Origin of the sequence: Amycolatopsis tucumanensis (genome assembly GCF_021654135.1) — a bacterium.
Taxonomy (GTDB): Bacteria; Actinomycetota; Actinomycetes; order Mycobacteriales; family Pseudonocardiaceae; genus Amycolatopsis_E; species Amycolatopsis_E tucumanensis.
In genome coordinates this window covers 55,493-112,682 of record NZ_JAKGSD010000018.1, presented here as the reverse complement: position 1 = coordinate 112,682, position 57,190 = coordinate 55,493, and the positions used below count along the sequence as shown (strand labels likewise).

Genomic DNA, 57,190 nt, shown 5'->3' with positions numbered 1-57,190 from the left:
CGGCTCGTGCCGGGTCGAGCTGTGGCCCGCGGACGGCCACCTGTGCTGCGCCGTGCACGACGACGGTTTCCTGGCGGACCCGCTGGCCGGGCGGCGCCCGCAGCCGCCGGGCGCGCTGGGCGGGCGCGGGCTGCTGCTGGTGCACCAGCTGGCCGACCTGGTGCGCACGTACACGCAACCGGGCCGGACGACGCAGTACGCGCTGCTGCGCCTGTGATCACAGCGGCGTCAGCGCCGCGATCTTCCACGCCCCGTCCACCTTGCGCGCCACCACGGACAGAGCCGCCGAGGACGACGTCTGCTGCCCGTTCGTCGTGTTGAGCATCTGCTGTTCCAGGAACGCCAGTGCCCGCGCGGAATCGCCGTCGAGGTCCTGCAGCCCGAGCGACGCCACCGTCGTGGTGCGGATCAGTTTCTGCGACACCGCCTGCTCCTGCGCCGCGGCGAAGGTGTCGCGATACTGGGTCACCGCGTCGTCCACCAGGACCGACGCGGCCGCCCGCTCGGTGCGCGCCAGGTTGCCGTAGTCGTAGGAAAAGACCGCTTTCAGGGCCGCGCTGATCTGCTCCGAGGCCTCGGCGGTCGCCGCCGGGTCCGCCAGCGCGGCGTTCGAGGTGCGCCACTGGCCGGCCTGCACCGCGGCCCACCCGGCGAACCCGCCCGCCAGCACGATCACCGCCGTGAGCACCGAAACCCACGTCGCCACACGGGAAGTCACGAAGCCCCCTGCACGGCCGTGATCTTCCACGTCCCGTCCGCCCGCGCCACGTCCGCGGTCAGGTGGCTGCGGCCCGGCTTCGGCTCACCGCCACCGGACGCGATCGACACGTCCAGCACCGCGATCACCCGCGCCGCGTCGCTGTTCAGCTCCGTCACGGCGATCTGCCGCAACGACGCCGTGGCGACGAGCTTCCCCGCGGTGGCCCGGTCCACCTGCCCCTGCCGGTCCCCGCTCAACGACGAGCCCAGCTGGCCGCTCGTCACCGCGATCCACCGGTCCAGCGCGGCCCCGGCCTCGCGGTAGTCGATCGTGTTCAACGCGACCAGCGCGTCACCCGCGGCGGCGATCACCGCGTCCCGGTCGCGGGCGCGGACCAGCCCGTCGTCGTGCGCCGCGCTCCACCAGCTCCACCCGAACCACGCCGCCGCCAGCACCGCCACCGCGGCCAGCGCGCTCAGCACCCGTGTCATCCCGGCAGCCCCAGCAGCTGCCCGAGCGAACTCGCGGTACCGGTGACCAGCCCCAGCACGCCGGGCATCTGCGCCGACGTGGACTGCGCGGGCGCCGGCGCGGGGTCGTTCGGCTTCGCCGGGTTGACCGGCTTGCCCGCGTACGGCGCGTTCTGCGCGCCACGCACCCCGGTCGCGCTGCCCGGCGGCTCGGCGCAGTAGGCCTGCCGGTTGGCGGGCACCTCGCGGGTGTCGTTCGCCGGGCGCTGCTGCGTCGTCTCGTAGCCCTTGGTGCACGAGTGCGGGTCGAAGAAGTTCAGCACCAGCCCGAGGTGGCCTTCGCCGTTGGACCACACCGACCGCGTGAAGGCCGAGATCACCGGGTAGGCGACCAGCAGCTGCTCGATCGCGTCCGTGCGCACCGAGGTGATCTGCGCGGTGGTGAGGAGGTTCGCGATCAGCACGCCGAGGTCGGTGCCGGAGGTCGCGAGGATCGTGTCCAGGTCCCGGGCCAGTCCGGGCGTGGTGTCGATGACCTTCCGCAGGTCCGGGTCGGCGCCCTTGAGCTGCTCGGCGATCGTGCGCAGCCCGCTGGCCATCGAGGTGATGGTGTCGGCCTGCCGCTGCTGGGTGTCCAGCACGACCCGGCCGTCGGCCAGCAGCCGCGTGGTCTGCGGCAGGTTCTCCGTCGCCGCCGTGGTGAACGAGTTCGCCGTGTCGAGCAGCTGCTGCAGGTCGTGGCCGCTGCCCGCGAACGCGTCGTAGGTCTCGTCCACCACGGTCTTCAGCGACTGGGTGTCCACACTGGACACCAGGCGGTCCAGGTTGGCCAGCACGGTGTCCGGCGAGAGCGGGATCGCCGTGCGGTCGCTGGTGATCACCGACCCGTCCGCGAGGTAGGGCCCGTCCTGGTGCTTGGGCCGCAGGTCGACGTACTGCTCGCCGACCGCCGACCGGGTCGCCACCACGGCTTCGGTGTCGGCCGGGATCTTCTCGTCGGAGGTGATGTCCAGGTCGACCGCGACCCCCTCGTCGGTCAGGTGCAGCTTGGACACCCGTCCGACCGCGACGCCGCGGTAGGTCACCTCGGCGCCCTCGAAGATCCCGCCCGACTCGGTCAGGTTCGCGGTGACCAGGTACCCGCTGGTGCCGAACAGCCGGTCCAGCCCGGCGTACCGGCCGCCGGCGTAACCGACGGACGCGAGCGCGATCAGCAGGAACGCGATCAGCTGGATCCGGTGCTTGCGGGTGATCACGGCGTCCCTCCCAGCAGGTTGCCGAGCAGGTCGCTCAGTCCGGGGAGCAGACCGGTCACCGGGTCCGGCTGGGTCTGCGCCTGCGGCGTCGCGGGCTGCGGGATCGGCAGTGGCGGCGCTGCGACCTGCGTGCTGCTCTGGTTGTTGCTCGGCAGCTCGATCGACGGGAACTTCCCGGAGTTGGCGATGTTCTGGAAGATCGCGTCCAGGTTCAGGTCGATCCGCGCGGTCACGTTCGCGTAGTCGCCCTTCACCACGTCCCCGGCGACGTCGGGCAGCGGGTAGGTCGGCAGGATCTTCAGCGCCTCCGGCAGGTTCGTGCCCGCTTCGGCCAGTTTGGACAGTGTGGGCGCCAGCGCCCGCAGGTCCGCCAGCAGCGACTCCCGGCTCGCGTCGATCGTGTCCACGGCCACGCCGGACAACCGGTCGAGCGACTGCAGCATCCCGACGAGCTGGTCCCGCTGCTGGGTCACCACGGCCATGCCGGGCGCGAGGTCCTCCAGCGCGGTGGTCAGGTTCGCGGTCTGGGCGACGAGCGTGCCGGACAGCCGGTTGAGCCCGTCGATGGCCCGGATGATCTCCGACTTCTGCCCGTCCAGCTCGGTCGCGATCCGGTCCACCCGCGCCAGCAGCGCGCGGATCTCCGCCTCGTTGCCGGTGAGCGCGTGGTTCAGCTCGCGGGTGATGTCGGCCAGCTGGTTCACCCCGCCGCCGTTGAGCAGCAGCGACAGCGCGCCCAGCACCTCCTCGACCTCGGGGTTGCGGTTGGTGCGCGCCAGCGGGATCACCGAGCCCTCACGCAGCGGCGCGGCTGCCGGTTCCCCGGCGGGCTCGGCGAGCTGCACGAACTTCTCCCCCAGCAGGCTCGACTGGCGCAGCTGGGCGAAGGAGTTCTCCGGCATCTTCAGGTCGCCGTTGAGGCTCATGTGCACGATGGCGGACCTGGTGTCCGGCGCCAGTTCGACGCTGTCGACCCGGCCGATCGGCACGTCGTTGACCTTCACCGCGGCCTGCGGCACCAGGTCGAGCACGTCGGCGAACTGCGCGGTGATGCGGTACGGGTGGTCGCCGAGGTCCGCCCCGCCCGGCAGCGGCGTGTTGTAGAGCCCGGAGAACCCGGCCGTGCCGCAGCCGGCGACGAGCAGCAGCACCCCGCACAGCGCCCCGGTCAGCCGCCTCACGATCCGGCCTCCGGGATGTCGACCAGCGGCAGCAACGGCAGCGGCGGGAGCTTGCCGCTGTTGATGTCGGCGAGCAGTTGCGGGATCGAGGGGACCTTCGCGATGCCCTCGACCACCGGGGCGATCGCCTCGCACACGTCGCTGACCGTCGTCGGCAGGCCGACCGGCGTGGACGCCTTGATCAGCCTGCACAGCGTGGTGATCAGCGGGTTGGTGAACTCGTTGGCGTTGTAGCGGATCGCGATGCTGCCGGACGCCGCGTCGTAGGAGTTGATGAAGTTGGTCATGCCGGTCGGGCCGACGTCGAGCACCTCGGCGAGCGCGGCGCGCTGGTCGACGAGCACCTGCGTGATGCCGGCCAGCCGGTCCACATTGGACGTGAGCAGATCCTTGTTCTCGGCGACGAAGCTCTGCACGTCGCCGAGCGAGGAGCCGAGCGCGGCCAGCGCGGCGCTGACGTCGTCGGAGTCCTCGGCGAGGAAGCCCGTCACGTTCCCCAGCCGCTGGTAGAACTCGTTGAGCTGCGCGTCGCTGTCCGCAAGCGCGGTGGTGAACGACTGGAGGTTCCGCACGGTGCCGAACAGGTCGTCCTTCGAGTTGTCGAGCGTGCGCGACAGGTTCGCCAGCTCGGTGACGGTGCTGTTGAGGTTCAGCCCGTTGCCGTCGAGGTTGGCCGCGGCGGTGTCCAGCAGGTTCGACAGCGCGCCGTTCGCGTTGGCGCCGGTGGGCCCGAGGCTGGTCGACAGCTTGTCGAGCGTGCCGTAGAGGTCGTCCAGCTCCATCGGCGTCGCGGTGCGGTCCTGCGGGATGAGCGTGCCGGACGCCATCACCGGCCCGCTGTCGTAGGCCGGGGTGAGCTGCACGTACCGGTCGCTGACCAGGCTCGGCGCGACCACCACGGCGCCGGCGTCGGCGGGGATTTGCACGTCGTCGTCGACGCGCATGTCCACGCGTACCACGGCGCCTTCCGGCGTGACGCCGGTGATCTCGCCGACCGGCACGCCGAGGACGCGCACCGACGATCCGGCGTAGAGGCCGACGGTCCGGTCGAACAACGCGGAGATCCGGGTGCCGCCGCTGTCCCGGAGCACCAGATACAGGCCGGCCGTCACCAGCAGCGCGAGCACGCACCCGGTCGCGATCCAGCGGTACACGCCGCGCGAGGCACGGCTGTCGAGCGTCATCCGCCCCCCAATCCCTGGTCCGGCGCGGAGATCGGCGGCGTGCAGCCCTCGGGGTTGATGGACAGCCCGCCCGCCTTGATCACCGGCGGCAGCAGCCCGCAGATGTAGCCCTCGAACCAGCGGCCGTTGCCGGTCGCGTTCGCGCCGACGCGGGTGAACGGCGCGAGCAACTCGAGGCTGCGGTTCAGGTTGTCCTGGTTGTTCTGCAGGATGGTGGTGACCTCGCCGAGCCGTTCCAGCGTCGGCCGCAGCTGCGCGCGGTTGTCGGCGACCAGTCCGGACAGCTGGGCCGCGAGCTGCTGGGTGCCGGTGAGCAGCGCCTTGATCGCGTCCCGGCGCCGCTGCAGCTCGCCGAGCAGCAGGTTGCCGTCGTTGATGATCGCGGTGAGCTGGGCGTTGCGGTCGGCGAGCGTCCGCGACACCTGGCTGGTGTTCGCCAGCAGGTTCGCCAGCTCCTGGTCGCGCGAGGACACCGTGCGCGACAACGCGGACAGGCCGGACAGCGTGTCCCGCAACGGTTGCGGGGTGTCCTTGAGCGCGTCGGCGACCGCGTCGAAGCTCTGCGCGAGCTGGTTCGTGTCGATCTGGCCGACCGTCGTGCTCAGCTGCTGGAAGGCGTCCTGCAGCTGGAACGGGGTGGTGGTGCGCTCGACCGGGATCGGCTCGTCCGGGTCCTGCGCGCCCCCGCCCTTGGGTTTGAGCGCGAGGTACTTCTCCCCCAGCAGCGTCTTGATCTCGATGGAGGCCGTCGACTCGTCGCCGACACGGGTGTTCTCCACCTTGAACTTGACGAGCACCTTCCTGCCGGCCAGCGACACGTCGGTGACCTGGCCGACCTTCACCCCGGCCACCTGCACCTCGTTGTCCGCCGCGAGGCCCGCGGACTCGGCGAAGTAGGCCTGGTAGGTGGTCCCGGTGCCGAGCAGCGGCAGCTCGTCGGAGAAGTAGGACACCAGGGTCACCAGCACGACGAGCACGAGCGTCACCGCGCCGACGGCGGCCTGGTTGCGGTCCTTGAGCGCCTTCATGACGGCTTGCACCTCTCCGGGAGCTCGGTCGCAGGCAGCGGGAGCAGCGGCAGCGTGATGTTGAGCGACGTCACGCCGATGGTCCCGGTCAGACCGCAGAGGTAGTAGTTGTACCAGCTGCCGTAGCTCAGGGTCCGGGTGAACTTCTCCAGGTTGCCGGGCAGCTTCTTCAGCAGTTCGTCGATCAGCTGCCCGGAGTCGGCGAGCGTGCCGGACAGCGTCCCGAGCGCGGCGATGTCCTGCTGGACCGGCGGCCGCGCGTCGGCGAGCAGCCCGGCGGTGGCGTCGGTCAGCTCGCCCAGCGCGGACACCGCGTCGCCGATCGGGCCGCGCTGGGCGGCCAATCCGGACACCAGCTGCTGGGTCTGGTCGATCAGGTTCGACAGCTGCGGGCCGCGGTCGTTCACCGTGGTCAACACGGTGTTGAGGTTGCCGATGACCTGGCCGATCACCTCGTCGCGGTCGGCGATGGTCTGGGTGAGCGACGCGGTGTGCGACAGCAGGCTCTCGATCGTGCCGCCCTCGCCCTGGAAGACCTGGATGATCTCGTAGGAGAGCTGGTTGACCTGCTGCGGGTCCAGGGCCGCGAACAACGGCTTGAACCCGTTGAACAGCACGGTGAGGTTCAGCGCCGGTTGCGTGCGTTCCGGCGGGATCATGCCGCCCGCCGCCAGCTGGTCGTCCCCGGGCACGTTGGTGCCCAGCGACAGGTACCGCTGCCCGACGAGGTTGCGGTACTTGACGGTCGCGGTGACCGAGCCCGGCAGGCGGTAGGCCGACTGGACGGTGAAGTGCACGTCGGCGTAGCTGGTGTCGCCGTCCTGCTCGACGGTGATCTCGTCCACCTGCCCGACCTTCACCCCGACGATCCGCACGTCGTCGCCCTCGTGCAGGCCGGAGGCGTCGGTGAAGCGCGCGGTGTAGGTGGAGGTGACGCCGAAGTTGGTGTTGGCGATCGTCGAGCCGAGGATCCCGGTCAGCAGCACCGTGACGGCGGCGAAGATCAGGATCTTGATCAGCGACGGGACGAACCGGTTCACCGGACCTCCACCTCCACCCCGCGGTAGAGCGGGCCGGCGAGCAGGGTTCCCCACCCCGGCACGTCCTGCGGCGCGGCCGGGGACAGCAGCGCCGCGACGAGGTCCTGTTCGGCGGGCGAGTTCGCGACCGATCCGGTGGTGGACGACCCGCCGTCGATGATCCCGTTGCTGGGCAGCGGAACGCTCGCGCCGGGCCCGGCGGGCGGGTGCGTGGAGCCGTCCTGGATCGGCCCGCCCGGTGGGTACTGCGGCCAGCGACCGGGCGGCAGCACCATCGGGTAGCAGCGCGGCCCGCGCTTGTCGAGGTACTCCGGTTCGTCCTTGCCCGGCTCGTACTTGGTGCGGTCGGCGACGAACCGGATCGTCACGTGGTTCATCTTGTCGGTGCCGGCGCCGAAGGCCTCGTACGCGCGCGGCACGGCTTCGGCGAGCTGCTGCAGCAGGCACGGGTACTCCGGCGCGTACTTCGCGAGAACCTCCAAAGTGGACTGCGAGGTGACCGTGAGGTTGATCAGGTTGGCCTGGTTGACGCGCAGGAAGCTGTCCAGGTTGTCGCTCGCGTTCGTCACCGACGCCCAGACCTGGGTCAGCGCCTGCTGCTTGTCCACCAGGGTCTTCGTGGTGGTGGTCAGGTCGGCCAGCGCCTGCAGGAAGTCCGGCGCGGCCTGGTCGTAGGTGTCCGCGACGTTCGCCAGCCCGGTGATGTCGGCCTTGATGTCGGGCAGCGACGGGTTCAGCCCGGCCAGGTACTCGGACAGGTTCACCAGCGTGGCGCCGAGCTGCTCGCCGCGGCCGTCGAGCGCGGTGGAGACCGCGTTGAGCGTGCTGGCGAGCTTCTGCGGCTGGACGGCCTGCAGCAGCGGCATGACGTTGTTCAGCACCTGCTCCAGCTCGATCGCCGAGCTGGACCGGTCCTGCGGGATGACGTCGCCGGCCGCGATGTGCCGGGCGGACGGATCCGGCGGGATCTGCAGGGCCACGTAGCGTTCGCCGAACAGGGTCTTGGGCAGCAGGCGCGCGGAGACGTTGTCCGGGATCAGGCTCAGCTGATCCGGGTCCAGCGCGAGTTCCAGCGCGGCGTGGTCGCCCATCGCCTGGATCGAGCGCACCTCGCCGACCACGACGCCGCGGATCTTGACGTCGGAGCCCTTGCGCAGCTGGTTGCCGACGTGGTCGGTCTCCAGCCGCACCATCGCGACCGGGGTGAACTCCTTGTTGTAGGCGGCGACCGTGGTGACGAAGAACAGCCCGCACACGACGAGGAACACCAGGCCGAGCACCTGGTGCCAGAGCCGCCGCAGCAGCACCGCCCGTCTCATCCCGCGATCCTCACCGTCGTGGTCGCGCCCCAGACCGCGAGGCTGAGGAAGAAGTCCAGTACCGAGATCAGCACGATCGACGTCCGCACCGCGCGGCCGACCGCGACGCCGACGCCGGCAGGCCCGCCGCTGGCGGTGTAGCCGTAGTAGCAGTGCGACAGGATCACCAGCACGCTGAACACGATCACCTTGCCGAACGACCACAGCACGTCCTCGGGCGGCAGGAACAGCCCGAAGTAGTGGTCGTAAGTGCCCGCCGACTGGCCGTAGAGCCACACGGTGACTTGGCGCGAGGCCAGGTAGGACGACAACAGCCCGACCGCGTACAGCGGGATCACCGCGCCCAGCCCGGCCAGCACGCGTGTGGTGACCAGATACGGCAGGCTGGGCACCGCCATCACCTCGAGCGCGTCGATCTCCTCCGAGATCCGCATGGCGCCGAGCTGAGCGGTGAACCCGCAGCCGACGGTCGCCGACAACGCGAGCCCGGCGGCCAGCGGCGCGACCTCACGGGTGTTGAAGTAGGCCGAGATGAACCCGGTGAGCGCGGCGGTGCCGAGCTGGTTGAGCGCGGCGTACCCCTGCAGGCCGACGATGAGACCGGTGAACAGGGTCATGCCGATCATCACGCCGAGTGTCCCGCCGATCACCGCCAGACCGCCGGTGCCGAAGCAGACCTCGGTCAGCAGCCGCAGCGTTTCCCTGCTGTAGCGGCGAAGCGTGCGCGGCGCCCAGGCGAGCGCGCGGACGTAGAAGGAGAGCTGGCTGCCCAGTCCCTCCAGCACGGCGCCGGGGCGCGCGATCATCTCGAGTGTCCGGTCGGACACCCCGGGCTGTCTCTCCAGCGTATCGGCGGTCATCACAGCGCTTTCGGCGGAATGATCCGCAGGTAGATGGCGGTCAGCACGACGTTGATGAGGAACAGCAGCAGGAAGGTGATGACCACGGCCTGGTTCACCGCGTCGCCGACGCCCTTCGGCCCGCCGGCCGGGTTGAGCCCGCGGTAGGCGGCCACCACTCCGGCGACGAACCCGTACAGCACGGCCTTGATCTCGCTGACGTAGAGGTCCGGCAGCTGCGCCAGCGCGTTGAAGCTGGCCAGGTACGCGCCCGGGGTGCCGCCCTGCATGACGACGTTGAAGAAGTAGCCGCCGAGCACGCCGACCACGCTGACCAGGCCGTTGAGCAGCACGGACACGACCATCGCGGCGAGCACGCGCGGCACGATGAGGCGCTGGATCGGGTTGACCCCGAGCACCTCCATCGCGTCGATCTCTTCGCGGATCTTGCGCGCGCCGATGTCAGCGCAGACGGCGCTTCCGCCGGCGCCCGCGACGAGCAGGGCGGTGATCAGCGGGGCGGCCTGCTGCACGATGGCCAGCGCGCTGGCCGCGCCGGTGAACGACTGCGCGCCGATCTGCTGCGTCAGCGAACCGAGCTGCAGCGCGATGACCGCGCCGAACGGGACGGCGACGAGCGCGGTGGGCAGGATCGTCACGCTCGCGAAGAACCAGCACTGCAGGATCCACTCGCGGAACTGGAAGGGCCTGCGCGGGATCGCCCGCAGCACTTCCCAGGCCAGTGTGGACAGGCGGCCGACCTGGGCGAGCGCGGCGGTGCCCGGTACCGTGAGCGTTCCCGTGCGTGACCCCATCACACCTCCGCGACCCCAGCCTCGTTGCTCTGAGTCTTACTCCCTTGCGGGAAACCGCTTTGCGTTAGCGGTGTTTACTTCGTATTCCCGTGAAGTCGATCACCCCTGCAGGTTCAGCGCGTGCGTCGCGGTCGCGCCGCCGTCGGCGACGAACTCCCCGCCCGTGCAGTAGGAACTCTCGTCACTGGCCAGGAACACCGCGAGCTGCGCGATCTCCTCGGGCTTGCCGACGCGTCCCAGCGCGACCTTCTTGCCGACCCAGGCCATGTCGATCTCCGCCCCGCCCGCGGCGTCGGCGACCATCTTCGTGTCGATCATGCCGGGATGGACCGAATTGACCCGGATCCCCTTGCGCCCCAGCTCCAGTGCGGCCACCTTCGTCATCCCCCGGATCGCGAACTTGCTCGCGGTGTAGGCGACGAGGAACGGCATGCCGGCCAGACCCTCCACAGAGGACACGTTGATGATCGAGCCGCCACCGGCCCGCGTCATCGGTTCAACGACCGAGCGCATGCCGAGAAACGCCCCGATCTGGTTGATGCCGATGACGCGTTCGTAATCGGCCAGTGACGTGTGCGCCAGCTCCGAGAAGTGCAGGATTCCCGCGTTGTTCACCAGCACGGTGAGGCCGCCGAACTCGTCCTCGGCGCGCCGCACCGCGGCGGCCCAGTCGTCCTCGCGCGACACGTCGAGGTGCTGGTAGACGGCGCCGATCTCCTCGGCGAGCGCCTTGCCGTCGTCGTCGGCGACGTCGGCGACCATCACCTTCGCGCCCTCCGCGGTGAACCGCCGTGCCGCGGCCGCGCCCTGTCCCCTGGCCGCGCCGGTGATCAGCGCGGTCTTCCCGTCGAGGCGTCCCATCACATCATCTCGTCGGTCAGCGGCAGGTACACCGACTTGAGCTCGGTGTAGGCCTCGATGGAGGACTTGCCGCCCTCGCGGCCGAGCCCGGACTGCTTGAAGCCGCCGAAGGGCAGGTGCGGCTCGATCTGGAAGCCGTTGATGCCGATCGTGCCGGCCCGCAGCTTGCGCGACACGCGGAAGGCGCGCTGGACGTCGGCGGTGAACAGGCCCGCGCCAAGGCCGTACTCGGTGTCGTTGGCCAGGCGCACGGCCTCCTCCTCGTCGGTGAACGGGACGACCGCGAGCACCGGGCCGAAGATCTCCTCCTGCGCGATCGTGGCGTGGTTGTCGACGTCGGCGAAGATGGTCGGACCGACGAAGTTGCCGTTCGCCAGATCGCCGCCGAGCCGCTCGCCGCCGGTGACCAGCCGGGCGCCCTCGGCCTTGCCCTTCTCGATGTAGCCGAGCACCCGTTCCAGCTGCTTGGCGTTGATCAGCGGGCTCGCCATGACCCCTGGGTCGAACGGGTCGCCGTAGGTCATCGCCTGCGCCATGCCCTGCGCGGCGCCGAGGAACTCGTCGTAGACGTCGCGGTGCACCAGTGCCCGGGTGTTGGCGACGCACGCCTGGCCGGACAGGCCCATCGTGACCGCGCCGACGACGGTCGCGGCGGCCAGCGCGACGTTGGGCGCGTCGGCGAACACCAGCGCCGGGCTCTTGCCGCCGAGTTCGAGCGAGACCCGCTTGAGCGTGCCCGCGGACGCCTCGACGATGTGCTTGCCCACCGCGCGGCTGCCGGTGAAGCTGACCTTGTCCACCCCGGGGTGGGTGATCAGCGCTTCGCCGACCGGGTCGCCGGGGCCGGTGACGACGTTGAGCGTGCCGGCCGGCAGCCCGGCTTCGACGAGCAGCTCGACCATGCGCAGCACGGTGAACGTGCAGTACTCCGAAGGTTTGAGCACGATGGTGCACCCGGCCGCGAGCGCCGGGGCGACCTTCTGCGCGAACAGCAGGAACGGCGCGTTCCACGGCAGGATCGCCGCGACCACGCCGATCGGCTCGCGGAAGGTCATCGCCAGGTGGTCGCCGCCCTGGTACGGCGTCAGGGTCTCGCCGCCGAGCTTGTCGACCCAGCCCGCGTGGTGGTCGAACACGTCCGCCGCGGCGCCGACCGAGGTGGCGTAGATCGTGCTGCTGAACGACAGCGGCACCGAGTTGTCCAGCGCCTGCAACGACCGCAGCTCCTGGGCGTGCTCGCGCAGCAGGTCCGCGTACCGGTGCAGAACCGCGACACGTGTGCTCGCGCGGGAGTTCGACCAGGTGCCCGACTCGAACGCCACGCGGGCCGAGGCGACCGCGGCGTCGACGTCGGCCTCGGTGGCGATGGCGAACTCGCCGATCTCCTCGCCGGTGGCCGGGTGCCGGTGGGTCCAGGAGTCGCCGCCGGTGCCGGGGCCCCACTGGCCGTCGAGGTAGAGCTGACCGGTCTTGAGGCCGACGGATTCGCGGTGCGGCTGCACGGTGAGTGTCATGGGAGCTCCAGGATCTCGGTGGCGGCGAACATGGTGTCGGGGTCTCGGTCGTCGAAGTGGGCGCCCACGGTGGCCGCGAGCTCGCCGGCCGTCCACAGCGGACCGGCGGTGTCGAACCGCTGCTCGACGGCGGGTGGTTTCAGCAGCGCGACCATGCCGCCGTGCACGACGAACACCTGGCCGTTGATGCGTTCGGCCTGCTCCGAGGCGAGGAACGCGACGAACGGGGCGACGTGGTCCACCGACAGCGGATCGACGCCGCCGTCCGGCGCGTCGCCGAAGACCGCGGCGGTCATGGCGGTGCGCGCGCGGGGGCAGATGGCGTTGGCCCGCACCCCGTACCGCGCGGCGCCCCGGGCGGTGGCGACGGTGAGGCCCACGATGCCGGCCTTGGCGGCCGCGTAGTTGGGCTGCCCGGCGGATCCGACGAGGAACGCCTCGGAGGCGGTGTTGATGATCCGCGCGAACACCGGCGCGCCGGTGGCCTTCGACTGGGCGCGCCAGTGCGCGGTCGCGTTGCGGGACAACAGGAAGTGCCCGCGCAGGTGCACCCGGATCACGGTGTCCCACTCCTCGTCGGACATCGAGAACAGCATCCGGTCGCGCAGCACCCCGGCGTTGTTGACGACGACGTGCAGCCCGCCGAAGTGGTCGAGCGCGGCTTCGACGAGGGCGTCGGCGGTGGCGCGCTCGCCCACGTCCCCGGTGACGAGCAGCGCCCGGCCGCCCTCGGCCTCGATCTCCTCGACGACGGTCTTCGCGGCCTCCGTGACGTCGTTGAGGACGACCGAGGCGCCCGAACGGGCCAGCGCCAGCGCCTCCGCCCGGCCCAGTCCCGCCCCGGCGCCGGTCACGATGGCCACCCGCGGTTCCCGCATACCTTCCACGACGGTCAGACTAGAATCTGTTCTCGTCCCGGACAACCCCCCAGTTTCTGCCGTTTACTCCACGATGAACAGCGCATTCTTCGGACAAGCCGCGATCGCCTGCGAAACACGTTCTACTTCCGATTCGGGCACCGACGGGTGACTGATGCGCAACTCCTCGTCGTCGTCCAGCTCGAAGACGGCGGGCGCGAACCCGATGCACACCTCGTTCGCCTCGCACAGCGACCGGTCGACGGCGACCTCCATGGCTTTCCTCCTCGGCTGCGAAGCTGATAGAAATAGAACGTGTTCTAGACTAGCGCCACGGACCGGTCTGCTTCCAGCAACGACCGGGCGGGCCGGAGGTGACGCATGCGGATCAGCTACACGCCCGAGCAGGACCGGCTGCGCGACGAGCTGCGCGACTACTTCGCGAAGCTGATGACCCCGGAGCGGCGCGAGGCGCTGGCCGGGGACGGCGGCGAGTACGGGGATGGCAAGGCCTACAAGGAGATCGTTCGCGAGCTGGGCCGGGACGGCTGGCTCGCGATCGGGTGGCCGGAGGAGTGGGGCGGGCAGGCCAGGCCCATGCTCGACCAGCTCGTCTTCACCGACGAGGCGGCCGTGGCCGGGGTGCCGGTGCCGTTCCTGACGGTCAACACGATCGGGCCCACGATCATGCGGTTCGGCACGCCGGAGCAGAAGGCGTTCTACCTGCCCCGCATCGCCCGCGGCGAGCTGCACTTCTCGATCGGCTACTCGGAGCCGGAGGCGGGCACCGACCTGGCGTCGCTGCGCACCCGCGCGGTCCGGGACGGCGACTCCTACGTCGTCAACGGCCAGAAGATGTGGACGAGCCTGATCGAGTACGCCGACTACGTGTGGCTGGCCGCGCGCACCGATCCGGACGCGAAACGGCACAAGGGGCTGAGCATCCTGGTGGTGCCGACCGACGCGCCCGGCTTCTCCTGGACGAAGGTGCGCACCGTCGCCGGGCCGGGCACGAGCGCGACCTACTACGACGACGTGCGCGTGCCGGTGTCCGCCCGGATCGCCGACGAGAACGCGGGCTGGCCGCTCATCACCAACCAGCTCAACCACGAGCGCGTGGCGCTGACCTCGGCCGCGCCGATCATCTCCGCGCTGGACGAGGTGCGCAGGTGGGCGCAGGAGACCAAGCAGCCGGACGGCAGCCGGGTCATCGACGCCGAGTGGGTCCGGACGCACCTGGCCCGCGTGCACGCCCACGCCGAGTACCTCAAGCTGCGCAACTGGCGGATCGCCTGGGCCGCGGGTTCGGACGAGCTGGGCGCGGCGGAGGCCTCGGCGACGAAGGTGTTCGGCACCGAGCTGGCGATCGAGGCGTACCGGCTGCTGATGGAGGTCGTCGGGCCGGGCGCGGTGGTGCGTGCCGGCTCCCCCGGCGCCGTGCTGCGCGGACGGCTCGAACGCGCCCACCGCTCGGCGCTGATCCTGACCTTCGGCGGCGGCACGAACGAGATCCAGCGCGACCTGATCGCGGCGACCGCCCTGTCCCTGCCCGTGACCCGCTGAGGAGGAACCCGTGGACTTCGCGTTGAGTGCGGACGTCACCGAACTGGCCGCGCTCGCCGGCCGCATCCTGTCCGAGCGCGCTTCGGCGAGCCCGCACGGCGAGGGCGGGTTCGACCGCGCGGTGTGGCAGGAGCTGGCGCGGGCCGGGGTGATCGACGCGGCGCTGCCCACTGCGGTCGGGGGCGGCGGCCTCGGGCTGCTCGGGCAGTGCGCGGTGCTGACCGAGGTCGGCCGTGCGGTCGCCGAGGTGCCGTACCTGCCGACCGTGGTGGCCGCGTCCGCGATCGCCGGGTCCGGAGACGGGCGGCTGATCGAGCAGTGGGTCGTGCCGGCGGTGCGTGGTCAGGCGGTGCTGGGGCTGGCGCTGCCGGACGCGGGCGCGCCGTGCGGTTTCACGGCGGAACCGGACCGCGGGGGCTGGCGGGTCTCGGGCGCGCAGACGGCGGTGCCGTTCGCCGCGTTCGCCGACGCGCTGGTCGTGCCCGCGCACACGCCCGAGGGGACGGCGGTGTTCGTGGCCGCCGCGGACGGGGTGCGGCCGCAGAGCGTGGTGGACCACGCCGACGCCGGGCTGGTCGAGCTGAACGGGGTCCCGGCTTCGCGGTTGCCGGAGGTGTCCGTGGTCGAGCACGCCACGGTCGGGTTGTGCGCGCAGCAGCTTGGTGTGCTGGAGAGCGCGTTGCACCGCACCGCGGAGTACGCGCGCCAGCGCGAGCAGTTCGGGCACGCGATCGGCGCCTTCCAGGCGGTGCGGCAGCGGCTCGCGGACGCCTATATCGACGTCGAAGCCGTGCGGCTGACGCTGTGGCAAGCCGCGTGGCGCCTGTCGGAGGGGCTGCCCGCGGGGCCGGAGGTCGCGACGGCGAAGTACTGGGCGGCCGAGGCCGGGCACCGCGTCGCGCACACCGCCGTCCACGTCCACGGCGGGGTCGGCATCGACACCGACCACGAGTTGCACCGTTACTTCGTGGCGGCCAAGCGGCTGGAGTTCGCCCTCGGCGGGGCGACCGCGCAGCTGCGGGTGCTGGGCGACCTGCTCGCGACGTCATGACGGTCACCGAGATGCTGCTGGCGCGTGCCGCGGACGACGGCCCGGGCCTGCGGTTCGAGGACTCGGCGTGGACCTGGCGGGAGTACGTGCAGCAGTGCGCCGACCACGCGGCGGTGCTGCGTTCGTTGCTGACCGGGCCGGTGAAGCACGTGGGTGTGCTGGCGGACAACGTGCCGTCGTTCTCGTTCCTGCTCGGCGGGTGCGCGTTCGCGGGGTCGGTGCTGGTCGGGCTGAACCCGACGCGCCGGGGCGCGGCGCTGGAGCGGGACATCCGGCTCGCCGACTGCCAGCTGGTGCTGACCGAGGGGCGGCACGCGGCGTTGCTGGACAGCGTGGACGTGCCGGTGCTGGACCTGGACGGGCCGGAGTGGGCCGCGTTGCTGGATTCCTGCGCGGGCTCGCCGCTGTCCCCGGTGCCCGCGACGCCCGCGGACCTGCTAATGCTCATCTTCACCTCCGGCACCAGCGGCGACCCGAAGGCGGTGCGGTGCACGCACGAGAAGATCGCCTTCCCCGGGCAGATGCTGGCCGCCCGCTTCGGACTGTCCGGTTCGGACTGCGTGTACCTGTCGATGCCGATGTTCCACTCCAACGCGATCATGGCCGGGTGGTCGGTCGGGCTCGCCGCGGGCGCGGCGCTGGCGATGCGGCGGCGGTTCTCGGCGTCCGGTTTCCTGCCCGACGTGCGGCGGTTCGGCGCCACCTACGCGAACTACGTGGGCAAGCCGCTGTCCTACGTGCTGGCGACGCCCGAGTCGCCGGACGACGCGGACAACCCGCTGCGGGTCGTGTACGGCAACGAGGGCGCGGAGGCGGACCTGGCCGAGTTCGGGCGCCGGTTCGGCTGCCACGTGGTGGACGCGTTCGGCTCGACCGAGGGCGGGATCGGGTTCGCGCGGACGCCGGACACGCCACCGGGGTCGCTGGGGCCGTTGCCGGAGGGGGTCGCGGTGCTGGACCCGGAGACCGGCGCGGTGTGCCCGCCCGGCGTGGTCGGGGAGCTGGTGAACACCGCCGGTGCGGGGGCGTTCGCGGGCTACTACAAGAACCCCGAGGCGGACGCCGAGCGGCTCCGGGACGGCCGGTACCACACCGGCGACCTGGCGTACGTGGACGAGAACGGGTTCTGCTTCTTCGCCGGGCGGCTCGGGGACTGGCTGCGGGTCGACGGCGAGAACCTCGGCACCGCGCCCATCGAGCGGGTCCTGCTGCGGCACCCGGCGATCGCCGAGGCGGCGGTGTACGCGGTGCCGGATCCGGCGGTGGGCGACCAGGTGATGGCCGCGCTGGTGCTGTCAGGTCCGCTGTCGCCCGAGGAGTTCGGGGAGTTCCTGGCCGCGCAACCGGACCTCGGGCCGAAGCAGCTGCCACGGTTCGTGCGCCTTGTCAACGAACTCCCGCGGACAGCCACGTACAAGATCGTGAAACGGCGGCTGGCGGCGGAGGGGATGCGGTGTTCCGATCCGGTGTGGTCGCGTCGTGGCAAGGAAAGCGTCTACTCGCCGACACCTGCGGTGCCTACGGTGGGCTGATGCGCAGGTTCGCCGCGGTCCTGGCCGTCCTTCTGACCGTCTTCGTCACCCCGGTCGCGAACGCCGCCCCGGTCAAGCTGACCGCGAGCGACTTCCGGCTGAAGGAAAGCGCTTACAACCCGGTGATCAGCGCACTGGACGGGGTGCTGCCGACGGTGTCGTTCTCCGCGGTGCTGGACAGCGCCAACCGCAGCGCGTCGTCGTGCAACCCGGGCGCGACGGGCCAGGTGGCGGCGTTCTGCTGGAACTCCGGCGACAACGACACGACCGACTGGTACCCGCAGGGCATCACCACGACGGCCGACGCCTACGGGGACGGGCTGTACGAGGGCCGCACGGCGGTGCTGGCGAGCTGGTACTACGCCGGTTCCGGGGCGAACAAGGGCGTGCGAGTCTCGTTCGTGGACTACTCGACTCTGAAGTACCGGCACGTGCTGCTGGTCGAGCCGTACACGAATTCGGCCGGGCAACCGGACTTCCGGGCGGTGACCGTGCACGCGGGCGGGATCTTCCTGTACGGGTACTACCTGTACGTGGCCGACACCTCGGGCGGGTTCCGGGCCTTCGACCTGCGGCACATCTGGCAGGTGCGGACCGGCGACAGCGCGGCGATCGGACGGCAGGCGGACGGCACGTACGAGGCGCACGACTACGCGTACGTGCTGCCGCAGGCGCTGCGCTTCGCCGACTCGGCGGCCAGTGGCGTGACCGAGCTGCGGTTCTCGGCGGCGTCGCTGGACCGGACGAGCACGCCGGACAGCGTGGTGGTGCCGGAGTACAACGCGGACGGCACGGGCACGCGGGTGGTGCGCTTCCCGATCGACTACACGGACCGCAAGTTCGCCGAGTCCGCCGACGGCTACACGCACGCCACGGAGGCCTACCGGGTGGGCATCAAGAGCATGCAAGGCGCGACAGCGATCGACGGGACGTTCTACGTGTCCGCCAGCGCGGGTTCGGGCAGCCGGGGCTCGCTGTGGACGTTCACGGCGTCGTCCGGGCCCACGCAGAAGGCAGGCGTCTTCCCGGCCGACAACGAGGACCTGAGCTACCGCGGGCCGGCCGACCAGCTGTGGACACTGACGGAGTACCCCGGAAGCCGGTCGGTGTTGGCGGTGCGGCCGTAGCGCCGACACCGCGAGCCGTGGTGTGGTGGCGCGGCCGTGGAGCTGCCCGTGAGCCGTGGTGGCTGCGCGGCCGTAGCGCTGACTCCGCGAGCCCTGGCGTGGTGGCGGCGCGGCCGTAGAGTGGCCGGCATGGGCAAGGTGTACGCGCTGAACCTGTTCGACGTCGCCGACCGCGCGGAGTACCTGGCGTACTCGCGCCGGTCGGCCGCGGAAGTCGCCGCCCACGGCGGCCGGGTCGTGGCACTGGGCAAGTTCCGCGAGGCCGCGACCGGGGACATCGCCCCGCGCCAGGTGATGATCCTGGTCGAGTGGGACTCCCCGGAGGCATTCGAGAGCTACCGCGACGACCCCGCGCTGGCCGACCTCCACCCCCACCGGGAAAACGGGACGTCCTCCTACGTCTGGCACCTGTTCGACCGCCTGGACGACCTGCGCCCGATCCTCAAGGCCGCGGAGTAGCCACGCCACTCCGGGCGCCCAGTCACGGAAGCGGCGCAATGCCCGCCCCCAACCCCTACTCCGGCCAAGGCCCTCCCGGCCAACGCGCTCGGCCCGGCACCGCCCGCAGCAGCACACCCATCCGGGCGCGATCTCCCAACCCAGCGCAGCCCTCCGCCGCGCCCCTCGGCCGCGCCTCAGGGCAATGCACCGGCACCAGCCACCACCCCTGCCACCGGCCCACGGCCGCCCGCCCCTACCGGCTCCGGCCACCACCGCAGCAGGTCAGAACGTCGCGTTGATCGGGCGCAGCCTTCGTGGCCCGGTGTCCGGCCGGGCGGGCGGCGGGCCGAGCACGATGCGCGCGTTGGCGACGAAAGCACCTTCCGGCGAGGCCATCACCGGGTCCAGCGTCAGCGCCCGCACCTCCGGGTGGTCCTCCGCCAGCGCCGCCACCCTCAGCACCATGTCCTGGAGCGCCGCGAGGTCCGCGGGCTCGTCGCCCCGGTAGCCGGTCAGCAGCGGGGCGCTCTTCGGCTCGCGGATGAGCGTCGCGGCGTCCACGTCGGTCAGCGGCACCGCCCGGTACGCCCGGTCCCCCAGCAGCGTGCTCACCAGCCCGGACAACCCGAACGACACCAGGCTGCCGAACGACGGGTCGTCCTGCAGCCCGATCAGGCACGAGATGCCCTTCGGCGCCATCTTCTGCACGTAGACGTCCCGCTCGCCGGACACCTCGCTCAGGTCCTCGTACCCGCGCCGCACCGCGTCGGGCGACGCCAGGTCCAGCCGCACGCCCGCGAGGTCCGGCCGTCCGCGCAGGCGTTCGTCCACTGCCTTCACCGTCACCGGGTAGCCGAGCTCCTCCGCGGCCTGGACCGCGGCCTCGGCGCTCGACACCATCCGGAACGGCACGACGTCGATGCCGTAGCACCCGAGCAGCCGCACGATGTCGGCGTCCTCGAGCACCACGTTCTTGTCGCCGCCTGCCAGGATCTCCCGCACGACCTGCTCCGCCTGCTCGACGTGCAGGCCGTCGGGGCGGATCAGCGTGCCCTGCGGCCGCTGCCGCCACGCCGCGTACCGCACGACCTTCGCCAGCGCGTTCACCGCGCGCTCCGGGCTGGGGTACGACGGGATCGACCCGCGTCCCGGTGCGCCGTCCGGGCCGGGCACGGCCAGCTCGTCCGGCACGCCCTCGGCGGCGAGGAACGTCGACACGATCGGTTTGCCCTGGTCAAGCTCCTGGGCCGCCTCGCGCAGCGCCCGCGCGTACGTGCTGCCCGGGATCGACAGCGGCGGCACGAACACCGCGACCAGCGCGTCGGTCTCCGGGTTGTTCAGCGCCTCCCGCACCGCCGCGGCGAAGTCGTCCGGACCGGCCTGCGGCCCGACGTCCACGGGGTCGAACGCCAGGCGCAGGCCCTGCGCGCGGGCCGTGTCGGCGGCGAGCAGGCCGATCGCGCTGGAGTTGCCGACGATCCCGATCCGCGGACCGGCGGGCAGCGGCTGGTGGGCGAACACGAGCGCGGTGTCGAACAGCTGCGCCAGCGTCTCCACCCGCACCACACCGGCCTGCTCGAACAGGGCCTGCACGCTCGACTCGTCGACCTCGGCGGACGTCGCGGCCAGCTGCGGGCGAACGGCGTGCCGCCCGGACTTCACCGCGACGATCGGCTTGCTGCGCCCGAGCCGCCGCGCGAGGCGCGCGAACTTGCGCGGGTTGCCGAACGATTCGAGGTAGAGCAGGACGAGGTCGGTGCTGGTGTCGGTCTCCCAGTACTGCAGCAGGTCGTTGCCGGAGACGTCGGCGCGGTTGCCCGCGGACACGAACGTCGACAGGCCGAGGCCGCGTGCTTCGGCGTCGGCGAGGATCGCGGTGCCCAGGGCGCCGGACTGGCAGAAGAAGCCGGCGCGGCCACGTTTGGGCAGGCGCGGGGCGAGGGTGGCGTTGAGCCGGACCGCCGGATCGGTGTTGAGCACACCGAGGGCGTTGGGGCCGACCACGCGCATGCCGTGCGCGCGTGCTTCGCCGACGAGGCGCAGCTCGGCGTGCAGCCCGTGCGGGCCGGCTTCGCCGAAACCGGCGGTGACGATCAGCAAGGTCTTGACGCCCTTGGCGAGCGCACCGTCCAACACGGACTCGACCTGGTCCGCGGGCACCGCGACGACGGCGAGGTCGACCGGGTCCGGAATGTCCACAACGGACGGATACGCACGCACGCCGCGCACCGAGCGGTGCTCCGGGTTGACCGGGTAGACGGTGCCCGCGAAGTCCGCGGCGAGCAGGTTGGACAGGACCGAGTAGCCGACCTTCGTGGGGTCGGCCGAGGCGCCGATGACCGCGACGGAGCGCGGGTGGAGGAGGTTGTAGACGCTGCGCGCCTCGGCGGCCTGTTCGCGTGCGCGGGCGACGGCGAGGGACTCCTCGGTCGGGTCGATGTCGAACTCCAGGTGCAGCACGCCCTCCTCGATGGCGCGGCTCACCTGGTAGCCGGCGTCGCGGAAGACGCGCACCATGGCCGCGTTCTCGGCGAGGACCTCGGCGACGAACCGGCGCAGGCCGCTCTCGGACGCGGCGGCGGCCAGGTGCTCCAGCAGGATCGACCCGACGCCGCGCCCCTGGTGCGCGTCGTCCACGACGAACGCCACCTCGGCCGAGGGCCCGTCGCCGAGCCGCTCGTACCGCCCCACGGCGATGATGTCGTCCCCGAGCAGGGCGACGAACGCCACGCGATCGTGGTGGTCGACGACGGAGAACCGTTCGAGGTCCCGCTGCGGGATGCGCGGGTAGGCGCCGAAGTAGCGGAGGTACCGGGTGCGCTCGGAAAGCTTGCCGTGAAAGGCGACGAGGGCGTCGGCGTCACTCGGGACGATGGGTCGCAAGTGGACGGTGCCGCCATCGCTGAGCAGAACGTCGGCCTCCCAGTGGCGGGGGTAGTCGAAGGGATCGCGGGGCCCGTGCTTCTCCCGGTTCGCACCCTCCGCCGCGCCGGCCGCCTGCCCGGGACCGGCGCCGCTGCTGGCCGGCTCCTGGCCGGCATCGCTGGACGCACCGGCAGCACCGCGCTCGCCGGCACTGCCGCGCTCTCCGGCGCCGCTTCGCTCACCAGCACCACCGCGGCCAGTACCGCCGCTTTCGCCGGCACCGCCCACCTGCGCCTGCCCCGCGCCCCCACGCTCACCGGCACCGCCCACCTGCGCCTGCCCCGCGCCCCCACGCTCGCCGGCACCGGTCAGCTGCTCCTGCTCCCCGCTGCCGCCCGCACTGCCCTGATCACTGCCCACGCCAGCGCCACCCACCTGCTCCTGATCGACACCGCCCAGCCCCGAGCCGCCACCGTCGGCCTGCTCACCACCGGGAGCCTCGCCACCGGCCGCTCGCTCACCACCGGAGGCCTCCCCACCACCGACACTGCCCACGCCGCCGCCCGACCCCGAGCCGCCACGAGCGGCATGCTCACCGCCCGCGCCGGCGCCCCGATCCTGGCCGGCAGCGGCCTGTTCGCCACCACCCGCCGCGGCGCGGAGGCCGCCCTCCGGGCTCTCCGCTCCCGGCGCGCCGTCCCCCTGAACGGGCCTGCCGGCCGGTGCGGCTCCGCGGGGCTCGTCGTCGTGCGGTCCGCTGGGCTTGTCGGTCCTGCTCATCTCACGTCGATTCCTCGGATCGGTCGGGTCAGTCCCTCGGGTCGTCCGGGTCCAGGCCGTGCAGTGGGAACAACGCGCGGCGCGTGTCCCGGATCGCGACGTCGACCGGATCGTCCGCCCCGTCCCCCCAGGAGCGGAACGTGGTGTCCCGGCCGTCGGTCATCTCCGGGGGCAGTTCGGCGCTCGGCGCGGCCCGCAGGACCGTGTTGACCCAGTTCGGCGGCAGCGGCGTCTCGGGCTTCACGTCGCGGTCGAGGACCGTCGCCATGAGGTGCGTCCACGAGCGCGGCACGACCCGGATCAGCTGGTACCCGCCGCCGCCGACGGCCAGCCACCGGCCCTCGGCGTGACGCTCAGCGAGGTCACGGAGAGTAGCGTAGATGGTCCGGTGGCCGTCGACCGAGAGCGCGAGGTCCGCGAGCGGGTCCTCCTCGTGGGAGTCGACACCACACTGGGTGACCAGGATCTGCGGCCGGAACACCTCCAGCAGGGACGGCACGACCGCGTGGAAGGCACGCAGCCAGCCGGCGTCGCGGGTGCCCGGCGGCAGCGGCACGTTCACCGACGTGCCCTCGGCCTCCCCGGACCCGGTCTCGGCGCTGTACCCGGTGCCCGGCCACAGTGTGAACGGGTGCTGGTGCAGCGAGACCGTGAGCACACGGGGGTCGCCGTAGAAGGCGGCCTGCACGCCGTCGCCGTGGTGGACGTCGGTGTCCACGTAGGCGATACGGTCGAAACCGTGGTCGAGCAGCCAGGAGATGGCCACCGCGCAGTCGTTGTAGACGCAGAACCCGGCGGCGTGGTCGCGCATGGCGTGGTGGAGGCCACCTGCGATGTTCACCGCGCGCCGCGCCTCGCCGTCGGCGATCTTGCGCGCCCCGAGCAGGGTCGAGCCGACCACCAGCGCGGAGGCGTCGTGCATGTCGCTGAACACTGGGTTGTCGGCGGTGCCGAGGCCGTGGCCGACGTCCCAGCCCGCGGTCGGCGCGAGCTTGACCGCCGCCAGGTACTCCTCAGCGTGGATGCGGTACAACTCGGTATCGGTGGCGGGCTCGGGCACGAGCAATTCCACGCCGTCGAGGACCCCCAGCTCAGTGGCGAGCCGCACGGTGAGGTCGAGCCGGACCGGGTTGAACGGGTGCTCACCGCCGAGGTCGTAACCGAGGAGGGCGGGATCCCAGACGACGGCGGGCTGCATGACGTCCGATGGTAGCCGTGAGGAGCGGGATTATCCTCCCGGTCACCTGGGGTGACCGTCGCCCGGAACGACTACCATGGATTGTCGCGGACGAAGGGGACATCGTGAACGATCTCATCGACACCACAGAGATGTACTTGAAGACCATCTTCGAGCTCGAAGAGGAAGGTGTCGTACCGCTGCGCGCCCGCATCGCCGAGCGGCTGCAGCAGAGCGGTCCGACAGTCAGCCAGACGGTGGCCCGCATGGAACGCGACGGGCTGGTGCGCGTCGCCGACGACCGCCACCTGCAGCTCACCGACCACGGCCGGGAACTCGCCATCGCCGTCATGCGCAAGCACCGCCTCGCGGAGCGACTGCTGCTCGACGTGATCGGGCTGGAGTGGGAGCACGTGCACACCGAGGCCTGCCACTGGGAGCACGTCATGAGCGAGGCGGTGGAGCGCAAGCTGGTCCGGCTGCTCGACCACCCGACCACCTCGCCCTACGGCAACCCGATCCCTGGTCTGGACAAGCTCGGGGAGGGCGGGCTGCCCGCGCCGCCCGCCGAGGCCGACCTGGTGCGGCTGGACGACTTCGCGCGCTCCGGCGGCGGCAAGGCGGAGATCCGGCGCCTTGCCGAGCACATCCAGCTCGACGAGAAGCTGATGGTCGACCTGAAGAAGGCGGGAGTCGCCCCCGGCAGCGTCGTGTCGGTGCGCCGCGCGGACGGCGGCGGCACCGCGGAGCTGACCGGCGAGCTCGGCGCGGTCCAGGTGCCCATGTCGGTGCTGCACGCGGTTCTGGCGCAGGCCAAGTGAGCTCCGCGAGCGAGGCCGCGGAGGCGTTCCGGTCCGTGCACGGGCGGTCCCCGGCCGGGGTGTGGTCCGCGCCGGGCCGGGTCAACCTGATCGGCGAGCACACCGACTACAACGACGGTTTCGTGCTGCCGTTCGCCCTGCCGCACCGGCTGGCCGCCGCCGCGTCCCCGCGCGCCGACCAGGTCCTCACCGTGTCCACGCTCGGCTCCGACGGGCGCATCCAGCAAGCCGAGCCCGTCGCGATCCCCGATCTGCGTCCCGGTGGTGTCGACGGCTGGGCCGCGTACCCAGCCGGGGTGGCGTGGGTGCTGCGCGACCACGGCGTCGAGCGCGGCGCCGACGTCGTGCTGGCCGGTGACGTCCCCACCGCCGCCGGGCTGTCCTCCTCCGCCGCGCTGGAGTGCGCGGTGGCGCTGGCCCTGCTCGGGCTGGCCGGTGAAGACGACCCGGGCCTGGAGCGGCGCGCCGAGATCGCCCGCTGGGCTCAGCGCGCCGAGAACGACTTCGTCGGCGCCCCGACCGGCGTGCTCGACCAGACCGCGTCGCTGTGCTGCGTGGACGGTCACGTGCTGTTCCTCGACGTCCGCTCCGGCGAGATGGAACAGGTGCCGTTCGACGCCGCGGCCGCGGGCCTGCGCATCCTGGCCATCGACACACGCGTCAAGCACGCCCACAGCGAGGGCGGCTACGGCGAGCGCCGCAAGGGCACCGAACGCGCGGCCGACCTGCTCGGCGTCAAGGCGCTGCGGGACGTGGGCCCCGGCGACCTGGACGGCGCGCTCGCGCAGCTGCCCGCCGAGCTCGGCCCGCTCGTCCGCCACGTCGTGACGGAGAACCAGCGCGTGCTCGACGTCGTCGCGCTGCTCCGGGACGGCCGGATCGGCGACATCGGCCCGCTGCTGACCGCTTCGCACGCCAGCATGCGTGACGACTACCGGATCTCCTGCCCGGAACTGGACCTCGCCGTGGAGGTCGCCGAAGCCAACGGCGCCCTGGGCGCGCGGATGACCGGCGGCGGGTTCGGCGGCACCGCGATCGCCCTCGTGCCCGAGTCCGCTGTGGACACCGTGGAGGCGGCGGTCACGGAGGCCTTCGACCGCGCGGGCTACCGCGCGCCGCGTGCCTTCGTGGCGGTCCCGTCCCCCGGTGCGGGACGCGACGAGCTGTGATTCGGCGGGGCCGGACCTGTGCGTGGCTCACAGGTTGCTGGTCCACACTGGCGACACCTCCTTTTCGTTCTCGAGAAAGGCTTCCGACGAGACCATGGCTTCCGACTCCTCGCGCCTCAAGCTGATCGTCACGGGCGGTGCCGGTTACGTCGGCAGCGTCTGCACGGCCCGTCTGCTGGAGGCCGGGCACGAGGTCGTCGTCGTGGACGACCTGTCCACCGGCCACGCGGACGCCGTCCCCGACGGCGCGCGTTTCGTCGAGGGCGACGCCGCCGACGCGACGGCGTCCCTGCTCGGCGAGGGCTTCGACGGCGTGCTGCACTTCGCGGCGAAGTCCCTCGTCGGCGAGTCGATGCAGGACCCGGCCAAGTACTGGCACGGGAACGTGATCACCTCCATTCGCCTGCTGGACGCGATGCGCGCGCACGGCACGCCCCGCCTGGTCTTCTCCTCCACGGCGGCCACCTACGGTGAGCCGGAGCGCAGCCCGATCCCGGAGACCGCGCCCACGATGCCGACCAACACCTACGGTGCGTCGAAGCTGGCCATCGACCACGCGATCACCAGCTACGCGCGGGCGCACGGGCTGGCTGCCGTGAGCCTGCGGTACTTCAACGTCGCCGGCGCGTACGGCCGCTACGGGGAGCGGCACACCACCGAGACCCACCTGATCCCGCTGGTGCTGCAGGTGGCCACCGGGGACCGCCCGCACATCGGCATCTTCGGCGAGGACTACCCCACCGACGACGGCACGGCCGTTCGCGACTACATCCACGTGGCCGACCTCGCCGACGCCCACCTGCTCGCGCTGACGCACGCGCGGGCCGGTGAACACCGGATCTACAACCTGGGCAACGGCACCGGGTTCTCCGTGCGCCAGGTCATCGAGGCGTGCCGCGCCGTGACCGGGCACCCGATCCCGGCCGAGGTGGCGCCGCGCCGCGCCGGCGACCCCGCGATCCTGGTGGCGGCCAGCGACCGGGCCCGCGAGGAGCTCGGCTGGAAGCCCGAGCGCGCCGACCTGGAAGGCATCGTCCGCGACGCCTGGCGCTTCACGCAGGAGCGCAAGGCCCTCGGAGGCTGATCCCCTCGGGGCTGGTCCCCTCGGGGGCTGGTCCTCTCGGGGGCTGATCCTCTCGGCGGGTGGGCCGGCGCCGGTCGAGGCTTGGCCGGTGCCGATCGCGGCTTGATCGGTGCAGCCCGCGCCGATCGCAGCTTGATCGGTGCGGCCCACGCCGATCGCGGCTTTGGCACTGCGGCCCGCACCGATCGCAGCTTGGTCGGTGCGACCGGTGCGGCCGGTCTCGATCGAGCGTGGTCGGCGCGGCCCGTGCCGGTCGGGGGCTTGGTCTGCGCGGCCGGTGCCGATCGGGAGTCAGCTCGGCCGTTGAGGTGCCTCGCACCTGCTGGTCCTGCGGGGCGGACACCTGCGGGAGCCGCTCCCTCCACCGTCATGCGCCGCGCCGGCCTCCGGTGGCGCGCGGGCTGGGTCAGCTGGGCATGAGGCCTCCTTCCTGGCAGTCGCTCAGGCGGCGGAGTGTGTCGGGCGGGAGTTGGTGGCTCAGGCAGATCCGGAGGAGCTCCGCGAGGCGGTGGCCGGGGTGGGCGGCCAGTGCGTTGTCGAACGCCAGGGCGGCCAGGACGCCGTCCCCGCGGCGGTAGGCCGAGTAGCCGAGCAGCACGGCCGGCTCGGCGCGTTCCGGCATCGGGGTGCGGCGCACGAGTTCGAGCCACAGTCGTTCGGCGGCGGTGGACGGGGGGTCGCCGGGCGGGTCGGCCGTCGTGAGGCAACGGTCGCGCACGGTCAGGTCGGACAGGGCCATCGCCAGGGACACCACGTCCTCGTCGCTCAGGTCGAAGTCGCCCGCGACGGCCCGGGCCAGGGCGGCGCGGACGACGGCGAGGTGCTCGGCCGACTGCGCCTCGCCGAACCAGTCCGGTTCGGCACCGCCCATCGCGGCGTGCCAACCCGCTGGGCCGCCCCCGGCGGACTCGGCTGACTCCGCCTCGCCGCACCAGCCCGGTTCGGCACCGCCCATCGCGGCGTGCCAACCCGCTAGGCCGCCTGCGGCGGGCTCGGCTGACTCCGCCTCGCCGCGCCGGCCCGGTGCAGCGCCGCCCTTGGCGGTCGGCCCAGCCGACTTTGCCTCGGTGAACGCACCCAGTGCGGCGCCGCGCTTCGCCTTGACGGTGCTGGCCGCCGTGGGCTGCTGTGCCTTGCTTGCCGGCCCAGTGGGGCTCGGTCTCGTCAGTCCGTTGTCGATCGCTTCGTCCAGCATGTGTTGCCGCCGGGTGATGGCGGCTGGGTCGTCGGGGTCGAGCAGGCGTGCCATCTCCTCGCGGCTGCCGTACGTCACTTGGCCACTCGTCGCCATCGTGGCGGCCAGCACGGTTTCCCGGTCGTCCGGCAGCACGCCTCGCAGGCACCTTTCGTGGTAGCACCGCCACCGTGCTCCGCCGCGGATCTCCGGGACCCACAAGGCGTGATCGACCGGGCGTCCGGCGTTCCCGAACGTGGACGTCAACCGGCGGGCCAAGCCGTGGTGCGGCAACCGGCCCGGCGGCGCCCGGTGGCCGGGGTGGCGGCCGATGATCACGACCGTCACCCCGGCGCCGGGATGTCGGAGCACGGCGCGCACGAGATCACCGGCCATGTCCGGCTCGCACGCCTCGTCGGGCAGATCCGCGCGGATCACCGGCGTGATCATGCGTTCCCGGCCGCCGTGGTTGAGCAGCACGACGGACGGGCCGGGCCGGTACGTCAGCAGGTGCGGCACCGCGGCGATCAGCTCGCCGGGGTCGGAGATGCGGACGGTGATCCGGCCGTCCGTGCCGGTGTTGGTGGTCGTGGAAGTCATGGAACCACTATGGGGCAGAAAACCAGTGTTCCCGAAACAGAACGGGATTCTGTGGATGGTTCAGGACGATGTGGACAACTTCCCGCCCGCGCGGGCCGGTGGCGCATTCCTGTCAGGGGTGTGGAGTAAGGTGTCCGGCCCGGTTCGTTCGGTCCACAGTAGATTCCACCCGACCTGACGAAGATCGACATGAGGTCGCGTGGTTTTACCGTACGGTTACCTCCGCGGGGCACAATTCCGATTAGGTGGACGTTATGCGGGGCATGAAATGGCGCGTCGTGCTCGCCGGGGTGGGCGCGGGAGTGGCCACGGCCGTGGTCGTCACCTCGCTGACCATCGGCAAGGCGGACACCGGTTCGGTGCCCGTCGCGGCGCCCAGCGCGCTGCCGTCGACCAGCACGACACCGTCGGCCACATCGGTCAGCACCACGCACTCGACGCTGACCGCCGACGAGCGCACGCGTCTCGCCGCCGCCGCGACCGGCGCGGTCACCCACGAGGTGTCCGGGACCACCGTCGGACTCGCCCTGTACGACACGGCCACCGGCGAACTGCTGGCCTCCGCGAACGGCGACCGGCAGTTCTACACGGCATCGGTGGTCAAGCTCCTGATGGCGCTCGACGTCCTGCACACCGGCGGCTGGCACGCCCCGAGCGACGCGCAGCGCGAGCGCATCGTCGAGATGCTGTCGCTCAGCGACGACGGCGCCGCCGAATCGTTCTGGAACTCGGGCGGACGCGGATCGATCGTCACGCGGATGGCTGATCTGATGAACCTGGAGAACACTCAGCCGCCGCGGATTTCCGACCAGTGGGAGATGACCAGGACGACCCCGAACGACCTGGTGGCGATCTACCGCTACCTGGCCACCGAGGTGCCGCCCGAGGCGCGGCAGCCGATCCTCGACGGGCTGGCGGCGATCCGGACCCCGGCCGCGGACGGGTTCCCGCAGTACTTCGGCATCCCGGACGGCCTGCCGGGACTGCCGCGCGCGGTCAAGCAGGGCTGGATGGAGATCAGCCGGGCCGTCGTGCTGAACACGACCGGGCTCGTCGGGCCGGGCTACCGCTACGTCGCGGTGCTGCTGACCGAACTGCCGCTGGGAACGAGCTTCGGCGAGGGACGCGCCGCGCTGACGGCCGGGATCAGCGCCCTTCGGCCGACGGTGAGCGAGTTGCCCTGACCCGCCGACCGAACTGCCACCGCCGTGGCCGCAGGTGCCGCGATTAGACTCCCGGGCCGATGGCCGGCAAACTGCACAACCGCGTCGCCTCCGTGGCGGGTGCCGCGCTCGCCCAGCGCAAGTACGTCGCTCCCGTCGAGGTGTTCACCGCACTCGGCTGGGTGCATCCCGCCCGCGTCGAAGAGTGGCGCCGCGGGCGGTTCAGCCCCCTCGCCAAGGAACTTCCCGTCGATAACACGCGCATCGCCGAAGCCCTGGAGTGCCTGGGCAGCTGGGCCAGAGCCAACGGGCTGAGCCCGTCCGACAGCGCTTACGTCGCGGGCACCCGGGATCGCCGCGACCTGCGGTTCACCGACGACGACGCGCTCGATCGCCTGTGCCGCACGCATTGGCTGGCCCCGGGACTGACGGACAAGCAACGCGCCCGCCTCACCGAACGGCAGAACAAGGCGCCGGACCTCGCCGTGACCACCGCAGGCAACGCCTGGACCTGCGTGGGCTGCGCGACCCGTGGCGCGGCCGGGGACCTGCACCTGCCCGACGGCGACGGCCACCTGTGCCTCGCCTGCGCGGACTTCGACCACCTCGTCTTCCTGCCCGCGGGCAACGCCGCGCTGTCCCGCCGCGCGAAGCAGGAGAGCACCCTCGCCGTGCTGGTCCTGCGCTTCAACCGGCGGCGCAAACGCCATGAGCGGCAAGGGATCCTCGTCGAAGAAGCCGCGCTCGAACGCGCCGAACAGCAGTGCCTCGCCGACGAGGACGTCCGCGCCCGCCGGCGGGAACGGGACGCGCACCGCCGGGCCGCGCAGGACGTCGAGTTCCAGGCCGCCTTCGCCGAGGTCGTCCGCCGGTTGTACCCGGGCTGCCCGGCCGAGCGGGCTCAGTCGATCGCCGAGCACGCGGGGACCCGGGGCAGCGGGCGCGTCGGGCGGTCCGCGGCCGGGCGGGCGCTCGACGAGGAAGCCGTGCGGCTCGCGGTGATCGCCTCGGTGCGGCACCTCGACACCGCCTACGACCGGTTGCTCATGGACGGCGTGCCGCGCGCGGACGCCCGGGAGCGGATCCGGGCGGATCTGGACCGGGTGCTGGAGGGGTGGGCCCAGCCTTCAGCCGGGTGAACCGCGATGGTGGGAAAGGCGGTCCGGCGAGCTCAGCCCTGCGCGATGTAGGCCGCCAGTTGCTGCTGCGTCGCCTCCAGTTCCTCCATCCGGCTCTTCACCACGTCGCCGATGCTGACGATCCCGACCAGGCGCCCGCCCTCCACGACGGGCACGTGCCGAACCCGGCGCTGGGTCATCAGCACGCTCAGGTCGTCCACCGAATCACGCGGGGTGCACGTCGCCACCACCGTCGTCATGATCTCCGACACCGGGCGCTCCAGCAGGGCAGGCCCGTGCTCGTTGAGCTTCCGCACCACATCGCGTTCCGACACGATACCCGCGATGCCGTCCTCCCCGGCCACGACCATCGCGCCCACGTTGTGCTCGGCCAGACCGGCGAGCAGATCGGTGATGGACGACTCGGGCCGCACCGTGGCCACCCAGTTCCCCTTGCTCCGCAGTAAGTCGGCGATCCGCATCGACAGCCTCCAAGCTGCTCGTGACCCGGCTCACATCAGGTTAGAGCCCGGTCGCTGTCCGCGAAAGCCCGCAACTCCCGCAGCCCCGGCTCGATGCGGTCACGCGGGATCGCGCCGAAGCCGAAAACGAGTCCATCCAGGGCATCCCGCACGCCCGTGAAGTCACCGAGCGTGTAGATCCGCACGCCCGCCTGCCGCGCGGCTCGCACCATCGGACGTACCGGCGTCGCGCTGAATGCACTCACATGGAGTCCGGCCGACGACGGGATCAATCGCAGGTCCGGGAACTCCCGCGCGACCACGCGGCACACCACCTCGCGCCGGGCGGCGTACTCGCGGCGCGTGCGGCGGATGTGCCGCGCGAACTCGCCGCTGTCCATGAACTCCGCCAGCGCCGCCTGCGTGAGGCTCGCCGAATGCCAGTCCGTCAGGTACTTCGCCTTCGCCAGTGCAGGCCGCAAGCCCGGCGGCGCGACGAGGAACCCGAGTCGCAGCCCGGGAAGCAGCACCTTGGAGAACGATCCGATGTAGAGCACCCGGCCACTGGAATCCAAGCTGCGCAACGGTTCCAGCGGCCGTCCCGTGTAGCGGAACTCGGTGTCGTAGTCGTCCTCCAGTATCGCCGCGTCGTGCCGGCAGGCCCAGTCGATCAGGGCCACCCGCCGCGCCATCGACATCGACACCCCGAGCGGGAACTGGTGCGACGGCGTCACGTACACCAGGCGGCAGTCGCCGGGGATGGCGTCGACGACGATGCCCTCGTCGTCCACCGGCACCCCGACCGGCCGCGCACCCAGTGTGGCGAACAGCTGCCGCGGCGGCGGGTAGCCGGGATCCTCGACCGCGACCCGGGCGCCCGGTTCGACCAGCACCCGGGCGGCGAGATCCACCGCTTGCTGCGATCCGTTCGTGACCAGCACGTCGTCCGCGGTTACCCGGACCGCCCGCGACACGCCGATGTGCCGCGCGATCGCCTCCCGCAGAGCGGGGTGCCCCTGCGGATCGCCGTAGGTGAGCACGTCGTGCCGCGACCGCCGCAGCTGCTGCGTGACCAGGCGGCGCCAGGTGTCGAACGGGAACAGCGAGACGTCCGGCGCGCCGGAGCGGAAGTCGAACGACGGCTGCTCGCGGAACCGGTCCGGCGGACGGGGCACGTCGTCCCACACCGGGACCGGGGTGAGCGACGCCGGCCCGCTGTCCGGCGGACGGCCGTCCCGCCGGGCGCCCGCGCCGACGAAGGTGCCCGCGCCGACCCGTGACTCCAGGAACCCCTCGGCGACCAGGCGGTCGTACGCGGCGCTGACCGTGTTGCGCGACACCGCGAGCCGTTGAGCCAGCTCACGGGTGGGCGGCAGGGCGTCCCCGTCGCGCAGGCGGCCGTCGAGGATCGCCTCGCGGATCTGGCGGTAGATGGCATCCCGCCGGCCACGGCCGGCCCCCAGCTCGATCTGGATGTCCACCTCGCCAGCCTAATTGGCCCAACTCCGATGGCCCAGCTTTGGACCTTCGGCAGGGCCACTTGTCGGCCTAGGTTGACCACATGGACATCCGTGATCTCGACCGGCGAGTTCTCGCCGACCTGGACAAGATCGTTTCCGGGGTCACCGACCTCGGCCTGCGAACACCGTGCGCGGGCTGGACGCTCGGTGACCTGCTCACCCACCAGGTGAGCGAAAACCACGCCTTCGCGGTGGCGCTGCGCGAGGGTGTCGCGCCGGACTGGGCGACCGGAACACTCGGTGACGACCCGTACCGCGCCTACGCGGAGTCGGTCGACGCCTTCCTCGCCGCTGCCGCCGACGACGCGGTGCTGGACCGCGAGGTGACGGTCCGCGAGTTCGGCACCTTCCCCGCTCCGGTCGCGCTCACCATGCGCCTGGTCGACTCGGTCGCGCACGGCTGGGACCTCGCCCGCGCCCTCGACGCGCCCTACGAACCCGACCCGGAGGCCGTGCACGTCGCGCTGCGGTTCGCCGAGCGGATGCGCACCCGGCCGCGCCCCGACGACGACGTCTTCGCGCCCGTCGTCGAGATCGCTCCGGACGCCGGCGAACTGGACCGGTTCCTCGCGCTGACCGGCCGCGACCCCGCCTGGCGTTGAAAATCATCCCCACCTGGCAGGATGGGGACATGGCTGACGAAGACCCGTACCTCTGGCTCGAGGACGTGACCGGCGAGCGGGCGCTCGACTGGGTCCGGCAGCGCAACGCCGAATCGGTCGCCGAGCTCACCGGCGGCACGCGGTTCGAGCAGCTGCGCGACGAGGCCCGCGAGGTGCTCGACGCCGACGACCGGATCCCCTACATCCGCCGGCGCGGCGAGTACTTCTACAACTTCTGGCAGGACGCGACGCACCCGCGCGGCCTGTGGCGGCGCACCACTCTCGACTCCTACCGCACCGAGCGGCCCGAATGGGAGGTCCTGCTCGACGTCGACGCGCTGGCCGAGGCCGAGGGCGAGAACTGGGTCTGGCAGGGCGCGGCGGTGCTGCGGCCGTCGTACCGGCGCGGCCTGGCCGAGCTGTCCCGCGGTGGCGCGGACGCGGCCGTCGTGCGCGAGTTCGACCTGGAGACGCGTGAGTTCGTCGCGGGCGGGTTCGAGCTGCCCGAGGCCAAGAGCCGCCTCGGCTGGATCGACGAGGACCGCATCTACGTCGGCACCGACTTCGGCCCCGGCTCGATGACCGCGTCCGGGTACCCGCGGATCATGAAGGAGTGGCGCCGCGGGACCCCGCTCGCCGAGGCCGTCACGGTCTTCGAAGGCAAGCCGGACGACGTCGCGGTGTTCGCCTACCACGACCCCACGCCCGGATTCGAACGCGACTTCGTCGGCCGCGCCATCGACTTCTACCGCACGGAGAAGTTCCTGCGCACGCCCGACGGCCTGGTCAAGCTCGACGTGCCGGAGGACGCGCAGACCAGCACCCACAAGGAGTGGCTGCTGATCCGGACCCGCACGGCCTGGACGGTCGCCGGCCGCGACTACGCGCCCGGCACGCTGCTCGCCGCGCGGTTCGACGACTACCTGGCAGGCGAGCGCGACCTCACCGTCCTGTTCGAGCCGGACGGGCGCACCTCGCTGGAGGCCTGGGACTGGACGAAGCACCACTTGCTGCTCACCACCCTCGCCGACGTGCACACGGAGCTGCACGTGCTCACCCCTGGCGAGGACGGCTGGCGCCGCGAGCCGCTGGCCGGGGCGCCGGAGCTGGGCACCGCGGAGATCGTCGACACCGATCCCGACCACAGCGACGAGTACCTGCTCAACACCAGCGGCTTCACCCAGCCCGCGACGCTCTCCTACGGGCACGTCGGCGGCGAGACCGAGATCCTGAAGCAGGCCCCGGCCCGTTTCGACGCCTCGGACATCACCGTCGAGCAGCACTTCGCCACCTCCAGGGACGGCACGCGGATCCCGTACTTCGTGGTGCGGCCGCGCAACGGGGACGGCCCGACGATGCTCACCGGCTACGGCGGGTTCGAGGTGTCCCGCCTGCCCGCGTACAGCGGCGTGACCGGCCGCGGCTGGCTCGCGCGCGGCGGCACGTACGTGCTCGCGAACATCCGCGGCGGCGGCGAGTACGGGCCGGGCTGGCACACCGGCGCGATCAAGGAGAACCGCTACCTGGTTTACGAGGACTTCGCCGCGGTCGCCGCGGACCTCGTCGAGCGCGGCATCACGACGCCGGAGCGGCTGGGCATCCACGGCGGCAGCAACGGCGGCCTGCTGATGGGCGTCATGCTCACCCGCTACCCCGAGCTGTTCGGCGCGATCGTGAGCCAGGTTCCGTTGCTGGACATGAAGCGCTACCACCTGCTGCTGGCGGGCGCGTCGTGGGTGGCCGAGTACGGCGACCCGGACGATCCGGCGGAATGGGAGTACATCTCGAAGTACTCGCCCTACCAGAACGTCCACAAGGGACGGAAGTACCCGCCCACGCTGTTCATGACGTCCACCCGCGACGACCGGGTGCACCCGGCGCACGCGCGCAAGATGATGGCGCGCATGCTCGAACAGGGGCACGACGTGCGGTACTACGAGAACATCGAGGGCGGGCACGGCGCCGCGGCGGACAACGAGCAGCTGGCCTACAAGTGGGCCCTGCTGTTCGAGTTCCTCTGGCAGAAGCTCAGCAGCTGACCGCTCGCCGCCACCGCGGCGGCGAGCACGAACGCCCAGCCGAACGCGCCGGTGGCCACCACCGCGCCCATCGCCGCGACGCCGACGGTCGCCCCGACCTGGCGGACGGCGTTGAGCAGGCCACCGGCGGTTCCGGCGTAGCCGTCGGGCGCGGCGGTCACCACGCCGGTGACGAGCGCGGGCAGGGCGAGGGAGACACCGAAGCCGAGCAGCAGGAGCCCGCACGCCAGCAGCGGGTACGGCGCATGGACGGTCGCGGCCAGGACAGCGGCGCCCGCGGTCAGCAGGGTCAGCCCGGCGACGACCGGGAGGCGCGGGCCGCGGGCGGCGACGATCCGGCTGGTCAGCAACGGGTTGAACGCGGTCGGCAAGGTGAGCGGCAGGAACGCCAGCCCGGTCTGGACCGGGGTGAGGTGGCGCTCGTCCTGCAGCAGCAGGGTCACCGCGAACAACGCGCCGGAGAGCACGAAGTTCACCGCCGCGCCGGCGAACAGGTTCACCGCGACGCCCCGGCTGCGCACCAGGACCGATGGCACGGACGGGGCCGCCGAGCGGCGCTCCCGGTGGACGAACAACGCGAGCACGAGCAGCGCGAGGACTGCCGCGACCGGCTGGGCGTCGACTATCGCCTCGGTCAGCAGGCCGAGGAACACGCATGCGGCGAGCTGGCTCCGGACGTCGAACCCGCGGCGGGCGGGCGCCGTCTCGCGGCCGCGGGTGAGGGCCAGCCCGAGGGCCGCGAGCGGGACGTTGACGAAGAACACCGCCCGCCAGTCCGCGAGGTCGACCAGCAGACCGCCGGCGATCGGCCCGGCGGCGAGCGCGACGCCGGTGATGGCCGCCCACGCGCCGAGCGCCTTCGCCCGCGCGGCCGGGTCCGGGTGCATTCGGCTGATGAGCGCGAGGGAGCTGGGCAGGCACGCCGCGCCGGCGACGCCGAGCAGGACGCGCAGCACGACGAGGACGGTCAGGTTCGGCGCGAACGCCGAGACCAGCGAGAGGACGCCGAAGCTCGCGACGCCCCAGCGGAACACGCGCAGCGGGCCGAACCGGTCGGCGAGGGCGCCGCCGCCGAGCAGGAACGCGGCGAACGAGACGGTGTAGCCGTTGACCACCCACTGCTGCCCGGCGACCGAGCCGCCGAGGTCGGCGCGGATGCCGGGCAGCGCGACGGTGAGCACGGTGGTGTCCAGCAGGACGAGGAAGTAGGCGAGGGAGACGCCGAGAAGGCTGCCCCGGGTAGCGGTTGTCGTCACGGCGGCGACTCTCCGGTTCCGGGGGTGCTCGCTCAACGGGCGGGACCGGATGCGGCCTCAGGTATTTCCGGATGGGGCGAGTTGGGAGCTCATCCGGCAGCGTCAGGGTGCCCGGCTGCGTTCGTCCTGCGGCGTGCGGGTGCCCGGCTGCGCGCTCAGCCGGCGGCGTACGGATGCCTGGATGCCCGTTCATCCGGCGGCGTTCGGATGCCCGGTTACGCGCTCACCCGGCGGCGCGCGGATGCCCGGCCGCGCGCTCACCCCGCGCCGTACGGGCGCCCGACTGCACGCTCACGCGGCGCCATGCGCGCACCCGGCCACGCGCCCACCCGGCGGCGTGGGGTGCCCCAGCCGCCCGTTCAGCCGGCGGCACGCGGGGCGCCCAACCGGGCGCTCACCCGGCGGCGCGCGGATGTCCGGCTGCACGCTCACCCGGCGCCATGCGCGCACCCGCCACGCGCCCACCCGCGGCGTGGGGTGCCCCGGCTGCCGTTGATCCGGCGGCATGCGGGCGCCCAACCGGGCGCTCACCCGGCGGCGCGCGGATGCCCGGCTGCACGCTCACCCGGCGCCATGCGGGTGCCCGGCCGCACGCTCGCCCGACGGCATGCGCGCACCCGGCCACGCGCCCACCCAACGCCGCATGGGCGCCCGGCTACGCCCTCAACCCGGCCGGCATGCGGGTGCCCCGGCTCCGCGCCCACCCGACGCCGCACGGGCGCCCAGCTACGCCCTCACCCGGCGCCGCGCGGGCGCCCGACTGCACGCACGCCCGGCGCCGCGCGGGTGCCCCGGCAGCGCGCAGCCTCCTCCGCCGGCTGCGTTCGGTTTTTCCGAACACCTCCTGGCTAGAGTGGATCTCATGGAGTTGCGGCAGTTGCGGGCCTTCGTGGCGGTGGCGTCGGCCGGCTCGGTCACCGGTGCGGCCTCGCTGCTCGAGCTGTCGCCTGCGACGGTTTCGGAGCACGTGCGGTCGCTGGAGAGCTCGCTCGGAGTGGTGCTGTTCGAGCGCAAGCCGACCGGTATGGCGCTCGCCGAGCGTGGGCGCCTGCTGCTGCCCGAGGCGCGGCGGCTGCTCGACCAGGCCGAGTCGATCCGGCGCCTGGTGAGCGACGAGCGCACCCGGTTCACCGTCGGCGCGCTGGAAACCCTCGTCGCCACGCGGCTGCCTTCCGTCGTCGCCCGGCTCGCGGATCGGCGGCCCGACGTCGACCTGGCGGTGCGGTCCCTGATGCGGCAACCGCTGCTGCGCGCGGTGGCGGACGGTTCGCTCGACGCTGGCCTGCTGCTGGACACCGGAACCGCGCTGGGCACACTGGGGTTCGACGGCGGTGACCTGTCCTTTGTGGACATCGAGACCGTGCGGCTGCACCTGGTCGCCCGCCCCGGGTACGACGGCGACGCCCTGCTGGTCACCCCGGACGGGTGCTCGTTCCGGATGGCCGCCGACCGGTTGCTGGGCACGGGCGGCAGGCGGCTGGAGTTCGACAGCGTGTCGACGATCCGGTCGTGGGTGGCGCAGGGCCTCGGCGTCGCGCTGCTGCCGGACTTCGCGGTCGGCGGCGACCTCGCGGACGGCACACTCGTCGCGCAACCGCTGGCGGATCCCGCCGAGCTGGCGTTGCGCGTGGTGTGGCGCACCGACCGCGAGGACGACCTGCGCGAGGTCCTCTACGCGATGGCGGGCTGAGCGGCCAGGAACTCCTCGAACGTGGTGCGCCCCGAGGTGTCCGGCGTCAGGTGGTGGCCGGCCCGGTAGGCGCGGGCGGTGGCCCCGGGGAGCGGGACCGGCACGAGCACGCGGCGGCGGCCCCGGTGGCGCAGGTAGCTCCGGGCCAGGTCGGCGAACTCCCGGACCTCGGGCCCGCCCATGTCCGGCGCCCGGCCGGCGGGGTCATGGAGGGCGAGGTCCGCGAGGCGCGCGGCGACCTCGCCCGCGTCGACCGGCTGGAACCGGAACCGGGCGGGGTACAGGACGGCAGGCAGGCGGCGCTGAACCTCCACGATGCGGCACATCAGGTCGTGGAACTGCGTGGCACGCAGGATCGTCCACGGCAGCCCCGACCCGATGACCGCCTCCTCCGCGGCGAGCTTCGCGCGGTAGTACGGGAGCGGGACCCGATCGACGCCCACGATCGAGATGAACACGACGTGCGGTTCGCCGTGGCGCCGGGCGATGTCGAGGAGCGTCCTCGTGGTGGCGACGTCCTTGCCACCGAGCGTGGTCGCGCAGTGCACGATCACGTCCGCGCCCGCCACCGCCGCGTCGATGCCCTGCCGGGTGCGGAGGTCGCCGGTGCGCCAGGCGTAGGCCGTGCCGTCCGGCGCCGGACGACGGCTCAGCACCCGGACTTCCCGCTCCGGCGCGAGGAGACGTCGGGCAACGGCCCGGCCGAGAACACCGGTCCCGCCGGTGACGAGGATCGTTTCGCTCATGCTGAAAAGACTCGGCAGGCCGCCGAAACGTGACAGCGGCCGGGCGCGAAAGCACCCGGCCGCTGTGTCACATCGTCAGATCAGCTGCAGCCGGAGGTGGCGCCGCAGCCTTCGCAGGCGTAGCAGGAGCCCGCGGGGCGCATCTTCGTTCCGCAGGTCATGCACAGCGGCGCGTCGGCCGCCTTGCCGAGGTGCAGGTCCATCAGCTCGGCCGTGCTGTGCGCCGCCTGGGGCTGCTCCGCCGGCTCGGCCTTCGCGGGGCTCGAGTCGACCGTGCTGCGCAGCGCCTCCAGGTCGACCTGCTCGGCCGGCTGCGAACCGTAGCCCGTCTCCACCTGCGCGGCGCGCTCGGCCGCGGTGAAGATGCCCAGCTCGGCCCGCTTCTCGTACGGCAGGTAGTCCAGCGCGAGGCGGCGGAACAGGTAGTCCAGCACGCTGGTGGCGATCCGGATGTCCGGGTCGTCCGTCATGCCGGCCGGCTCGAAGCGCAGGTTCGAGAACTTCGAGACGTAGAACTCCAGCGGGATGCCGTACTGCAGGCCCACCGAGATCGACATCGAGAAGGCGTCCATGACACCCGCCAGCGTCGAACCCTGCTTGCCCAGCTTGACGAAGATCTCGCCCAGCCCGTCGTCCGGGTACGAACCGGCGTGCAGGTAGCCCTCCGCGCCGCCGACCGTGAACGACAGGGTCTGGCTCGGGCGCTTCTTCGGCAGCCGCTTGCGGATCGGCTTGTACTCGACGACCTTCTCCGGCTCGACGTCGGCGGTCTCTGCCTTCTTCTTCGCGCTGGACAGCGGCTGGCCGACCTTGCAGTTGTCGCGGTAGATCGCCAGCGCCTTGAGGCCCAGCTTCCAGCCCTGGAAGTAGATCTCCTCGATCTCCTCGACCGTCGCCGTCTCCGGCATGTTGACCGTCTTGGAGATCGCGCCGGACAGGAACGGCTGCACCGCGGCCATCATGCGCACGTGGCCCATCGGGGCGATGGACCGCTCGCCGATGGCGCAGTCGTACACCTCGTAGTGCTCCGGGCGCAGGCCCGGCGCGTCGACGACGTGGCCGTGCTCGGCGATGTACTCGACGATCGCCTCGATCTGCTCGTCCTGGTAGCCCAGGGTCTTGAGCGAGCGCGGGATGGTCTGGTTGACGATCTGCATCGAGCCGCCGCCGACGAGCTTCTTGAACTTCACCAGCGAGAAGTCCGGCTCGATACCGGTGGTGTCGCAGTCCATCATGAAGCCGATGGTGCCGGTCGGCGCGAGCACGCTGGCCTGCGCGTTGCGCCAGCCGTTCTTCGCGCCGATCTCGATGCCCTTCTGCCACTCGCGGGTGGCCAGGTCGCGGATCGCCACGTCGTTGGTGTGCATCGTGCGGATCGCGTCGTTGGCCGCGGCGTGCTTGCGCATGACGCGCTGGTGCGCCTCGGCGTTGCGGCTGTAGCCCTCGTACGCGCCGACCACGCCGGCCATCTCGGCCGAGCGGCGGTAGGACGTGCCGGTCATCAGCGACGTGATGCTCGCGGCGAGCGCGCGGCCGCCGTCGGAGTCGTACGCGTGCCCGGTGGCCATCAGCAGCGCGCCCAGGTTGGCGTAGCCGATGCCCAGCTGGCGGAACTTGCGGGTGGTGTCGCCGATCGCCTCGGTCGGGAAGTCGGCGAAGCAGATCGAAATGTCCATCGCGGTGATGACGAACTCGACCGCCTTGACGAACAGCTCACCGTCGAACGTGCCGTCGTCCTTGAGGAACTTCAGCAGGTTCAGCGAAGCCAGGTTGCAGCTGGAGTTGTCCAGGTGCATGTACTCGCTGCACGGGTTCGACGCGGTGATCCGGCCCGACTCGGGGCAGGTGTGCCAGTCGTTGATCGTGTCGTCGTACTGCAGGCCCGGGTCCGCGCACTCCCACGCCGCCTGCGCCATCGAGCGGAACAGCTTCCGCGCGTTCACGGTGTCGATGACCTCGCCGGTGAGGCGGGCGCGCAGCCCGAACTCGGCATCGGACTCGACGGCGCGCATGAACTCGTCGCTGACGCGCACCGAGTTGTTGGCGTTCTGGTACTGCACCGACGTGATGTCGGCGCCGGAGAGGTCCATGTCGAAGCCCGCGTCGCGCAGGACGCGGATCTTCTCCTCCTCGCGCGCCTTGGTCTGGATGAACTCCTCGATGTCCGGGTGGTCGACGTCGAGGACGACCATCTTCGCCGCGCGCCGGGTGGCGCCACCGGACTTGATGGTGCCGGCGGAGGCGTCGGCGCCGCGCATGAAGGACACCGGGCCGGAGGCGGTGCCGCCGGAGGACAGCAGCTCCTTGGAGGACCGGATGCGGGAGAGGTTGATGCCCGCGCCGGACCCGCCGCGGAAGATCATCCCCTCTTCCTTGTACCAGTCGAGGATCGACTCCATGGTGTCGTCGACCGCGAGGATGAAGCAGGCGGAGACCTGCTGCTTGGAGGAGGTGCCGACGTTGAACCACACCGGGGAGTTGAAGCTGAAGACCTGGTGCAGCAGCATCCAGGTGAGCTCGTGCTCGAAGATCTCGGCGTCGGCGCCCGTCGCGAAGTAGCCGTGCTCGGTGCCGGCCTTCACGTAGGCGTGCACGACGCGGTCGATGAGCTGCTTGAGGCTGCGCTCGCGCTGCGGACTGCCCACCGCACCGCGGAAGTACTTGCTGGTGACGATGTTGGTCGCGTTCATCGACCAGAACTCGGGGAACTCGACGCCCCGCTGCTCGAAGTTGATCGACCCGTCACGCCAGTTGGTCATGACGACGTCGCGCTGCTCCCAGGCGACCTCGTCGTACGGGTGCACGCCCTCGGTCGTGAACACCCGGCTGATCTTCAGCCCCCGCTTGCCCCGCTTCGCCGACTTGCCGCTCGCCGTGCTCGCACCCACGGTCTCGGTCATCGATTCGTCCCTCCCGCCGCGCGCCGGGCTCATGCCCCGGCCGCGCTTTCGTCGCCGTGCTTGTCTGCCATGGCCTTGCGCAGGTCCGCGATCTCCTTCTCGAAGTCCTCGACCGAGGAGAAGGAGCGGTAGACGCTGGCGAACCGGAGGTAGGCGACCTCGTCGAGTTCCCGCAGCGGCCCGAGGATGGCGAGGCCGACCTCGTGACTCGGGATCTCGGCGACTCCGGCCGCGCGGATCGACTCCTCGACCCGCTGGGCGAGCTGCTGCAACGCGTCGTCGTCGACCGGCCTGCCCTGGCAGGCGCGGCGCACTCCCCGGACCACCTTGTCCCTGCTGAACTGCTCGGTGACCCCGGAACGCTTGACGACCGCCAGCACCATCGTCTCGGACGTGGTGAACCGGCGACCGCAGGCCGAGCAGGACCGCCTGCGGCGGATGGCCTGCCCCTCGTCCACTTCCCGCGAATCGACGACCCGGGAGTCGGCGTGACGGCAGAACGGGCAACGCACTTTCCGAACACCTTCCCCTCTCGTCCCGCGGGTGACATCCACCCCGGCCCGCGCCGCCACGCTACGGCTCGAACCTGGTGATCAACATGTGGATATCCGGTGGGTGAACACCCACCGCCTGTGGACAACTCGTCCTCAGTCTACCCCAACTTGTGGACCAACTACAGCCATGTAACTACTAGATATAGCGGTGGACCTTAGAACGCGCGCAGGCGGGGCGCAAGCGACACGAGCGAGTGATGAGGTATGGCGACGGCCTTCAGGAGCCCGTGATCACGGAGCCGGATTCGACCGGCACGGTGAGCAACAGACCCGGCACGACCGACTCGGCCGGCAGGTGGTTCAGCTCCTCGATGCGCTCGACCACGGCGCCCGTGTCGCTCCCCGGCGCGTACTGCCGCGCCAGATCCCACAGCGTCTCCCCCGGCGCGACCGCGACGGTGGCCGTCCGCTCCGGGACGTCCGGCGCGAACGACCCGGCGAAAACACCCAACCCGGTGACGGCGAGCGCGATGGCGACCCCGACCGCGGCGAGCCACGGCCACCGCGGCGCGATCCGGCGCGGGCAGGCGGCGACCGGACCGGGACGGCGGCCGGCGACCACCCGCGCCCGCGTCGGCGGGCGGCGCACCTCAGGGCGGCGCGGCCGCACCGGCACGCGCCCGCCCGCGCTCTCCTCCGGCGCGCGCCGGACCAGCCATTCCTCAAGCGTCAGCACCGACATGGCGGAACCTCCTCGCAGATCCGCGACCCGCGACGAGCGCGCCGCCGGTCGAACAACCGTTCTATCGAACCTCCGTGCGAATGTGTACCACCCGGGTACGACAAAATCGAGCGCGCCCCGGCGTGTCGTCGAACAGTTGTTTGATGTTTGCTGTCGGGTGCACTACTGTGGGTGACCAGCAGAGGCGGACAGCGCCGGTCGCGCGGGTGCGCGGTCCCGGCCGCTCCAGAGCTGGGAGGCAGCACGGTGTCGGAAGAGACGGGCGAGACGATCCGCAGGCCAGGCGGCCGGTTCGGGGACGTGCATCCCCTCCCCGACCCCGAGGACGTCGAAGAGGGTCTCAGCCCCCGCCAGCAGCAGATCCTCGAAGTCATCAAGGCGTGGATCGACCGCTTCGGCTACCCGCCCAGCGTCCGCGAGATCGGCGAGGCGGTCGGGCTCACCTCCACCTCGTCGGTGTCGCACCAGCTGCGTTCGCTGCAGCGCAAGGGTTACCTGCGCCGCGACGCGAACCGTCCCCGCGCCGTGGGCGTGTTGACCGCGCAGGCCGAGGCCGAGACCACGCCGCTGCCGAAGCCCGCGTACGTGCCCCTGGTCGGCCGCATCGCCGCCGGTGGCCCGGTGCTGGCCGAGCAGTCCATCGAAGAGGTCTTCCCGCTGCCGAAGGACATCGTCGGCGAGGGCGAGGTCTTCCTGCTCAGCGTCACCGGCGACTCGATGGTCGACGCCGCCATCACCGACGGCGACTGGGTGGTCGTGCGCCAGCAGCCGACGGCGAACAACGGCGAGATCGTGGCCGCGATGATCGACGGCGAGGCCACGGTGAAGACGTTCAAGCAGAAGGACGGCCACGTGTGGCTGATGCCGCACAACGAGGCCTACGACCCGATCCCGGGTGACGAGGCGACCATTCTCGGCAAGGTCGTGGCGGTCATCCGCCGTCTCTAGCCGATCGTTCGGTCGTTCGAAACGATCAGCCGGACCGCTTCCGCAGCTTCGTCCAGGCGAACACCACGCCGCCCGCGACGACGACGGCCAGCAGCAGGCCGGGCACCGTGTCCACGCCGCCCTGGCCGGACGACCCGCCGGCCGCCTCCCCGCCGGACCCCGCGGACTGGCCGCCCTCCTCGGCGCTGTCCGCCACCAGGGCCGCCGCCCCGCGCACCGCGCGGATCGGGCCGACACCCTCGGACGCCGACAACAGTGTGCCGTCCGGGTCGAAGGCGATCGCCTCCCCCTGCTGCTCGTCGGGCAGCGGCACACGCACCGGCTCGCGCTGCAGCGCGGCCGCCACGTCCCGGTCGGGGGCCGGGAACAGGTAGGCGTCGGTGTAGGTCCGCAACGCGACGACCTTGCCGTCCGCGCTCACGGCGCCCCCGGTGACCAGCACGGAGCCGAACCCCGCAACCGGTCCGCCCGGCGTGTCTGTGGACTTGATGTTGATCGACCCGACCCGCTCCAGCGGCGTCGGGCCCGGGCTCGCCAGCGCCTTCGCCGGCCGGTAAATCCCCGCCTCGCCTAGCGGGTTCTTGGTGACCAGGTACGGCGTTCCCGACGCGTCGAGCAGCAGCGCCTCCGCGTCGTGCGGCCCGTCGGGGTAGGTCAGGCGGTAGAGCGTCACCTTGCCCTGCGGCGTCACGGCCAGCAGGGCGATGGTCTCGCGTTGTTTGCGGTTGTCGCCGGTGTCGGCGAGCCAGAACGTGCCGTCCGCGGCACGGGCGAGATCCTCGACGTCGTACGGGTCGGTCGAGCCGGAGATGACCCGCTGCACCGCGCAGTCCCGGCCCAGCACGAAGATCTGCACCTTCGTGCCGCCGTCGTTGATCGCATACCACCGCGAACCGTCGCTCACCAGGCCGGACAGCTCGCCGAGGCGTTTGTCCGTCACCGAGCACACCGGTTCCGGGGCCTGCGCCGCGTGCGCCGGCCCCGCCAGCCCCAGCAAGACGAGGACTGACAGGACCGGCGCCAGCGCAGCTCTGCGGAAACTCCCATGGCTCACTGGAGCCACGGTACCGATCTCAGGCCGGTGATCCGTTCACGGCGTACGCCTCCAGCGCGGATGCCACGTCCGGGCGAACCCGGGCGCTCAGGCGGGTGCCCTCCGCGAGGTGCTCCTCGGTGAGGACCTCACCCTCGGAGTGCACGCGCGCCACCAGCTCACCGCGGGTGTACGGCACGAGCGCGTCCACGACCACGTCCGGCCGCGGCAGCCGCTCGGCCAGCGCCTCCAGCAGCTCCGGGACGCCCTCGCCGGTCTTGGCCGACACCACGATCGCGCCCGGCAGCAGGTGCCGGAGGCGGACCAGCGACAGCTCGTCGGCCGCGTCCGCCTTGTTGATCACGATCAGCTCAGGCGGCAGCGGGCTCTCGTGGCTCTTGGTGATCTCGGCGAGCACCTGGCGCACCGCGTTGACCTGCTCCTCCGGGGCCGGGTCGGATCCGTCCACGACGTGCAGCAGCAGGTCCGCGTCGGCCGTCTCGTCCAGCGTCGAGCGGAACGCGTCGACCAGCTGGTGCGGCAGGTGCCGCACGAACCCGACGGTGTCGGTCAGCGTGAACGTGCGCCCGTCCGGGGTGGCCGCCCGCCGGGTGGTCGGGTCCAGGGTGGCGAACAACGCGTTCTCCACCAGCACACCGGCTCCGGTGATGGCGTTGAGCAGGCTCGACTTGCCGGCGTTGGTGTAGCCGACGATCGCGACGCTGGGCACCTCGTTGGCCACGCGGCGGCCCCGCTTGGTCGCCCGGATGGTGTCCATCGCGGCGATCTCGCGGCGCAGCTTCGCCACGCGCTTGTTGATGCGCCGCCGGTCGGTCTCCAGCTTCGTCTCACCGGGACCACGCAGGCCCACACCGCCGTTCGCGCCACCGGCGCGGCCACCGGCCTGCCGGGACAGCGACTCACCCCAGCCCCGCAGCCGCGGGATGAGGTACTGCAGCTGGGCCAGCTCGACCTGCGCCTTGCCTTCGCGCGAGCGCGCGTGCTGGGCGAAGATGTCGAGAATCAGCGCGGTCCGGTCGATCACCTTGACCTTGAGCCGCTCCTCCAGCTGGCGCAGCTGGCCGGGCGAGAGCTCACCGTCGCAGATGACCGTGTCGGCCCCGGTGGCGACGACGATGTCGAACAGCTCGCGCACCTTGCCCGAGCCGATGTAGGTGGCCGGGTCAGGCTTGGAGCGGCGCTGCACGAGACCTTCGAGCACTTCGGAACCGGCGGTCTCGGCCAGGCGTGCGAGTTCGGCGAGCGAAGCCTCGGACTGCTCCGCGGTGCCCTCGGTCCACACACCGACCAGGACCACGCGCTCGAGGCGGAGTTTCCGGTACTCGACCTCGGTGATGTCCGACAGCTCGGTCGACAGGCCGGCGACGCGGCGCAGGGACGCGCGCTCCGACAGTTCCAGGTCACCCGTCGACGGGTCTTCCACGAGGTCTGTGTAGGTCAGTTCTGTCATCGTCCTTCCATGGTCCCACGATTCGCGGGATTGTCCGAATCCTTTAGCGGCTCGGGTACACCGCCACGTAGATCGCGAACTGCTCGGCGCCCTCCGGCGTGGAGCGGTTCTTGAACTCGTCCAGCAGGTCGGCCAGCCGCTGCTCGAACTCTCGCCTGGCCTCGGCGTCCACCCGCACCACCAGCCTTGACTGGTCCAGCTCGCCGCGGTCCAGCTCGGCGATCTCGGCCAGGTAGGCCTCCAGCATGGCCTCGGACAGCGCCTCGTCGCCCTCGCCGGACAGGTCCCAGGACTTGCCGGTGGACAGGTACGGGATCTCCTTCGCGCCGCGGTTGCCGCGGCGGGCGGGTTGCGGAGCCAGGAATCCGGTGTCGACCAGCTTTCGCACGTGGTGCAAAGTGGTGGCCGGGTCGCGGCCTAAGCGCTGCGCGATTTCCTTGTTCGTCAACGCCTCCGCATAGGTCAACCGGATGATGCGCAGGCGTATTCCCGAGGCCAGGGCGGCTGCCTCGGCCTCGCTCGCGGGGCGGCGGTCTCGCACCGGCCCAGCGTAGTCGGACGAAGTGATTGACGGATTCCAATCACTGCGTCACCCTATCGGGGTGCCGCGACGCGACTCCCTCTGGTTCCACCCCGGGTTCCGGCTGCTGTGGGCGGGCGACACGGTCAGCCAGGCCGGCACGTTCGTGGGCATCACCGTGCTGCCGCTGCTGGCCGCGACCGTGCTGTCCGCGACGCCCGGCGAGATGGGCCTGCTCACCGCGGCCGAGAACGCCGCCTTCCTGCTGATCGGGCTGCCAGCCGGGGTGTGGGTGGACCGGATGAAGCGGCGTCCGCTGATGCTGCGCGCCGACTTCGCGCGCGCGGCGCTGCTGCTGACGATCCCGCTGGCGTGGTGGACCGGCTGGCTTACCCTGACCCAGCTGGTCGTGGTCGCGTTGCTGGTCAGCGTCGGGACGGTGTTCTTCGACGTCGCCTACCAGTCCTACCTGCCCTCGCTGGTCGGGCGGGAGCACCTGGTGGAGGGCAACGCGAAGCTGCAGGCCAGCCAGTCGGTCGCGCAGGTGGTCGGGCCGGGGCTCGGCGGCGGGCTGACCCAGCTGTTCGGCGCGGCCAACGCGGTGCTCGCCACCGGGGTGGGCTACGTCGCGTCCGGAATGTTCCTGCTGCGCATCCGGACACCCGAACCGGAGCCGGAACCGCACGACGGCACGCCCCTGCGCGCGCAGATCGCCGAGGGCCTGCGGTTCGTGTTCGGCAACCCGGCGCTGCGCGCGATCGTGCTGTGCACCGCGAGCGGCAACTTCGCCGGCACGATCGTGATCTCGATGCAGGTCCTGTTCCTCACCAGGGACCTCGGCCTGAGCCCCTCCGGCGTCGGCCTGGTGCTCGCCGTCGCCAGCGCCGGCGGGATCCTGGGCGCGCTCACCGCCGGGTTCTGGACCAGGGTGATCGGGCAGGCCAGGGCGATTTGGCTGGTGCCAATGACCACCTGGCCGCTCCAGCTGCTGCTGCCGCTGTCCCAGCCGGGCTGGCCGGTGGCGCTGGGCGTGCTGGGGATGGTGGCCAGCGGCTACGGCATCGTGGTCTACAACGTCGCGCAGGTCAGCTACCGCCAGGCGATCTGCCCGGACCGGCTGATGGGCCGCATGAACGCGACCGTGCGGTTCGTGGTGTGGGGCACCATGCCGCTCGGCGGACTGGCCGGCGGCCTGCTCGGCGAGCTGATCGGCGTCCGGTCCACCGTGTGGGCCGGGTGCGCGCTCATGGCGGTGACGATGCTGCCGGTGCTGTTCTCCCCGTTGCGGCGGATGCGTGACCTGCCGGTCAGCCCGCCCGCTCCCACCACTGCGGATCCAGCTGACCCCGCGCCACGAACTCCGCCGGGCCCGTCAGCGTCGACGCCCCCCGCTCCACGGTGACCTGGACACGGCCGCCGGGGATGTCCACAGCGGACTTCCCGGTGTCGGTGCCTGCCAGGTGCAGCGCGGCCGCGACCGCGGCCACCGTGCCGGTGCCGCACGCGCGGGTCTCGCCCACTCCCCGTTCGTACACCCGCATCTTCAGGCGCTGCTCGCCGAGCGGGTTGACGAACTCCAGGTTGACGCCGTCGGGGAAGAAGTCGCTGTCGTAGCGGGGCGCGCGGGTGAGGTCCAGCTCGTCGATGTCGTCGTCCACAATGGAAACCAGGTGCGGGTTGCCCACGTTCACCGCGACACCGGAGAAGTTGTGCCCGTCCACGATGGCGACCGAGGCGCCGGTGATCGCGACCGGCCCCATCTGCGTGGTCACCGAGAGATCCTCGTGCACCACCACCTGCCGGTCGCCCGCCCTGGTGCCGATCACGAACTCGCGCCCGGACACCAGTCCCGCTTCGACGAGGTACCGCGCGAACACCCGCGTGCCGTTGCCGCACATCTCGGCGATCGACCCGTCGGCGTTGCGGTAGTCCATGAACCACTCCCCCGCCGAATCGGCCGCGGCGGGCAGGTCCAGAGCCTCCTTGCGCACCACGCGGAGGACGCCGTCGGCACCGAGCCCGCGCTGCCGGTCGCACAGCGCGGCGACCCGGCTCGCCGTCAGGTCCAGCCGGGCGTCGGGGTCGGGGAGCACCACGAAGTCGTTCTGGGTGCCATGCCCCTTGAGGAACTCGATAACCACACGATCAGACTACTGGGCCACCACGGAGAGCACCCGCTCGGCCACGTCAAGATCGGCTCCGTCGAACCACCGGATCCGCGCGTCCCGGCGGAACCAGGATCGTTGCCTGCGAACGAATCGGCGCGTCGCCTGCTTCGTCGCCTCGGCCGCGGCGGCGAAGTCCCCGCCGCCGTCCAGTTCGGCGAGCACCTGCTGGTAGCCCAGCGCGCGCGACGCCGTCTTGCCCTCCCGAAGCCCGCGCTCCACCAGCGAGCGCACCTCGTCGACCAAGCCCGCCGCGAACATGCGGTCCACGCGCAGCTCCACGCGCCGGTCGAGGTCCTCGGTGTCCCGGTCGATCCCGATCATCACGGTGCCGTACCGCGCGGGGCCGGGACGCGGCATGTTCGCGGAGAACGGCTGTCCGGTGATCTCGATGACCTCCAGCGCGCGGACGATCCGGCGCGTGTTGGTCGGCAGGATCGCGGTGGCCGCGGCGGGATCGAGCGTGGTGAGGCGGCTGTGCAGGGCCGCGGCGCCGACCTCGGCGGCCTCGGCCTCCAGCCGCGCCCGCACGGCCGGGTCGGTGCCCGGGAAGCGGAGGTCGTCGAGGACGGCCTGCACGTAGAGGCCGGATCCGCCGGTCAGCACGGGCACCTTGCCCTCGGCCAGCAGGCGCTCGATGACCGCGCGGGCGTCGCGCTGGTAGGCGGCGACGGAGGCGGTCTCGGTGACGTCGAGGACGTCGAGCAGGTGGTGCGGCACGCCGCGACGCTCCGCCGCGGAGACCTTGGCGGTGCCGATGTCCATGCCGCGGTAGAGCTGCAGGGCGTCGGCGTTGACCACCTCGCCGCCGACCGCCCGGGCGATCGTGATGGCGAGTTCGGACTTGCCGGTGGCGGTGGGGCCGACGACGGCGATCGGGTTCACCCGCGCTCCCACACCGCGACGTGGTAGCCGACGCCGAACGGCGCCGCGGAGTAGAGCAGTTCGGCGCGCCAGTCGTCGCCGGCGCCCGCCAGCACCTGCCACGGCGCGCGGCCGCCCGCGCCGAGTTCGGCGGCCAGCCCGGGGTCGAGCGCCCGCAGCGCGGCCGTGTCGGCGGTGGCGAGCGCGCGGGCGACCGCGTCGTCGAAGGCGGGGGCGCGCTCGTCTTCGCTGCCCGGGGACTTGGGACCGTGCCGGTTCGAGCCGTCGCCGAGCACGAGCAGGCCGGTCCGGTCGCCGTGGGCGAGGAGCTTGCCGAGGCGCTCGCACTCGGCCGGATCGCCGTCCACGAGGTGCACGCGCACCGAATCCGCGCCCGCCTGCTCGCGCAGCCAGCCCGCGACGAGGGCGGGCAGCGGGAGTTCGGCCGGGGTCGCGGGCGCCGCGCTCAACGAGACCGGAACGTCGGCTCCGTATCCGCGGAACGACCCGGACGTGGCGGGCTCGATGACCCGTTCGTGGTCACCGGCGCCGACCGCGACCCACTCCCGGGTCACCGCGGCGAGGCGCTCCACCGCCGTGCGGCAGGCCGCGCGCAACGCCTCCAGCTCGGCGTTCGCACCCGGGGACAGCGCGGGCACGAGCAACGGGGGCTGCGGTACCACCACGGCTTGCACGATCACACCCGTCGAGGTTACCGGCAGCCACTCTCGGGCAACCCGCGACCACGGAGAGCAGCGAGATCGACGATCACAGCGATCCCACGCGGCCCGGAAGTAGAATCACCCGCTCCGACCCCCCAACCGAGTACCACGAGCGGCGCTGAACTGCTTGAATGCGGCCAGAGGGAACGAGACCCGCATGACCCGGCCCCGCCCGCCAGCGGGGCGCCCGCCACAAGGCGGGCCGACAGGCGATAAGGAGCCTGCGATGTCCGACGAGAACACCGGCACCCCGGCACCCCACCAGGTGCCCCACGGCCACACGCCCGCCGCCGGTCACGGCGCGCCGGTCCCGCCGGCCGAGCCGCACCCCTCCCGCTGGGGCCGGGTGGACGACGAGGGCAACGTCTACGTCCGGACCGCGGACGGGGAACGCGCCGTCGGCGTGTGGCAGGCCGGCTCGCCGGAGGAGGGGCTGCTGCACTACGCGCGGCGCTTCGACGACCTGCGCACCGAGGTCGAGCTGCTCGGCACCCGGCTGTCGTCCGGCGCGGGCGACCCGAAGCACGCGCTCGCCACCGCGACGCAGCTGCGGGAGAGCCTGCCGACGGCGGCGGTGGTCGGCGACCTCGCGGCGCTGTCGGCACGGATCGACCAGATCGTCGCGCACGCCGAAACCGCGCTGGCGGCGGCGAAGCAGGAGCGCGAGGAGGCCCGCGCGGCCGCGGTCGGGCGCAAGCAGGCGCTCGCCGAAGAAGCCGAGAAGATCGCCGCGGAGTCGGTGCAGTGGAAGGCCGCGGGCGACCGGCTGCGCGCGATCCTCGACGAGTGGAAGACGATCAAGGGCGTCGACCGCAAGACCGACGACGAGCTCTGGAAGCGCTTCTCCAAGGCGCGGGAGGCGTTCAACCGGCGCCGCGGCTCGCACTTCGCCGAGCTGGACAAGCAGCGCGCGGCGGCCAAGGCCCGCAAGGAGGAGCTGATCGCGGAGGCCGAGGCGCTCGCCGACTCGACCGACTGGGGCCCGACCGCGGGGCGCTACAAGGAGCTCATGACGGAGTGGAAGGCCGCGGGGCGGGCGCCCAAGGAGGCCGACGACGCGTTGTGGCAGCGCTTCCGCGCCGCGCAGGACGCGTTCTTCTCCCGCCGCTCGGCGACGTTCTCCGAGCGGGACGCCGAGTTCGCCGCGAACGCCACGCGCAAGGAGGAGCTGCTCGCCGAGGCCGAGAAGATCGACCCGGGCGCCAACCTCGACGCGGCGAAGGCGCAGCTGCGGCGCATCCAGGAGCAGTGGGACGAGATCGGCAAGGTGCCGCGGGAGCGGATCCGCGAGCTGGACGGCCGGCTGAAGGCGGTCCAGGACCGGATCCGCGAGGTCGAAGACAGCCAGTGGCGTCGCAGCGACCCGGAGGCCCAGGCGCGGGCCGCGCAGTTCCGCGAGCGGGTCGAGCAGTTCGAGGCGCAGGCCGCGAAGGCCCGCGCCGCCGGCGACGAGCGACGCGCCAAGAAGGCCGAGGAGCAGGCGGCCCAGTGGCGCGAGTGGATGCAGGCGGCGGAGCAGGCGGTCGCGGACCGCTGAGGTTTCGGTTCGCTGAGGTTTTCGGTTCGGGTGGCGGCCCCTTCCCCGTGTGGGGAGGGGCCGCCGTCGTTCAGTGGTCCCGGTAGTACTCGCCGATCGCCGTGAACGCGGCCTTCGGCTCCCACGGCAGCTCGTGCCCGTCGCGGTCCTCGAACACCTTCACCACCCCGTAGCTGGCCAGGTCCAGGTCCTCCCGCGGGTCGCCGCCGGGGCGGTGCACGTGGTCGTACAACGCGAAGGTGAACACGAACGCGCTGTCCACGCCCGCGGAGTCGAACGTCTCCAGCAGTTCGCGCACGTACGCGGCCTGCCCCTGCTCGTCGCGCTCGTACTCGCCGTTCAGCCGGACCGGGCCGCGGTCCTCGTCGTACTCCACCGCGTCCAGCGCGCTCGCCCCCAGGTCGCCCGCGCCGCGGTAGGTCGCCGAGCCGAACTCGGTGATCGCGACCGGCTTGCCCTGCCCGACGAGGGCCCGGACCCCGTCGGCGAAGCGGTCGGCGATCTCGGCCGTCCGGTACAGGTCCACCGAGACGAAGTCGAACAGCGCCCAGTCGACGCGCTCCAGTTGCACGGACGCGTAGGTCACCCGGCCACCGAACCGCTCCCGCACGACGGCGACCGCCTTGGCGAGGAAATCCCCCACCCGGGAACCGAGTTCCGGGATCCGGTCGCGGTTGTCCATCAGGAACGCGATCCGCTCCCGGATACCGTCGCCGGGCAGGAAACCCTTGTTCATCAGGCTCAGCTCGGCCCCGGCCACGAACACGACCTCGGCTCCCCGCCGTCTGATCCGCTCGGCGCGCTCGGCGCAGTCCGCGAACAGCTTCAGCGTCTCCTCTTCGGTCAGTTCCAACGGGTACGGCGAGAACCAGACCTCCAGCCCCAGCTCGGCCGCGCACGTGGCGGCCACCTCCAGCCGCTCGGGGTCGCCGCCCATGATCCGCACCGCGGTGCAGTGCAGGTCGTCGCGGATGATCCGCAGCTCGCGCTGGACCTCCTCCGGCTCGAACCGGCTCCGCGAGAACTTCCCGTTCTGCAGGAAGCCGGTGTCGTAGCTGATGCCCTTGGCTCGCATGTCCATCTCCTCAAATAGGGTACTGGCAGTACCTTAACACGGGTAAGGTACTGTGCGTACCCATGGAGCCGTCCCGGACCCGCAGGCGGGGAGCCGCGCTGGAGGACGCAATCCTCCAGGCGGCGGCGGATGAACTGACCGAGTCCGGGTTCGCCGCGCTGACCATGGACAAGGTCGCCGCACGCGCGGGCACCAACAAGAACGCCCTGTACCGCCGCTGGCCGAACCGGCTGGCCCTCGGGGTCGCCGCCTACCAGCGGCTCACGCGATCCGTGCCGGTGCCGGACACCGGCAACCTCCGCGACGACGCCCTCGCGCTGCTGCGTGGCGCGAACCGGCACTGGAGCTCGCCGCTCGGCGCGATCCTGCGCGAGCTGATCGCCGCGGCCGGGGGCGCGTCGGAACTCTTGGGACAACTGCAGGACCCCGCCGAGGACGCGGCCGCGCCGTGGCTGACGATCCTGGAACGGGCCGTCGAACGCGGTGAGGTGTCACCGGCCGCGCTGCACTCCCGCGTCGCCACGGTGGCGATCGTGTTGCTGCGCAACGAGTTCATGGTGCGGGGCGTGCCCACCGCGCCGGACGAGGTGCTGGTCGAGATCGTCGACGAGGTCTACCTGCCGCTGGTGCGGTCGAAGTGACCCTCCAGCACCGCGAGGTCGCGCACGGCGTAGCGGCGGTGCTCGCACTCCTCGTTCATCACGACGCGCAGGCACTTCCCCACCGGCTGCGGCTCCTCGGGGTAGCCGCGCGCGGGTGAGCGGTGGCAGGGCCGGGACAGCTCCTCGTCGGTCAGGCCGTCGGCGATCCGCCGCACGAGCGTCATCCGGTCCGCGCGGACTGTCAGGACGTCGTCGAGCGAGGGCCGCGCGCCGGTGTCGACGCCGAGCAGCTTCTCCTGCTCCGGGTAGGACGTCTGCGGCAGGGCCAGCGGGTGGTAGGGCATCGGCTCGTCGAGGATCGTGCGGCTCACCCAGGCATCGGTCGCGAACACCAGGTGCCGCAGGGTTTCCACGAACGACCACTCGCCGTCGACACGTTCGTGCAGCGCCTCCTCCGGCAGCCGGCGCGCGCGGGCCACGGTGTCCGCCCACAGCGATTCGAGGATGTCCCAACCGGCGCAGAAGTCCGCGGGGCCGTCCATCGCCCGCAGCTGGGTCCGCTCGGGGTGGCGGCGGTCGAGCTCGGCCTCCACGTAGTCCGTCACGTCCACGTCGTTGACCACGAACCGCGCCAGGTCGCCCGAGATGGACACGTCCCACAGGCGCGAGTCGACGATCTTCAGGCGGGTCAGGTCGCAGGCGCGGAAGGTGGAGCCGGTGAGGTCGGTGTCGGCGATGTCCACCCGGTCATGATTGCGCTGTCCGGTGCCGCAGCGCCACGCCCGCGCCGGTCAGGAACGCCAGCGCCGCCGCGCACCCGAGGATCACCGGGGGTGTCGTGACCTGCGTGAGCAGCGCGAACACGTACGGCGCGCAGAAGCCGACGTAGGTCAGCGCCCACCACACCGAGGCCAGGCGGGCCAGGCCCTCGGGCGGGGCGATGCGGGCGATCTCGGTGAGGCCGAAGGTGACGCACAGCCCGTACCCGCAGCCGAGTGCCGCGTCGGCCAGCAACGCGACGGCGGGTTGCGCGGACACGGCCGCGGCGAGGCCGAGGAGCATCCCGGTGCCGGTCGCGGCGAGCCCGATCAGCGCGGGCAGCAGGATCGCGCGTGCGGCGAGCCTTCTGCCGACCGGCTGGATCAGCAGCCCGCCCCCCAGCACGACGGCGATCGCGACGCCCGCGAAGACCGTCTCGGCGTCGCCGAGGCGCGACTCCACCAACGACGGCAGCACGGCGAACCCGGTCGCGGGCGCGGCGAACACCCACGGCGCCACCGGGACGACCATCCGCCGGAAGCGCGGGTCGCGGATGCCGGTCACGCGCTTGCCGGGCTGCGCCCGGGGCGCGGTCTCGGGCACCTTGAGCGCCGCGACCAGGGCGACCGCGGACAGCACGAGGTGCGGCAGGTAGGCGACGTCCAGCGGCGCCCACTGCGCGATCAGCGCCGCGACCAGCCCGCCGATCCCGAAGCCCGCGGAAAGGAACAGGCTGGCCCGGCGCGCCCCGGTCCCCTCGACCGCGTCGTCGTGCGGCGGGTGGGAGAGCTCCTTGACCCAGGCACTGCCCGCCGCGAGGACCGCCCCCATGGCGAACCCTGAGGCGAAGCGCCCCACGCCCAGCCACGGCACGCCCACTTCGCCGAGCAGCAACGCGCCGGTCGCGAGCACCGAGAGGACGACCGCGCCGAGCACCACGGGCCGCCGACCGTAGCGGTCCGCGCCGGGGCCACCGAGCAGCAGACCGGGCACGAGGCCGAGGACGTAGATCGCGAAGAGACCGGTCACGGTCGGCGCGGAGAGCCCCATCTCACGCCGGTAGGCCCCGAGCAGCGGCGAGAACTGGTTGGCGCCCCACCCCACGGCGGTGATCAACCAGGCGGCCCGCGGCCAGGCCCGCCAGGTCGCGGGCCGCACGGCACACTCCGTCATACCCCGGTTCTAACCCGCACCGCTTCGGAGGGAGCGGGGTGTTCACGATTTCCGAACGGTTCTGCGGGGGGCCGGGCGGCCTGGTGGCTGCTGCGGGTGGCCGCTGCGGGCGCCGCTTCGGGGCGGGCGAAGCGGTGGCTACCACCCACAGCGCGTGGCGGCGGGCAGCGCGTGCCTGCGGTAGCGCATGGCGACCGCACGCAGCACGTGCGGGCCGCGCGTGGCGAGGGGCAGCGGGTGGTGAGGGCTAGTGCGATGGCTGCCGCAAGCGGCGCGGTGCTGCCGCAGGCAGCGGTAGCCGTCACGGGTGGCAGTGGGGGCTGGCAGCGGTGGCCGTCGCGGGTGGCTGTGGGGGTGGCGCGGTGCTGCCGCAGGCAGCGGTGGCTGTGGGGTGGTGCCGCGATGGCTGCCGCAGGCGGCACTGGCTACGGCAGGCGGCGCGTTGCTGCGCGGCAGATAGCGCGGGAGCTACGCCGTCGCGGGCGGCAGCGGTAGCCGTCGCGGGCAGCGTGGTAGCTACCGCAGGCCGTTGCCGTCGCGGGCGGCAGCGGTGGCTGTTGCGAGTGTTGCACCGGCTGTTCACGCATCATGTGTGCCGTCCCGGGCGGCCGCCGGGGCCGAGGGTGCGTTGCTCCCGGCGGCGCGCCCGTCGGAGCCGGGAGCAGGCGCGGGTGGTAGATCACCTTGGCGTACCTCGCGCCGTGGGCTTACCGTCGGGGCGTGGACCTGCGCCGCCTTGCCTCGTTTCTGGCGGTGGCCGAAGAAGGGCACTTCGGCCGGGCCGCGGCGCGCCTCTTCCTCTCCCCGCCGGCCGTGACCGCCCACGTCCAGCAGCTCGAGCGCGAGCTGGGCGTGCCGCTGTTCGAGCGCGCCCCGGTGCGGCTCACCCCGGCCGGGCACCGCTTCCTCGGCCACGCCCGCGGCCTGGTCGACGCCGCCAACGCCGCCATCACCGACATGGCGGACCTCGCCGAGCACACCGACACCCTGCGCGTCGGCGTGATGGGGCACGGCTCGGCCGAGCTGACCCCGGCCGCCATCGCCGCGTTCCGGCACCTCCGGCCGCACGTGCGCCTCACCCTGGAGGCCCTCACCTTCACCGAGCACACCAGCGCGCTGCTCGAACACCGCGTCGACGTGGC

52 protein-coding genes (2 of these 52 cut by a window edge) are annotated in these 57,190 nt (G+C 72.1%); 19 read left to right on the top strand and 33 right to left on the bottom strand.

Annotated features, from left to right (window positions below; all coding sequences use genetic code 11):
• On the top strand, positions 1-217 hold the 3' end of the coding sequence (locus L2C96_RS19535; protein ID WP_237337264.1) for an anti-sigma factor RsbA family regulatory protein. The gene continues 689 nt to the left of window position 1, outside the view; 217 of the gene's 906 nt are visible here — the last part of the coding sequence; its start codon lies beyond the left edge, outside the window; it ends in the stop codon at positions 215-217.
• Here L2C96_RS19535 and L2C96_RS19530 read toward each other — a convergent pair whose 3' ends face one another.
• From L2C96_RS19530 to L2C96_RS19465, 14 genes are all read right to left on the bottom strand, one after another.
• Positions 218-718: a nuclear transport factor 2 family protein gene (locus L2C96_RS19530; RefSeq protein WP_237337263.1), complete on the bottom strand. Its 501-nt coding sequence runs from the start codon at positions 716-718 to the stop codon at positions 218-220.
• Complete coding sequence (locus L2C96_RS19525; protein WP_237337262.1) at positions 715-1,191, bottom strand: hypothetical protein; 477 nt, start codon at positions 1,189-1,191, stop codon at positions 715-717. Before L2C96_RS19525 ends, L2C96_RS19530 begins: the two co-directional genes overlap by 4 nt.
• Positions 1,188-2,426: an MCE family protein gene (locus L2C96_RS19520; protein WP_237337261.1), complete on the bottom strand. Its 1,239-nt coding sequence runs from the start codon at positions 2,424-2,426 to the stop codon at positions 1,188-1,190. Before L2C96_RS19520 ends, L2C96_RS19525 begins: the two co-directional genes overlap by 4 nt.
• Positions 2,423-3,607, bottom strand: a complete 1,185-nt coding sequence (locus tag L2C96_RS19515; RefSeq protein ID WP_237337260.1) for an MCE family protein — start codon at positions 3,605-3,607, stop codon at positions 2,423-2,425. The genes L2C96_RS19520 and L2C96_RS19515 overlap by 4 nt, the downstream gene beginning before the upstream one ends.
• Positions 3,604-4,791, bottom strand: coding sequence for an MCE family protein (locus L2C96_RS19510; protein ID WP_237337259.1), 1,188 nt, complete (start codon positions 4,789-4,791; stop codon positions 3,604-3,606). Before L2C96_RS19510 ends, L2C96_RS19515 begins: the two co-directional genes overlap by 4 nt.
• The gene (locus tag L2C96_RS19505) at positions 4,788-5,819 is read right to left on the bottom strand and encodes an MCE family protein (RefSeq protein ID WP_237337258.1); all 1,032 of its coding nucleotides are present in this window, start codon (positions 5,817-5,819) and stop codon (positions 4,788-4,790) included. Before L2C96_RS19505 ends, L2C96_RS19510 begins: the two co-directional genes overlap by 4 nt.
• Positions 5,816-6,859: an MCE family protein gene (locus L2C96_RS19500; RefSeq protein WP_237337257.1), complete on the bottom strand. Its 1,044-nt coding sequence runs from the start codon at positions 6,857-6,859 to the stop codon at positions 5,816-5,818. Before L2C96_RS19500 ends, L2C96_RS19505 begins: the two co-directional genes overlap by 4 nt.
• Positions 6,856-8,178: an MCE family protein gene (locus L2C96_RS19495; protein ID WP_237337256.1), complete on the bottom strand. Its 1,323-nt coding sequence runs from the start codon at positions 8,176-8,178 to the stop codon at positions 6,856-6,858. The genes L2C96_RS19500 and L2C96_RS19495 overlap by 4 nt, the downstream gene beginning before the upstream one ends.
• On the bottom strand, positions 8,175-9,038 hold the full coding sequence (locus L2C96_RS19490) for an MlaE family ABC transporter permease (RefSeq protein ID WP_020421059.1): 864 nt from the start codon (positions 9,036-9,038) through the stop codon (positions 8,175-8,177). The genes L2C96_RS19495 and L2C96_RS19490 overlap by 4 nt, the downstream gene beginning before the upstream one ends.
• A complete protein-coding gene (locus tag L2C96_RS19485; RefSeq protein WP_020421060.1) occupies positions 9,038-9,832 on the bottom strand; it encodes an MlaE family ABC transporter permease in 795 nt (264 codons plus the stop codon). The genes L2C96_RS19490 and L2C96_RS19485 overlap by 1 nt, the downstream gene beginning before the upstream one ends.
• Positions 9,833-9,931: 99 nt before the next feature.
• Entirely contained in the window at positions 9,932-10,693 is a 762-nt protein-coding gene (locus tag L2C96_RS19480; RefSeq protein WP_237337255.1) for a glucose 1-dehydrogenase, read from the bottom strand.
• Positions 10,693-12,207: an aldehyde dehydrogenase family protein gene (locus tag L2C96_RS19475; RefSeq protein ID WP_237337254.1), complete on the bottom strand. Its 1,515-nt coding sequence runs from the start codon at positions 12,205-12,207 to the stop codon at positions 10,693-10,695. Before L2C96_RS19475 ends, L2C96_RS19480 begins: the two co-directional genes overlap by 1 nt.
• Complete coding sequence (locus L2C96_RS19470; protein WP_237337291.1) at positions 12,204-13,085, bottom strand: 3-oxoacyl-ACP reductase; 882 nt, start codon at positions 13,083-13,085, stop codon at positions 12,204-12,206. Before L2C96_RS19470 ends, L2C96_RS19475 begins: the two co-directional genes overlap by 4 nt.
• Before the next feature lie 63 nt (positions 13,086-13,148).
• Positions 13,149-13,340: a ferredoxin gene (locus L2C96_RS19465; protein ID WP_020421064.1), complete on the bottom strand. Its 192-nt coding sequence runs from the start codon at positions 13,338-13,340 to the stop codon at positions 13,149-13,151.
• Positions 13,341-13,445: 105 nt separating this feature from the next.
• Between L2C96_RS19465 and L2C96_RS19460 the strand changes: the two genes are divergently transcribed.
• The 5 genes from L2C96_RS19460 (at position 13,446) to L2C96_RS19440 (ending at position 18,796) form a co-directional block, all read left to right on the top strand.
• On the top strand, positions 13,446-14,627 hold the full coding sequence (locus L2C96_RS19460; protein WP_237337253.1) for an acyl-CoA dehydrogenase family protein: 1,182 nt from the start codon (positions 13,446-13,448) through the stop codon (positions 14,625-14,627).
• 10 nt (positions 14,628-14,637) lie between these two features.
• On the top strand, positions 14,638-15,678 hold the full coding sequence (locus L2C96_RS19455; RefSeq protein ID WP_237337252.1) for an acyl-CoA dehydrogenase family protein: 1,041 nt from the start codon (positions 14,638-14,640) through the stop codon (positions 15,676-15,678).
• On the top strand, positions 15,675-17,210 hold the full coding sequence (locus tag L2C96_RS19450; RefSeq protein ID WP_237337251.1) for a long-chain-fatty-acid--CoA ligase: 1,536 nt from the start codon (positions 15,675-15,677) through the stop codon (positions 17,208-17,210). The genes L2C96_RS19455 and L2C96_RS19450 overlap by 4 nt, the downstream gene beginning before the upstream one ends.
• Positions 17,210-18,337, top strand: coding sequence for a hypothetical protein (locus L2C96_RS19445; protein ID WP_237337250.1), 1,128 nt, complete (start codon positions 17,210-17,212; stop codon positions 18,335-18,337). Before L2C96_RS19450 ends, L2C96_RS19445 begins: the two co-directional genes overlap by 1 nt.
• A gap of 129 nt (positions 18,338-18,466) precedes the next feature.
• Positions 18,467-18,796, top strand: a complete 330-nt coding sequence (locus L2C96_RS19440) for a DUF1330 domain-containing protein (protein WP_020421069.1) — start codon at positions 18,467-18,469, stop codon at positions 18,794-18,796.
• A 264-nt stretch (positions 18,797-19,060) separates the two neighbouring features.
• Here L2C96_RS19440 and L2C96_RS19435 read toward each other — a convergent pair whose 3' ends face one another.
• Positions 19,061-21,688, bottom strand: coding sequence for a bifunctional acetate--CoA ligase family protein/GNAT family N-acetyltransferase (locus L2C96_RS19435; RefSeq protein WP_237337290.1), 2,628 nt, complete (start codon positions 21,686-21,688; stop codon positions 19,061-19,063).
• A 763-nt stretch (positions 21,689-22,451) separates the two neighbouring features.
• On the bottom strand, positions 22,452-23,621 hold the full coding sequence (locus L2C96_RS19430) for an acetoin utilization protein AcuC (RefSeq protein WP_020421071.1): 1,170 nt from the start codon (positions 23,619-23,621) through the stop codon (positions 22,452-22,454).
• Positions 23,622-23,725: 104 nt separating this feature from the next.
• Here L2C96_RS19430 and L2C96_RS19425 point away from each other — a divergent pair, with 104 nt between their 5' ends.
• The 3 genes from L2C96_RS19425 to galE all read left to right on the top strand — a co-directional run bounded on the left by L2C96_RS19425 (position 23,726) and on the right by galE (position 26,674).
• Positions 23,726-24,421, top strand: a complete 696-nt coding sequence (locus L2C96_RS19425; protein ID WP_020421072.1) for an iron-dependent transcriptional repressor DtxR — start codon at positions 23,726-23,728, stop codon at positions 24,419-24,421.
• Complete coding sequence (gene galK / locus L2C96_RS19420; protein WP_237337249.1) at positions 24,418-25,590, top strand: galactokinase; 1,173 nt, start codon at positions 24,418-24,420, stop codon at positions 25,588-25,590. The genes L2C96_RS19425 and galK overlap by 4 nt, the downstream gene beginning before the upstream one ends.
• Before the next feature lie 94 nt (positions 25,591-25,684).
• Positions 25,685-26,674 (top strand): UDP-glucose 4-epimerase GalE, encoded by a 990-nt coding sequence (gene galE, locus L2C96_RS19415; protein WP_020421074.1) that lies wholly within the window; start codon positions 25,685-25,687, stop codon positions 26,672-26,674.
• A 406-nt stretch (positions 26,675-27,080) separates the two neighbouring features.
• On the opposite strand, the gene L2C96_RS19410 is transcribed toward galE, so the two are convergent.
• Positions 27,081-28,448: a DUF4192 domain-containing protein gene (locus tag L2C96_RS19410; protein WP_237337248.1), complete on the bottom strand. Its 1,368-nt coding sequence runs from the start codon at positions 28,446-28,448 to the stop codon at positions 27,081-27,083.
• A 254-nt stretch (positions 28,449-28,702) separates the two neighbouring features.
• Between L2C96_RS19410 and L2C96_RS19405 the strand changes: the two genes are divergently transcribed.
• Positions 28,703-29,632 carry a serine hydrolase gene (locus tag L2C96_RS19405; protein ID WP_237337247.1) on the top strand — a complete coding sequence of 310 codons (930 nt, stop codon included), beginning with the start codon at positions 28,703-28,705 and terminating at the stop codon, positions 29,630-29,632.
• 59 nt (positions 29,633-29,691) lie between these two features.
• Entirely contained in the window at positions 29,692-30,750 is a 1,059-nt protein-coding gene (locus tag L2C96_RS19400) for a DUF2293 domain-containing protein (RefSeq protein WP_237337246.1), read from the top strand.
• Positions 30,751-30,782: 32 nt separating this feature from the next.
• On the opposite strand, the gene L2C96_RS19395 is transcribed toward L2C96_RS19400, so the two are convergent.
• Complete coding sequence (locus tag L2C96_RS19395; protein ID WP_237337245.1) at positions 30,783-31,211, bottom strand: CBS domain-containing protein; 429 nt, start codon at positions 31,209-31,211, stop codon at positions 30,783-30,785.
• A gap of 35 nt (positions 31,212-31,246) precedes the next feature.
• The gene (gene pdxR / locus L2C96_RS19390) at positions 31,247-32,671 is read right to left on the bottom strand and encodes a MocR-like pyridoxine biosynthesis transcription factor PdxR (protein ID WP_020421080.1); all 1,425 of its coding nucleotides are present in this window, start codon (positions 32,669-32,671) and stop codon (positions 31,247-31,249) included.
• An 80-nt stretch (positions 32,672-32,751) separates the two neighbouring features.
• On the opposite strand from pdxR, the gene L2C96_RS19385 reads away from it, so the two are divergent.
• Positions 32,752-33,312 carry a TIGR03086 family metal-binding protein gene (locus tag L2C96_RS19385; RefSeq protein WP_237337244.1) on the top strand — a complete coding sequence of 187 codons (561 nt, stop codon included), beginning with the start codon at positions 32,752-32,754 and terminating at the stop codon, positions 33,310-33,312.
• 29 nt (positions 33,313-33,341) lie between these two features.
• On the top strand, positions 33,342-35,351 hold the full coding sequence (locus L2C96_RS19380) for a prolyl oligopeptidase family serine peptidase (protein ID WP_237337243.1): 2,010 nt from the start codon (positions 33,342-33,344) through the stop codon (positions 35,349-35,351).
• Here L2C96_RS19380 and L2C96_RS19375 read toward each other — a convergent pair.
• Complete coding sequence (locus tag L2C96_RS19375; protein WP_237337242.1) at positions 35,300-36,607, bottom strand: MFS transporter; 1,308 nt, start codon at positions 36,605-36,607, stop codon at positions 35,300-35,302. The genes L2C96_RS19380 and L2C96_RS19375 overlap by 52 nt on opposite strands.
• Positions 36,608-37,469: 862 nt before the next feature.
• On the opposite strand from L2C96_RS19375, the gene L2C96_RS19370 reads away from it, so the two are divergent.
• On the top strand, positions 37,470-38,297 hold the full coding sequence (locus tag L2C96_RS19370) for a LysR family transcriptional regulator (RefSeq protein WP_237337241.1): 828 nt from the start codon (positions 37,470-37,472) through the stop codon (positions 38,295-38,297).
• Here L2C96_RS19370 and L2C96_RS19365 read toward each other — a convergent pair.
• The 4 genes from L2C96_RS19365 to L2C96_RS19350 all read right to left on the bottom strand — a co-directional run bounded on the left by L2C96_RS19365 (position 38,279) and on the right by L2C96_RS19350 (position 43,179).
• A complete protein-coding gene (locus L2C96_RS19365; protein ID WP_237337240.1) occupies positions 38,279-39,043 on the bottom strand; it encodes an SDR family oxidoreductase in 765 nt (254 codons plus the stop codon). The genes L2C96_RS19370 and L2C96_RS19365 overlap by 19 nt on opposite strands.
• Positions 39,044-39,123: 80 nt before the next feature.
• A complete protein-coding gene (locus L2C96_RS19360; protein ID WP_020419587.1) occupies positions 39,124-41,943 on the bottom strand; it encodes a vitamin B12-dependent ribonucleotide reductase in 2,820 nt (939 codons plus the stop codon).
• Between the two features lie 29 nt (positions 41,944-41,972).
• Complete coding sequence (gene nrdR, locus L2C96_RS19355) at positions 41,973-42,455, bottom strand: transcriptional regulator NrdR (protein WP_027936105.1); 483 nt, start codon at positions 42,453-42,455, stop codon at positions 41,973-41,975.
• A gap of 259 nt (positions 42,456-42,714) precedes the next feature.
• Entirely contained in the window at positions 42,715-43,179 is a 465-nt protein-coding gene (locus tag L2C96_RS19350; RefSeq protein ID WP_237337239.1) for a LysM peptidoglycan-binding domain-containing protein, read from the bottom strand.
• A 246-nt stretch (positions 43,180-43,425) separates the two neighbouring features.
• Between L2C96_RS19350 and lexA the strand changes: the two genes are divergently transcribed.
• Positions 43,426-44,127, top strand: a complete 702-nt coding sequence (gene lexA / locus L2C96_RS19345; protein WP_017983913.1) for a transcriptional repressor LexA — start codon at positions 43,426-43,428, stop codon at positions 44,125-44,127.
• 25 nt (positions 44,128-44,152) lie between these two features.
• Here the strand turns inward: lexA and L2C96_RS19340 are convergent, their stop codons facing one another.
• The 3 genes from L2C96_RS19340 to L2C96_RS19330 all read right to left on the bottom strand — a co-directional run bounded on the left by L2C96_RS19340 (position 44,153) and on the right by L2C96_RS19330 (position 47,130).
• Complete coding sequence (locus L2C96_RS19340; RefSeq protein WP_237337289.1) at positions 44,153-45,124, bottom strand: SdiA-regulated/phytase-like domain-containing protein; 972 nt, start codon at positions 45,122-45,124, stop codon at positions 44,153-44,155.
• Between the two features lie 76 nt (positions 45,125-45,200).
• Positions 45,201-46,631 (bottom strand): GTPase HflX, encoded by a 1,431-nt coding sequence (hflX, locus tag L2C96_RS19335; RefSeq protein WP_027934905.1) that lies wholly within the window; start codon positions 46,629-46,631, stop codon positions 45,201-45,203.
• Positions 46,632-46,674: 43 nt separating this feature from the next.
• Entirely contained in the window at positions 46,675-47,130 is a 456-nt protein-coding gene (locus tag L2C96_RS19330; protein ID WP_084506133.1) for an ArsR/SmtB family transcription factor, read from the bottom strand.
• Between the two features lie 103 nt (positions 47,131-47,233).
• On the opposite strand from L2C96_RS19330, the gene L2C96_RS19325 reads away from it, so the two are divergent.
• On the top strand, positions 47,234-48,553 hold the full coding sequence (locus L2C96_RS19325) for an MFS transporter (protein ID WP_237337238.1): 1,320 nt from the start codon (positions 47,234-47,236) through the stop codon (positions 48,551-48,553).
• On the opposite strand, the gene dapF is transcribed toward L2C96_RS19325, so the two are convergent.
• Genes dapF through L2C96_RS19310 form a run of 3 tightly spaced genes read right to left on the bottom strand, consistent with a single transcriptional unit; the run spans position 48,459 to position 50,881 of the window.
• The gene (gene dapF, locus L2C96_RS19320; protein ID WP_084506129.1) at positions 48,459-49,292 is read right to left on the bottom strand and encodes a diaminopimelate epimerase; all 834 of its coding nucleotides are present in this window, start codon (positions 49,290-49,292) and stop codon (positions 48,459-48,461) included. The genes L2C96_RS19325 and dapF overlap by 95 nt on opposite strands.
• A gap of 9 nt (positions 49,293-49,301) precedes the next feature.
• Entirely contained in the window at positions 49,302-50,201 is a 900-nt protein-coding gene (gene miaA, locus L2C96_RS19315; protein ID WP_020419595.1) for a tRNA (adenosine(37)-N6)-dimethylallyltransferase MiaA, read from the bottom strand.
• The gene (locus L2C96_RS19310; RefSeq protein ID WP_020419596.1) at positions 50,198-50,881 is read right to left on the bottom strand and encodes a class III extradiol dioxygenase subunit B-like domain-containing protein; all 684 of its coding nucleotides are present in this window, start codon (positions 50,879-50,881) and stop codon (positions 50,198-50,200) included. The genes miaA and L2C96_RS19310 overlap by 4 nt, the downstream gene beginning before the upstream one ends.
• Before the next feature lie 247 nt (positions 50,882-51,128).
• Between L2C96_RS19310 and L2C96_RS19305 the strand changes: the two genes are divergently transcribed.
• Positions 51,129-52,439, top strand: a complete 1,311-nt coding sequence (locus L2C96_RS19305; protein WP_020419597.1) for a DUF349 domain-containing protein — start codon at positions 51,129-51,131, stop codon at positions 52,437-52,439.
• Positions 52,440-52,509: 70 nt separating this feature from the next.
• Here L2C96_RS19305 and L2C96_RS19300 read toward each other — a convergent pair whose 3' ends face one another.
• Positions 52,510-53,514 (bottom strand): glycoside hydrolase family 113 protein, encoded by a 1,005-nt coding sequence (locus tag L2C96_RS19300; protein ID WP_237337237.1) that lies wholly within the window; start codon positions 53,512-53,514, stop codon positions 52,510-52,512.
• Positions 53,515-53,576: 62 nt separating this feature from the next.
• Here L2C96_RS19300 and L2C96_RS19295 point away from each other — a divergent pair, with 62 nt between their 5' ends.
• Positions 53,577-54,155, top strand: a complete 579-nt coding sequence (locus L2C96_RS19295; protein ID WP_237337236.1) for a TetR/AcrR family transcriptional regulator — start codon at positions 53,577-53,579, stop codon at positions 54,153-54,155.
• Here L2C96_RS19295 and L2C96_RS19290 read toward each other — a convergent pair.
• Both L2C96_RS19290 and L2C96_RS19285 read right to left on the bottom strand, forming a co-directional pair.
• On the bottom strand, positions 54,128-54,859 hold the full coding sequence (locus L2C96_RS19290; protein WP_237337235.1) for a DinB family protein: 732 nt from the start codon (positions 54,857-54,859) through the stop codon (positions 54,128-54,130). The genes L2C96_RS19295 and L2C96_RS19290 overlap by 28 nt on opposite strands.
• Before the next feature lie 4 nt (positions 54,860-54,863).
• Positions 54,864-56,048, bottom strand: coding sequence for an MFS transporter (locus L2C96_RS19285; RefSeq protein WP_237337234.1), 1,185 nt, complete (start codon positions 56,046-56,048; stop codon positions 54,864-54,866).
• A 720-nt stretch (positions 56,049-56,768) separates the two neighbouring features.
• Between L2C96_RS19285 and L2C96_RS19280 the strand changes: the two genes are divergently transcribed.
• Positions 56,769-57,190: the beginning of a LysR family transcriptional regulator gene (locus L2C96_RS19280; RefSeq protein ID WP_237337233.1), read on the top strand. Its footprint extends 574 nt past the window's final position; 422 of the gene's 996 nt are visible here — the first part of the coding sequence; the start codon lies at positions 56,769-56,771; its stop codon lies beyond the right edge, outside the window.

Coding starts and splice junctions, on each gene's coding strand:
- L2C96_RS19525 (WP_237337262.1), bottom strand. CDS start 1,191: ATGACACGGGTGCTGAGCGCGCTGGCCGCGGTGGCGGTGCTGGCGGCG.
- L2C96_RS19510 (WP_237337259.1), bottom strand. CDS start 4,791: ATGACGCTCGACAGCCGTGCCTCGCGCGGCGTGTACCGCTGGATCGCG.
- L2C96_RS19505 (WP_237337258.1), bottom strand. CDS start 5,819: ATGAAGGCGCTCAAGGACCGCAACCAGGCCGCCGTCGGCGCGGTGACG.
- L2C96_RS19495 (WP_237337256.1), bottom strand. CDS start 8,178: ATGAGACGGGCGGTGCTGCTGCGGCGGCTCTGGCACCAGGTGCTCGGC.
- L2C96_RS19490 (WP_020421059.1), bottom strand. CDS start 9,038: ATGACCGCCGATACGCTGGAGAGACAGCCCGGGGTGTCCGACCGGACA.
- L2C96_RS19485 (WP_020421060.1), bottom strand. CDS start 9,832: ATGGGGTCACGCACGGGAACGCTCACGGTACCGGGCACCGCCGCGCTC.
- L2C96_RS19480 (WP_237337255.1), bottom strand. CDS start 10,693: ATGGGACGCCTCGACGGGAAGACCGCGCTGATCACCGGCGCGGCCAGG.
- L2C96_RS19475 (WP_237337254.1), bottom strand. CDS start 12,207: ATGACACTCACCGTGCAGCCGCACCGCGAATCCGTCGGCCTCAAGACC.
- L2C96_RS19470 (WP_237337291.1), bottom strand. CDS start 13,085: ATGCGGGAACCGCGGGTGGCCATCGTGACCGGCGCCGGGGCGGGACTG.
- L2C96_RS19465 (WP_020421064.1), bottom strand. CDS start 13,340: ATGGAGGTCGCCGTCGACCGGTCGCTGTGCGAGGCGAACGAGGTGTGC.
- L2C96_RS19460 (WP_237337253.1), top strand. CDS start 13,446: ATGCGGATCAGCTACACGCCCGAGCAGGACCGGCTGCGCGACGAGCTG.
- L2C96_RS19450 (WP_237337251.1), top strand. CDS start 15,675: ATGACGGTCACCGAGATGCTGCTGGCGCGTGCCGCGGACGACGGCCCG.
- L2C96_RS19445 (WP_237337250.1), top strand. CDS start 17,210: ATGCGCAGGTTCGCCGCGGTCCTGGCCGTCCTTCTGACCGTCTTCGTC.
- L2C96_RS19440 (WP_020421069.1), top strand. CDS start 18,467: ATGGGCAAGGTGTACGCGCTGAACCTGTTCGACGTCGCCGACCGCGCG.
- L2C96_RS19430 (WP_020421071.1), bottom strand. CDS start 23,621: ATGCAGCCCGCCGTCGTCTGGGATCCCGCCCTCCTCGGTTACGACCTC.
- galE (WP_020421074.1), top strand. CDS start 25,685: ATGGCTTCCGACTCCTCGCGCCTCAAGCTGATCGTCACGGGCGGTGCC.
- L2C96_RS19410 (WP_237337248.1), bottom strand. CDS start 28,448: ATGACTTCCACGACCACCAACACCGGCACGGACGGCCGGATCACCGTC.
- L2C96_RS19405 (WP_237337247.1), top strand. CDS start 28,703: ATGCGGGGCATGAAATGGCGCGTCGTGCTCGCCGGGGTGGGCGCGGGA.
- L2C96_RS19400 (WP_237337246.1), top strand. CDS start 29,692: ATGGCCGGCAAACTGCACAACCGCGTCGCCTCCGTGGCGGGTGCCGCG.
- L2C96_RS19395 (WP_237337245.1), bottom strand. CDS start 31,211: ATGCGGATCGCCGACTTACTGCGGAGCAAGGGGAACTGGGTGGCCACG.
- L2C96_RS19385 (WP_237337244.1), top strand. CDS start 32,752: ATGGACATCCGTGATCTCGACCGGCGAGTTCTCGCCGACCTGGACAAG.
- L2C96_RS19380 (WP_237337243.1), top strand. CDS start 33,342: ATGGCTGACGAAGACCCGTACCTCTGGCTCGAGGACGTGACCGGCGAG.
- L2C96_RS19370 (WP_237337241.1), top strand. CDS start 37,470: ATGGAGTTGCGGCAGTTGCGGGCCTTCGTGGCGGTGGCGTCGGCCGGC.
- L2C96_RS19365 (WP_237337240.1), bottom strand. CDS start 39,043: ATGAGCGAAACGATCCTCGTCACCGGCGGGACCGGTGTTCTCGGCCGG.
- L2C96_RS19360 (WP_020419587.1), bottom strand. CDS start 41,943: ATGACCGAGACCGTGGGTGCGAGCACGGCGAGCGGCAAGTCGGCGAAG.
- L2C96_RS19350 (WP_237337239.1), bottom strand. CDS start 43,179: ATGTCGGTGCTGACGCTTGAGGAATGGCTGGTCCGGCGCGCGCCGGAG.
- hflX (WP_027934905.1), bottom strand. CDS start 46,631: ATGACAGAACTGACCTACACAGACCTCGTGGAAGACCCGTCGACGGGT.
- L2C96_RS19305 (WP_020419597.1), top strand. CDS start 51,129: ATGTCCGACGAGAACACCGGCACCCCGGCACCCCACCAGGTGCCCCAC.
- L2C96_RS19300 (WP_237337237.1), bottom strand. CDS start 53,514: ATGCGAGCCAAGGGCATCAGCTACGACACCGGCTTCCTGCAGAACGGG.
- L2C96_RS19295 (WP_237337236.1), top strand. CDS start 53,577: ATGGAGCCGTCCCGGACCCGCAGGCGGGGAGCCGCGCTGGAGGACGCA.
- L2C96_RS19285 (WP_237337234.1), bottom strand. CDS start 56,048: ATGACGGAGTGTGCCGTGCGGCCCGCGACCTGGCGGGCCTGGCCGCGG.